The organism is Caulobacter vibrioides OR37 (assembly GCF_000372645.1).
Classification (GTDB): domain Bacteria; phylum Pseudomonadota; class Alphaproteobacteria; order Caulobacterales; family Caulobacteraceae; genus Caulobacter; species Caulobacter vibrioides_E.
On sequence record NZ_APMP01000006.1, the window covers coordinates 113,381 to 171,051 of the forward strand.

Genomic DNA, 57,671 nt, shown 5'->3' on the forward strand with positions numbered 1-57,671 from the left:
CGGACTCCCACCTTCGAGTTCGGGACCGGCTGGACAGCGCCCCCGGGGCGCGGCGACTGATCGACCAACTGGAATATTTCCTGGGCTTCATCGGACTGGCCTCGCTGGTCGCCGGCGGTCTGGGCGTGGCCGGAGCGGTCTCGGCCTATGTGTCGGCCCGCGAGCCGGCCATCGCGACGCTGAAGGCGCTGGGCGCCGAGAGCGGTCTGATCCGCGATCTCCACCTGATCCAGATCGGCGTCCTGGCCCTGCTGGGCGTCGCCCTGGGCCTGATCGTGGGCGGCGTCGCGCCGCTGATCCTCGGCAAGATCGCGGGCTCGAGCCTGCCGATCCCCGCCCTCTTCGCGGTCTATCCCTGGCCGCTGGCCAAGGCGGGGCTGTTCGGCCTCCTGGCGGCGGCGGCGTTCTCGCTGATCCCCCTGGCGCGAGCGCGGGCGACGCCGCCTTCGGCCCTGTTTCGTCGAGCGCCCAAGGCCCGCCTGCCGGTGGGCATGGAGACGATCGGCGCGCTCCTCTCCGGCGCCGGACTGGCCGTCCTGGCCGTGGCGACCGCGCCCACGCCGCTAGCCGCCGCGATCATGATCGCGGGCGTCGCCGTCGCCTTTGGCCTGCTGGCGGTGCTCGGCCGCGCCGCCGCCTGGACGGCCGGCAAGGCGCGTGGCCTGACGCGCGGTCCGGCCAAGCTGGGCCTGGCCAATCTGGCGGGTCCGGGTTCGGCGGCCAGGACCGCCAGCCCGGCGATCGGCCTTGGCGTCGCGCTGCTGGCGTGCGTGGTCCTGATCCAGTCAGCGCTTCTGGCCCAGGTCAGCGACGTCGCCCCCCGCACCGCGCCGGCCATGGTGTTCACCGAGATCCCCGCCGACCGCGCCGCCGCTTTCGACGCCGCCGTGGCCAGCGTCACGGGACCGCTGAACGCGGACCGGTATCTCAGAATGCCCTTCGCGACGGGGCGGATCGTCGCCCTGAAGGGCAAGCCGGTCGATGTCCAGGCCATCAGGCCGTCCGAGCGCTGGGCGTTCGACAACGATATCAGCCTGTCGCTGCTGGCCAGCGCGCCTCAACAGGCAGGGACCGTCGCCGGCCGATGGTGGACCGCCGACTATGCGGGCCCGCCCCAGGTCGCGTTGAACGTCGAGATCGCCGAGGCCGCCGGCCTGAAGGTCGGCGACACGATCACGGTCCTGATCCTCGGTCGAGAGATCGAGGCCCGCGTCGCGGTGCTGCGCAAGGTGGACTTCGGCGGCTTCGGACCCAACTTCGCCCTGATCTTCAATCCCGCGACGCTGGAGGGCGCCGACCTGCGCAGCGTCGCCATCGCCCGCCTGGACCGAGATCGCGAGGCGACTTTGACCCGGAAGCTGGGCCAGGCGTTTCCGGGCGTGAACGTGATCAGCGTGCGCGAACAGCTGGACGCCGCCGCGGCCCTGTTCGATCGCCTGGCCCTGGCGGTTCGCGGCGCGGCGGCCGTCGCCGGACTGGCGGGCCTGCTGGTGCTGGCCGGCGCGATCGCGGCCGGCGCCCGGGCCCGGGCCCGCGAGGCCGCCACGCTGAAGGTCCTGGGGGCCACGCGCGCCCAGGTTTTGACGGCCTACGTTATCGAATATGGCGCGGTCGGCCTGATCGCGGGCGCGGCCGGCGTTCTCTTCGGCTTCGCGGCGGCCTGGCCGGTGGTGGTCAAGGTGTTCCAGGCCACTTGGAGCGTCGACTGGCGGGGCGTGCTGTCGCTGCTGGCGGGCGCGACCGGCGTGACCACCGTCGGCGGCCTGATCGCCGCCGGCTTGGCGCTATCCCGACGCCCCGCGCCCGTGCTGCGCGGCGACTGAAGGCCTGAGCCTCGCCGCCGCGCGACGGCTTTACGCCGCCGCCGGCTTGCGCGGGAGAATGAACTCCGCCCGCTTGCCGAAGACCCAACGGTTCAGGCTCAGCGAGAACGCCACCGTGGTCCAGAGCGTGATGAACATCATGTGGATGTAGTGCAGGGGCGTCCAGGCGAAGCTGAACACCGCGTACAGCGCCACGCCGAAGATCAGGCCCGCGATGGCGGCGCGCGGATCGACATTGCGGAACAGCAGGCCGACGATGAACACCGACAGCACCGGCATGCTGGTCAGGCCGTTCAGCTTCTGGACCAGATTGATGATGCTGTCCGCGCCGTCATAGATCGGCACCAGCACCAGCGACACGACGACGAAGGCGATGCTGACCAACATGCTCAGGCGCGGCACGTTCGGGTTCGGCTGGACATATTTCTCGTGGATGTCGCAGACATAGAGCGCGGCGGACGAGTTCAGCACGCTGGCGAAGTGGGCCAGCACCGCCGAGGCGATGGCGGCGGCGAAGATGCCAGACATCCAGTTGGGCAGGACGTGCCAGACGATCTTGCCATAGGCCGCGTCGCCCAGGTGGCCGAACAGCTTGTACGACACGATGCCTGGAATGACGACCATCGGCGGCACGATCAGCAGGCGGACGATGGTCGCGGCGACGACGCCCTTCTGGGCTTCCTTCAGGTTCGGCGCGGCCATGGCGCGCTGGGTGATGGTCTGGTTGGTCGACCAATAGAACATCTGGATGAAGATCATCCCCGTCAGCAGCACGTGCCAGGGCAGCGGCGAATTGTTGCCGCCGATCATGGTCAGCCGCTCGTGCGGGATGCCGCTGAAGTCGAAGCCAATCGCCTTCAGCGACAGGAACACCACCAGCATGCACATGCCCAGCAGCAGGATGCCGCTGAACGTGTCGGTGATGGCCACGGCGCGCAGGCCGCCGAAGATCGCGTACAGCGAGCCCGCCACCGCGAAGACCAGGGCCAGGGTCATGATCGGGATCTGCAGCCCGAACATCGACTTCATCATCAGCGCGCCGGTGTAGAGCGTGATCGGCTGGTAGATGAAGACATTGCCGACCAGAAAGATCGTACCGATCGTCGAGCGGATGCCGACGTTCTTGTACTTCTTCTCCAGAAGCTCGGTCACCGTGGTGCAGTTGTTCTTGTAGTAGATCGGCAGGAACACCCAGGCCAGGATCGACAGGCCCACCACGCCCGACAGCTCCCACCAAGCCAGCAAGGCCATCTGGTTGCCGTTCATGCCGACCAGCTGGTCCGTGGACAGGTTGGTGATGGTGATCGAGCCGGCGATGAACAGCCAGTTCAGTCCGCCGCCCGCCAGGAAGAACTCCTTGTTGCCGCCCTCGACGCCGCGGCCCTGACCCCGGCACTTCAGATAGGTGATCAGCCCGATCAGGGCGGTCAGCCCGGCGGCGATCCAGGCTTGGGTGGTTTGCAGATGCATGGCGGGGCGTTTCCGATGGTTCTTATTTTAGCGCGGCTTTGTCGGGCGCGGCGTGCATGAGGCGCAGGCCCAGGGCCCAGCGACGCTGGAAGCCGGGCCAGTATTGGGCGGTCCCGGCGTCGTTCGGCGCGGCGAAGCGATCGCCCACCGAGGCGCCGGGCGCCAGCGGCCAGGTTCCATCGGCGGCGCGCGCGGTCGCGACGGTCAGATAGGCGCCGTGCGCGGCGTCGCCCTTCAGGCGCTCGTCCAGGAAGGCGGTGATGAAATGGCGATTGATCGCCAGAATGCGATCGCGCCGCCAGACGGGTTCCTCGTGGCGCTCGATGGCCTCGAAGCTCTGGGTCTGGGCCGACGTGACGCCGTCCAGCGCGATGTTGTGGCGGGCGTTCTCGTAGACCAGCATCCGACGGTCGGCGTGGGTCAGGTTGGCGTAGAGCCAGGCGACGCCGGGGTCATAACCGCTGACGTCATCCTGGTCGCCGACGATCAGCAGAGTCGGGACCGTCACGCCCGCGAGCCCCTCGGCGCTCCAGGCCCGCAGCGGCGGCGCGCCGCCCCAGGGCGCGAGGGCGACCATCGCCTTGACGTTCCGGGGCAAGCCGGCGGCGAAGCCAGGATCAAGGGCGCTGAACGGCTTCAGCAGACCGAACGGCGCCAACTTGTAGAGCGGACCTTGCGGATCCAGGCCCGCGCCCATGGTGGTCAGCGCGCCGAAACCGCCCATGGAATAGCCGATCAGGGCCACGTCGTCCGGATCGTAGACGCCCTTCAGCGGCCCCTCCCCCGCGCGCCGGGCCAGTTCGGCGATGACGAAGCGCTGGTCGGCGACGCGGGTGATCACCGTGGTGGCGAACGAAAGCTGAGGGTTGCTCAGAGTCTTGGGCTCGAGGTCACGGTGCTCGATCGAGGCGACCACATAGCCCTTCGAGGCCAGGTTCTCGGCCAGGTCCGCGAAGCTGGTCGCCCAGTTGCGATAGCCGTGGGACAGCACCACCAGAGGAAAGTGCTGGCCGCGCACCGGGGCGGCGTCCGGATAGGCGCCGCCGGCGCGGTAGAACACGGACGGCGCGTCTGGCGTCGCTCCGGGCTGCATGTAGCGAACCTGGGCCGCGCCAGCCTTGGGTTTGGTCGAGGGGTACCAGATGGTCACCGGCAGCACGCGGTCGCGACGCGCCAGCTTGCCGGCGGCCAGGTCGCTGGCCAGCAGGTCTGGCTGGTCGGGATTGGTCAGGATCAGGGTCCGGACGCCAACCGGATAGGCGCCAGGGGCGGAAAGCGCCGGGCCGTCCGCGAGCGCCCGCGCTCGCGCCGCCAGCGGCGAGGCCAGGAGGAGCGCCAGGAAGATCCCCGCCAGGCGCATCACGCGGGCGCCTTCCAGACGGCCGCGTCGCGCGGACCGATCAGGGCGCCGCCCAGCACGAAGACCGCGCCCGCTGGCGCCGGCGCGGGGACCGGCTCTTCATTGTAATTGAAGGCGAAGGTCAGGTCGCCGCGACGACGAACCCTGACCTTGGCGTCCAGGCGCTGGGTCGCGACGCCGGCCTCGGCGCAAAGGCTTTCCAGGAAGTCGGTCAGGAACGCCCGGTCACTGAGGCTGGCGACATAGATCGCCTTGCCCGCGCGCACGATGGCCGCGCCGCCGTCGGCGTAGCGCGCCGCCACCTCGGCCTCGCCCGCCAGTTCGATCTCCTCGCGCCAGGTGGCGCTGGGATAGGTCTTGCCGTTCCAGATCATGGCGTCGGGACAGTCGGGGCGCAGGGTCTCGACCGACAGCACGCGGATCGGCAGCAGCTCGCGCAAGGCGCCGGGCGGCAGGCCCTCGGGCAGTGTCACGTCGTCGGTCTTGGCGCCCGAACGCGGCCCGAACACCACCAAGGCCGAACTGGCCTTCAGGTTGGCGATCGTCCGGGCGCTTGGCGTGGCCAGGGCCGGGATCACGACGAGGGCGTAGCCCGACACGTCGCCCTCGGGCGGCACGAAGTCGACATCCAGGCTGAGCGCGCGCAGGGCCCGATAGTGATCGAGCAGGATGTGGGTGTAGTCGTAGCTGCGGCCCTGACGTTCGATCTCGCCCAGCCATTGCGCCTGGACATCGACCATCAGCGCCACCTTGGCGCGCGCGGTCGGGTATTGATCGAGGTCCAGAGCCGCCAGATCGCGCACGACGGCCTCGATCTCCGGCCAGGCGGCGGCTTGGCTGCTATCCGGGCGCAGCAGACCCGCGTGCATCTGCTCCTGGGCGAACGGCGCCTGACGCCAGCGGAAATAGCTGACCACGCCAGCCCCGTGGGCGAAGGCTTCCAGGGTCCACAGCCGCACCATGCCCGGCGCCGGGCGCGGATTGTGGTTGGCCCAGTTCACCGGCCCGGGCTGCTGCTCCATGATCCAGAAGGCGCCGGGCGCGAGACCACGCGTCTGATCGAAGAAGAAGGTCCCGAAGTCCGGATGGCCCGTGCGCATGTAAGGCCGGAAGACCTCCGCGCCGTCGCCGGCCATCAGCAGGTCGGTGCGGCCCAGGGGATAGTTGTCGTAGGCGGCGAAGTCGAGGTCGGCGGCCAAGGCATGATTGTCGACCCCCGTCTCGTTCATCGGGATGAAGTTGTGGGTGACGAACTTGCCGGGCGAATGGGCGCGCAGGATCTTCACCTGGGCGTCGTGGAAGGCCACCACCTGGTCGGACGAATAGCGGCGATAGGCCATGCGGTGCGCCGGGTTGGTCTCGGTGACCGCGTCGACCGGCAGTTCGATCTCGTCGAAGCTCCGATACTCCATCGACCAGAAGACATTGCCCCAGGCGGTGTTCAGCGCGTCGATGTCGCCATAGCGCGCCGCGCACCAGGCCTGGAAACCCGCCTTGGCGGCCGGCGAGGCGCTGAGGGTGGTGTCGTGACAGCTGATCTCGTTGTCCGTCTGCCAGCCGGCGACATACGGGTTATGGCCATAGCGTTCGGCCAGAGCCAGGGTGATGCGATCGCTTTCGCGCCGATAGACCGGGCTGGAGAAGTCGTAGTGACGCCGCGAGCCAAAGCCCCGAACCCGGCCTGTCTCGGGGTCGACGGGCAGGATCTCGGGATGACGGTCGATCAGCCACTTGGGCGGAGTCGCCGTCGGCGTGCCGATCACGACTTTCAGACCGGCCTCGCCCAGGATCTGGATGATCTCGTCGAACCAGGCGAAGTCATAGACGCCGGGCTCGGGCTCGAACCGCGACCAGGCGAACTCGCCGATCCGGACATAGGTCAGGCCCAGCGCCTTCATCCGGCGCGCATCCTCGCGCCAGAGGCTGGTCGGCCATTGTTCCGGATAGTAGCAAACGCCAAGCATGGTTTCCTCCGACGCATCGCTTCGCGCGACATCGATCGTGGCGACGCGCGAAGGCCGCCGCTTTTCCTTCGATCGTATTTATCCTACAAAAAAACAGCGTCAACCGTTCCGCTTTGGACGCCTGTTTAATTCACGCCCGAGTCAAAGGCACGTCGATGTCCGCTTCCCAGTCCGCCCCGTTCGTCAGGCTTGATGGCAAGGCCACCAGCCTCATCGTCGACTGCCGGGGCGACGCGCCGGCCGTGCTGCACTGGGGACCGCGCCTGGCGGCGGATCTGGACCCGATGGACCTGGTCCTGATGGCGACCCGCGAGGCCGCGCCCTGCTCGCCCGAGGTTCCGCCGCCGCTGGCGCTGACGCCGCTGCTGGGCCAAGGCTTCCCCGGCGCGCCGGGCCTGCGGGCGCATCGCGACGGCCAGGGCTGGGCCACTTTCACGCGGATCGCCAGCGTGGACGCGATCGCGCCGGGCGTGGCGGAGATCGTCTCGGTCGACGACCACAACGGCCTGCGATTAGTCCACCGCCTAGCGCTGGCGCCCGACCAGGACATCCTCGTGGCCTCGACCCAGCTGACCAATACCGGCGCGCGCACCCTGGAGGTCGAGGCCTGCGCCGCCCCGACCCTGCCGCTCCCGCCTGAAGCCTCGCACCTGATCCATCTGGATGGACGCTGGTCGGGCGAGTTCCAGATGCGTCGCACGCCGTTCGGCCAGGGCGCCATGGTCCGCGAGAACCGTCGCGGCCGCACCTCGCACGACGCCTTCCCAGGCCTGATCGCCGAATGCGCGCCGGCCAGCGAAGCGACCGGCGAGGTCTTTGGCTTCCACCTCGGCTGGAGCGGCAATCACCGCATCCATGCCGAGACCCTGTCGGACGCTCGCGCCTTCGTGCAGATGGGCGAGCTGTTCATGCCGGGCGAACTGCGGCTGGCGCCGGGCGCGACCTATGACAGCCCCAAGCTCTACGCCGGCTATTCCGATGGGGGTCTGAGCGGCCTCTCCCGGGCCTATCACGACTTCGTTCGGGCGCGTCCCGAACACGCGCGCCTGCGGGCCAAGCCGCGTCCGGTGCATTACAACACGTGGGAGGCGGTCTATTTCGACCACGATCAGGACCGTCTGGCCCAGTTGGTCGACGCCGCCGCCGCGATCGGGGCCGAGCGGTTCGTGCTGGACGACGGCTGGTTCAAGGGTCGACGAGACGACACCGCCGGCCTGGGCGACTGGCATGTCGACGAGGAGATCTATCCGAACGGCCTCAAGCCGCTGGTCGATCGCGTCCTGGCGGCCGGCATGGAGTTCGGCCTGTGGGTCGAGCCCGAGATGGTGAATCCGCGAAGCGACCTTTTCCGCGCCCATCCCGACTGGGTGCTGGGCTGCCCGCCGGCCCCGCAGCTGTCGTTCCGCAACCAGCTGGTCCTCGACTTCGGCCGGACCGAGGTGCGGGACTACATGTACGACCGCCTGGACGCCCTGCTGACCGAGCATCCGATCGCTTACCTCAAGTGGGACATGAACCGCGATATCAGCCACCCCGGCGGACAGGACGGCGCGCCGGGCGCGCACGCCCATGTGCTGGGTCTGTATGCGGTTCTGGATCGCCTTCGCGCCGCCCATCCGGCGGTCGAGATCGAAAGCTGCGCCTCGGGCGGCGGCCGGGCCGACTTCGCGGTGCTGGAACGCACCGACCGCGTCTGGACCTCGGACAGCAACGATGCTTTGGACCGCCTGTCGATCCAGAAGGGCGCGTCGCTGTTTCTGCCCGCCGAACTGATGGGCGCCCACGTCGGCCCGACCGACTGCCATATCACTGGCCGGCGCGTGTCGATGGCCACGCGGGTCTCCACCGCGCTGTTCGGCCACTTCGGCATCGAGGCGAACCTGCTGGCGCTGACAGACGAGGAGCGCGCCGAACTGGCCGAGGGCGTGGCGCTGCACAAGGCGCTGCGCGGCCTGATCCACACGGGCGACCTGCATCGCCTGGATCGTCCGGCCAACGAGAACGCTTTCGGCGTCGTCGCCACGGACGGCTCCGAGGCGGTGTTCGCCTACACCCTGATCCGCGAGCAGGACGCCTATTTCGCCGGCCGTCTGCGCTTGGCGGGCCTGGACGCCGATGCGCGCTACTCGGTGCGTTTGGTGTGGCCCAAGGCGCTGACCACGCGCTCTCCGCTCGTCGACACGCTGCGCGAAGGGGTCGTGCTGGACGGTCGCAGCCTGATGTGCGTGGGCCTGCAACTCCCGCGTATGCATCCGCAGGCCAGCTTCATCCTGCGCCTGACGCGACAGGGCTGAGACCAGAAGCAAAAAAAGGGCGGGCTTCGCAAAGCCCGCCCCTCGCAAGTTGGGGAAGAAACGCGCCGCAGGCGGCGCCGGACACGGCCGGAGGCGACAGGCGCCCCCGACCGATCTTGGTTAGAACTTCGCGCGAACGCCGACCGCGTAGCGCGGACCGGTCTCGACGAGGCTCAGGAACTGGTTGGCGTAGAGGCCATAGGTCTGGGTCTTGGCGTCGTTGAGGTTGGTGCCCTCGACGAAGACCGAGAAGTTGTCGTTGATCTGGTAGGTCGCCTGGGCGTCGAACTGACCGGCGGTCTTGGTGTAGATCGGCAGACCGCCCGTCGAGTTGGACTGGGTCGACAGGAAGCCGTCGCGGTGGTTGTAGGCCACGCGCACCTCGATCGGACCCTTGGCGTAGAACAGCACCGCGTTCTGGCTGTTGCCCAGGCCTTCCAGGGCGAAGCCGGAGTCGTTGGCGCTGGACTTCACGAAGGTGGCGTTCAGAGTCACGCCCAGACCGTCGAACGGCGCGGGCAGGTAGTCCATGGTGTGCTGGAAGCCGACTTCCAGGCCGTAGACGTTGGCGCTGCCGACGTTGCGCGGACGGCTGACATTGAAGGTCGCCTTGCCGCCCGAGAACGCCGCCAGATTGGCCGAGTTGCTGATCGTGAACACTTCCGGCGCGCTGCTGACGACGATGAAATCGTCAAGCTTCTTGTAGAAGGCGCCGACCGTGAAGAAGCCCGACTTCTGATAGTACCACTCGTAGGAGACGTCGAAGTTGGTCGACTTGTAGGGCTTCAGGTCCGGATTGCCGCCGCTGGCCGACAGGTTGCCTGGGCGGGTCGAGATCAGGTTCAGCTGCGGCGCCAGATCGGTCAGGTTGGGACGCGTCACCGTCTTGGAGGCGGCGAAGCGCGCGACCATGTCGTCACGCAGGTCCATCTTGACGTTCAGGCTGGGCAGGAAGTCGTCATAGCTCGAGGACTTCGACACCGGCGAGGAACCGGTCAGGGCCGCGTTGTACAGCGTGCTGTCGCCGGCGATCGGCGTCAGATCCAGCAGGGTCTGGGTCTGGCCGCTGGAGGTCAGCTGGGTGTGGACATAGCGCACGCCCAGCGTCGCGCTGGTGGGCAAGCCGCCGATATCGCCCGCGAAGTCGGCCTGGATGTAGCCGCCCGCGACCTTCTCATGCACGTTGTAGGAGCTGGACTGCGGCGTGGCGGCGAAGCCGTTGGTCTTCTGCAGGGCGGCATAGGACGTGCCGACCGGCTGGCCCTTGACCACGTCCTCGGCGTTGGCGGCCGCCTGGCTTTCTAGGAACTTGAAATAGTCCTCGGAATTGAAGCTCAGCCATTGGCGCGGGAAGTTGCCGCCCTCGCCGTCCAGGAAGCCGCTGGGGGCGAAGCTCTTCAGCAGGCCCGCCGGCACGGAGACGCCGTAGCCGCAATAGGTGCACCAGATGTCCGAGCTGGACTGCACCAGCTGGTTGGTCTTCTTGCGATCGGTGTAGATGCCGCCGACGCGGACGGCCGTGAAGTGTTCGTAGTCGGTCTTGAAGGTCGCATCGAGGCGGTTCTCATAGACCTCCTCGCCGTAGTTCGAACCCTGGCGGGTAGCGAAGTGGGCCTTACCCACCGCGTTCGGGTCCGAATAGCTCTTGCCCGTCGTCAGGGTGGGCAGGCCGCCGGCGGTGTTGTCGAAGTGGACGGTGTTCGGGATGCCGACGACGGCGAAGATCTCGTTGCCGCCGTTGTTGTTCTCGGCCTTGGACCACGAGCTGTCGAACTTGACGTTGATCAGGTCGGTCGGATTCCAGTCGGCGTTGAAGCCCAGCGCCTTCAGGTTCGTCGGGCGGTTGAACGTCCGCGAGACGAAGTCGGAGTGGGCGTCGGCGTTCTGGTCGAAGGCCACCACCGTCTTGTTGGAGTCCAGCTTCACGTTGCTGATGCTGCCCGGCGAGAAGTAGTGCCCGACCTGGCTGGTGTTCGATTTGACGGTGAACTTGTTGTAGATGCCGTCGACCGTGAAGGTCAGGTTGTCCGTGGCGCGATACTGAACCGTGCCCGTGACCGAAGTGCGCTTGCGATCCTCGGTGTCGGAATACTGGTTATAGTCCTGCGGCATGTAGACGGTCTGCCCGCCGACCGACGTGGCGTAGTAGCCGCTGGTGTTGGCGGAATCGATCCGCGCCTTGCGCTCTTGGAATGAAACCGAGCCCAGCACGCCCAGGCGGCCGTCCATGAAGGTGTTGCTATACAGGCCGAAGAGGTTCGGCGAGGCCTTGCCCGACAGATCCTCGTAATTGCCCTGGGCCGATAGGACGATGCGCTGGCCCTTGCTGTCGAACGGGCGAGCGGTCTTCAGATTGATGGTCGAACCGATGCCGCCTTCCTGCAGCGCAGAATTGGTCGTCTTGTAGACGTCGGCGCCCGAAATCAGCTCGGCGGGCAGCATGTCGAAGCTGAACTGGCGACCGGGGTTTTCGGTGGCAAGGGTGCGGCCGTTCAGCAGCAGCTCGTTGAACGACGGTCCAAAGCCGCGGACCGTGACGAAACGGCCTTCGCCGCCGCTACGATCGATCGAGACGCCGGTGATGCGCTGCAGCGACTCGGCGACATTGGTGTCGGGGAACTTGCCCAGGTCTTCCGAGGCGATCGAGTCGACGATCACCGACGAGTTGCGCTTGACGTCGATGGAACGGTTCAGGCTGCCGCGCAGGCCCGTGACGACGACTTCCTCGACCGTGGTGTCTTGCGAGGGCGCGGTTTGCGCCTGGGCGGCGCCGGCCAGCATGGCCAGGCCAATCGCGCTGGCGCCCATCATCAGCTTAAGGCCAAGGGTGCGGCTCCGACCGCCGTCGCTCTTGCAGATCATTGTTCCCTCCAGAATGCGGAAAGGTCGCCTCGGCGCGGCCGTGCGATCTCATTCTTCGCGCCGCGTTGGCGGTGCATTAAAATGATAAATCACAGGAATGACGATCGAGCAAATGATCTTTCGTTTGCGTTGCGAATTTGGCGCGCGGCGAAAGCAGCGCGCCGCGAGGGTCAAGGGTTCTGAAACAAGGGGATGCGCCGGGAAAAGGTTGAACGCCGGATAGGCGTCGGACGCGTCGGCACGGCCGGATTGAATCTAGAGCGACGGATTCGGCGCGGCCTCGATGACCCGAACGCCGCGGGCCTTGCATTTAGCGGCCAGGTCGGGGCTTTCCAGCCGGTCGGTGACGAAGACGTGGACGTCGCCGATATGGCCGATCCGCACGGGCGCCGGACGCCCCAACTTCTGACTGTCGGCGACCAGGATCACCCGGCGGGAGCTCTGGATGATGGTCTGAGAGACCTGAACCTCGTTGATGTCGAAGTCCAGCAGCGAGCCGTCCTCATCCATGGCCGAGGCGCCGATGATGGCGAAATCGACCTTGAAGTTGCGGATGAAGTCGACCGCGAAAGCGCCGACCGAGGCGCGGTCGGCGCTGCGCACGCGCCCGCCCACCACGATGACCTCGATGCCCGGCGACGGGGCCAGGATGTCCACGACATTGAGATTGTTGGTGATTACCAACAGGCCCGACCTCCCCGCCAGCGCGCGGGCCACCTCCTCGGTCGTGGTGCCGATATTGATGAACAACGAAGCCTGCTCGGGAATCAGGGCCGCCGCCGCCGCGCCGATCGCCTCCTTGGCCTCGCGGGCCAGGACGCGACGCGCCTCGTATTCCAGATTGTCGACGCCGCCGGTCGCGATCACCGCGCCACCGTGCACGCGGTTGAGCATCCCCTGGTCGCAAAGATCGTTCAGATCCTTGCGGATCGTCTGGCGCGAGACCTGCAGGCTGTCCGACAAGGCCTCGACCGTCACGCGTCCGCTCTTTCGGGCGAACGCGAGAATCGCTTCGTGACGTTGCTCGATGGCCATCGACGCACCTCCGATCCCCGCTTAGCGCGGCGGCGGCCGTGTTGACCAGCCCGGGGGCGCCGATAGCGCGCATTGAGCGAAAAGGGTTTCGTTTTTAAATTTCGTATTTTCGCTTTTTCGTATATCTCGAAAACATAATTCGCGATGGAGGCGCGTCAGGCATGGAATACGACCTTCTGGTGGTCGGCGGCGGCGTCAACGGCGCGGGCATCGCGCGCGACGCCGCGGGGCGCGGCCTTTCGGTCTTGCTGGTCGAGCAGAACGACCTGGCCAGCGCGACCTCTTCGGCCAGCACCAAACTGGTGCACGGCGGCCTGCGCTATCTGGAATATTACGAGTTCCGCCTGGTCCGCGAGGCGCTGGAAGAGCGCGAGACCCTTCTGGCCATGGCCCCGCACATCATCTGGCCGCTGCGCTTCGTCCTGCCGCACGCCCATGCGACCCGCCCCGCCTGGCTGGTCCGATTGGGCCTCTTCCTCTACGACCACCTGGGCGGCCGCAAGCGATTGCCGGGTTCGCGCGGCCTGTCCCTGACCGGCGCGCCCGAGGGCGCTTCGCTGAAGACGCAGTACCGCAAGGCCTTCGTCTATTCCGACTGCTGGGTGGATGACGCCCGCCTGGTGGCGCTGAACGCGATCGACGCGTCCGAGCGCGGCGCGGTGATCGAAACGCGCACCAAGCTCGTCGCCGCCCACCGCGTATCCGACGGCTGGGAGGCCCGGCTGAGGGCCCAGGACGGCGGCGAACGCCAAGTTCGCGCCCGCGCCATCGTCAACGCCGCCGGCCCGTGGGTGTCGGAGGTGCTGAGCGGCGGCTTGAACGTCACCACCGGCAGCGGCGCGCGGCTGATCAAGGGCAGCCATATCGTCGTCCCGCGCCTGTTCGAGGGCGACCAGGCCTACATGCTGCAAAACCCCGACCGCCGGATTGTGTTCGCAATCCCCTACGAGGACCGCTTCACGCTGATCGGCACCACCGATGTGGCCTGGGACGCGCCTCCGGGACCGGCTCGTATCGACGCGGCCGAGGTCGACTATTTGTGCGACAGCATCAATCGCTACTTCGACCGCCAGCTGACGCCCGCCGACGTGGTCTGGAGCTATGCCGGGGTGCGTCCGCTGTTCGACGACAAGGCCGACAGCGCCTCGGCCGTCACCCGCGACTATGTGCTGGAGGTCGACGCGGCCGAAGGCCACGCGCCCGTGCTCTCGGTGTTCGGCGGCAAGATCACCACCTATCGCCGTCTCGCCGACCACGCGCTGGAAAAGCTGGCCGAATTCTTCCCGCAGGCAGGCCCCTCGTGGACGCGCGGCGCGGTTCTGCCGGGCGGCGACCTGCCCGATCTGGACCGCACGGCCCTGGCCCGCGCCCTGCGCACGGAGCATCCCTTCCTGCCCGAGGATCTGGCCTTCCGCCTCGCCCGCTCCTACGGGACCCGCGCCCGGCGGATCCTGACCGGCGCCAAAAGCTTGTCCGACCTGGGCGAGGACTTCGGCGCCGGACTGCGCGCGGGGGAAGTCGACTATCTGGTGGCGCACGAATGGGCCCGCACCGCCGAGGACATCCTCTATCGCCGCAGCAAGCTAGGCCTGCACCTGCCGCCGGGCGGCGCTGAGCGCCTGGAAGCCTATCTGGCGGGCAAGACGACGACCGAGGCCTCGCGCCCCGCCCCCCTGTCGGCCGAGGCGTGACCGTGACCCGCTATATTCTGGCCATCGACCAAGGCACGACCAGCACGCGCAGCATCGTCTTCGATGATCAAGGCGCGGTCGCGGGCGTTGATCAACGCGAATTCGCCCAGAGCTATCCGGAACTGGGCTGGGTCGAGCACGACCCAGAGACCATCTGGCGCGACGTCGTGGACACGGCCCGGGCCGCCCTGGCCAAGGCCGGCGCGGACGCCAGCGCCGTCGCCGCCATCGGCGTCGCCAACCAGCGCGAGACCGTCGTGGTCTGGGACCGCCGCTCGGGCCAGGCCATCCACCCCGCCATCGTCTGGCAGGACCGCCGCACCACCGACGCCTGCGAAGCCCTGCGCCTGGCGGGTCACGAGGATCTCGTCCAGGCCCGAACCGGCCTGCGCCTGGATCCCTATTTCTCGGCGAGCAAGCTGGCCTGGATCCTCGACCACGTGGCCGGCGCTCGCGAGGCGGCGAAGCGCGGCGACTTGGCGTTCGGCACGATCGACAGCTTCCTGCTCTGGCGCCTGACGGGAGGGCGCGTCCACGCCACCGATGCGACCAACGCCTCGCGGACGCTGCTGTTCGACATCCATCGCCAGGTCTGGGACGAGGACCTGCTGGCGCTGTTCGACATTCCCGCCGGCCTGCTGCCCGACGTGCGCGACAACTGCGCCGATTTCGGCGAGACCGAGGCGGATCTGTTCGGCGCGCCGATCCCGATCCGAGGCATGGCCGGCGATCAGCAGGCGGCGCTGATCGGTCAAGCCTGCTTTGGCCAAGGCATGATCAAGGCCACCTACGGGACCGGCTGCTTCATGCTGATGAACACCGGCGCCCAGCCGGTCGTTTCAAACACCCGCCTGCTGACCACCACGGCCTATCGCCTGAACGGTCAGCCGACCTACGCCCTGGAAGGCTCGATCTTCGTGGCCGGGGCGGCGATCAAGTGGCTGCGCGACCAATTGGGCCTGATCGTGCGAGCCTCGGACACCTCCAGCCTCGCCACCAGCGTGCCCGACGGCCACGGCGTCTACATGGTCCCAGCCTTCGTCGGTCTGGGCGCGCCCTATTGGGATCCGCAGGCCAAGGGCCTGATCCACGGCCTGACCCTGGACGCCTCGGCCGCCCACATCGCGCGGGCCGCTCTGGAGTCCGTGGCCTTCCAGACCCAGGATCTGGTCGAGGCCATGTTCGCCGACGGCGCCTCGCGACCCAGCGCCCTGCGCGTCGATGGCGGCATGGCGGCCAATGACTGGCTGTGCGCCTTCCTGTCGGGCGTCATCGACGCGCCGGTGGAACGGCCGGTCAATGTCGAGACCACCGCCCTGGGCGCGGCCTTCCTGGCCGGCCTGGGCGCGGGCGTCTGGCCGGACCTGGCGGCCATCTCGCAAGGCTGGCGACTGGATCGGCGCTTCGACCCGGCCATGACCCCTGACCAGCGCGCCCAATCCCTGGCCGGCTGGAAGGACGCGGTGGCGCGCGCGCGCCTTCGCCCCGCCGGCTGAGGCTTATCCGCCGCCCGCGCCAGCGGCTTCCCGAGGCGCTCGGCCATGACCCCCGCGCGACGCCCCGTCGCGCGGAATAAAATCGCGCGGCTATTCGAGATTCTTCCGTCACACATGAACGGCGATTAGAGAACCTTGGTTCTCCACAAGGAAATCTCGGTTTCAATCTCAACAAGATCACTAGGAATTATAAGGACGAACAAAAAAGCGACGCCCCCATTCAGGTCGGCGTCGACAAATGGGGATCTCAGTCGTGATCAAGCGTCTTCTCATCGGAACCGCGATCGGCGCCCTGGGCGCGGGCTTCGCCGGCGGCGCGCTGGCCGAGGCGGTCGCGGACTCGCCCAAGGACACCGCGGTCGAGCAGGTCATCGTCACCGCCCAACGGCGCGAACAGTCGGCCCAGGACGTCGGGGTGGCCCTGTCGGTCATCTCCGGCGACCAGTTGGCCGCGCGCGGGGTCGCCACGGTCAACCAGCTCCAATACGCCACCCCCAGCCTCGAGATCACCCCACAGTTCGGCAGCGGCCAGCCCAGCTTCCGCCTTCGCGGGGTCGGCTTTGACGACTACGCCTCGAACAATTCCTCGACCGTCGGCGTCAGCGTCGACGAGGTCGCCTACCCGATCCAGGCCCAGACCCAGGGCCTGCTGTTCGACATCGCGCGGGTCGAAGTGCTGCGCGGCCCGCAGGGCACGCTCTATGGCCGTAACACCACCGGCGGCGCGATCAACTTCATCACCAACCGCCCGACCCCGTCGCTGAGCGCCGGCGTCACCGCCGAGTATGACAGCCACGACGAATTCAAGGCCGAGGGCTACGTCTCCGGCCCGCTGACCGACACCCTCAGCGGCCGCCTGGCCATTGTGACCGACCAGGGCGGCGCCTGGCAGAAGAACCGAAGCACCGGCCAGAAGCTCGGCGACAAGGACACGACCTCCGCGCGCGCCCAGCTGGCCTGGAAGCCGAACGACAAGGTCGATGTCCTGCTCAGCGCCCACGCCGGATACGACAAGTCCGAGCCGACCGGGCTCTATCTGTTCAATCCGCTGAGCTATAACGCCAGCCTGCCGACCATCCCCGCCGACACCGATCGCAAGGCCACGGGCTGGGGCGGCTCGAGCGCTTTCGCGGCCCTGACCGGCATCGCGACCAACGCCAAGCCCTTCCACGACACCACCAGCCGCGGGGTCTCGCTGCGGGCGCACGGCGATTTCGACAGTGTCGATCTCGTCTCGATCACGGCCTTCGAAAAGCTGCGCCGCAAGGAATATAACGACTGGGACGGCTCGGCCTACGCCTACGCCGGGACCTATTTCGACACCAACGCCAAGGTGTTCTCGCAGGAGGTCCGCGCCTCGTCGAAGTCGGCCGGGCCGCTGCAATGGCTGGTCGGCGCCTACTATTCACGCGAGACCCTGGACGAAGCCTTCTATTCGGACTTCTGGCAGTCGCTGCTGTTCGACACCCGGACCACCTACAATCAGAAGGTCACGTCGAAATCGGTCTTCGGCCAAATCGAATACGCGTTCGCCGACAGGCTGAAGCTGATCGCCGGCCTGCGCGCGGAGGACGAAAAGCGCGAGCAGTTGAACTTCGTCACGGCCGGCGTCTTCGCGCCCGGCGCGCCGGCGACCAATTTCAGCCCCACCGCCAACAAGCGCCTGCACAACAAGCCCGTGACCGGCAAGCTGGCGCTGGAATACCGCCCGATCGACGGCGTGCTGCTGTACGCCAGCGCCAGCAAGGGCACGAAGTCCGGCGGCTTCACCTCGTACAATGTCGGCGACGCCAAGGCGGTGGCCGGCTTCCGCCCCGAGACCCTGTGGGCCTACGAGACGGGCTTCAAGTCGAGCTTCGCCGACAATACCGTTCAGCTGAACGGCTCGGTCTTCTATTACGACTACAAGAACCAGCAGGTTCAGTCGGCGATCTACGACATCAACAACGGCCCAATCGGCGCCATCGTCAACGCCCAGAAGTCGCACATCTATGGCGGCGAACTGGAGCTGACCTGGCGTCCCGTCCCGGCCCTGCGGATCGGGCAGTCGCTGGGCTACAAGACCGGCAAGTTCGACAAGTACACGAACGACCTGGACATTCCCGCCAGCGTCGCGGCCAAGAAGGCGGTCTATATCGACCGCACCGGCGCCAAGGTCGGCTTCCCGCCGCTCAGCTACGGCGGCGACGTGTCCTACACCTGGGCCGTCGGCGATTATCAAGTCGAGGCGCAGGGCAACTACGCGTTCCATGACAAGGTTAAGCCCCTGCTGCTGGGCTCGCGCTACGACGTCGACAGCTACTGGCTGGCCAACGCCAGCCTCACGGTGTCGCCGGCCAAGGGCCCCTGGGCGCTGACCGCCTTCGCCCGCAACCTGTTCGACAAGAAGTACGATCTGACGCGCAACTTCTTCCTGCCGCTGATCGACATCGCCGCGCCTGGCGAGCCCGCGACCTATGGCGTTCGCGCCCAGTATCGCTTCTAGTCGTCTGGTTCGGGAGCGCCGCGCATGTTGAAGACCCTGTTGCTGATCCTGGGCGGCCTCGTTGGCCTGGTCGTCCTGGCCGGCCTTGTCGGCTGGCTGCTGCTGCGCGGCCCCGACATTCCCTACCCGGCGCTGGAGGCGAAGTACGCCACCAAGGCTTCACGCTACGCCGATCTGCCCGGCGGCGTGCGCCTGCACTACAAGGACGAAGGCAAGGCCGATGGTCCGCTGCTGGTTCTGGTCCACGGCTTTGGCGACAGCCACTTCTCGTGGGAGGGCTGGGTCGCGCGGCTCGGGGACCGCTATCGGATCATCACCGTCGACCTGCCCGGCCACGGCCTGACCCGCGCGCCGGACGGCTATGTCGCCTCGGCCGATGGCTTCGCCGACCTGATCGACGCCCTGGCGGCGAAGGAAAACCTCCCGAAGTTCGCCATCGCCGGCAACTCGATGGGCGGCGGCGTCGCCTGGCAGGTGGCCGTGCGCCATCCCCAGCGCGTCGACGCCCTGATCCTGGCGGACGCCGCCGGCTGGCCGACCACGACGCTGAAGAAGCCACCCCTGGCCTTCAAGCTGCTGAAATATTCCTGGGGCCGCGCCTTCCTGCGCTCGATCGACAACAAGCCGCTGATCCGCTCGGGTCTGCGGGGCGAGGTCGGCGATCCGACGGTGATCACCGACGCGTTCATCGACCGCTGGGCCGAGCTGCAGCGCGCGCCCGGCCACCGCGCCATCCTGATGTCGATCCAGCCCGGAAAGCACAGCCAGGCGACCACGGACGTGCTCGCGACTATCAAAGTCCCGACCCTGGTGCTGTGGGGCGAACTCGACCCGCTGATCGAGGTCGCCGCCGCCCACAAGTTCGCCGAAGCCATCCCGGGCGCGCAGCTGATCATCTATCCGAAGGTTGGCCATTTGCCCCAGGTCGAGATCCCTCAACGCACGGCTGACGATACGGCCGCCTTCCTCGCCAAGGCCGGCGTCCGCTAGAGTTCATCCATGCGCACGGACTATCTCGGCAACCCGGTCAGCACGAACGCCGACGCCGCCCTGGCCGCCATCGACAATTTCGTCGATGGTTTCCTGGGCTACGAGGCGCGGGCGGCCGAGGTGATCGGCGCGGCCGAGGTCCACCCCGACGAGGTGCTGCTCAACGCCTACGCCGCGACGCTCTGGCTGCTGCTGGAGGCGCCGGAGGCCGCCGAACGCGCCGCGCCGCACCTCGCCCGCGCCCAGGCCCTGGCTGGCGACACCCATCCGCGCGAGCGAGCCTTCGTCAATTTCGTGACCGCCTGGTCGGCCGACGACATCCCCGCCGCCCTGGCCATCGCCGAGTCGATCCTGGCGCGATGGCCCCGCGACCTGCTGACGCTGAAGCTCCGCCACTATCACGACTTCAACCACGGCGACTTCCCGGCGATGCTGCGCGCCGCCAGCGCCGTCCTGCCCGCCGCCGAGGACGTGGCCTATCTGCACGGCATGTTGGCCTTCGCCTATGAGCAGTGCCACCTGCTGCCCGAGGCGGAAGCCGCCGCGCGTCGCGCCCTGGCGCTGAAGCGCAAGGAGCCCTGGGCCCAGCACGCCTTGGCCCATGTGATGCTGACCCAAGGCCGCGTCGCCGAGGGCGTGGCGTTCCTGGAAAGCGCCCGCGACGACTGGACGGGGCTTAACTCGTTCATGGACACGCATCTCTGGTGGCACCTGGCGCTGTTCTATCTGAGCCAGGGCAAGTTCGACGCGGCCCTCGCCATCCATGACGACCACTGCTGGGCTCAGGCCAAGGACTATTCCCAGGATCAGGTCGGCGCCGTTTCGCTGCTGGCGCGGCTGGAGCTGGCCGGCGTCGATGTCGGCGACCGCTGGAGCGATCTGGCCGATCACCTGACCGTCCGCGCCGCCGATGTCGTCCAGCCGTTCCTGACCCTGCAGTATCTGTACGGCCTGGCCCGCGCGGATCGCCCCGAGGCCGACACGCTGCTGGCCGCCGTGCGCCGCGCGGCGCTGGAGGCTCCCGACCATGTCCGCGAGACCTGGCGCGAGGTCGCCCTGCCGGCCGCCGAGGGCCTAGTCGCCCACGCGCGCGGCGACTTCGCCAGCGCCTTGCGCGGCCTGCGCGCCGCCCTGCCCCGCCTGGTCGAGATCGGCGGCAGCCATGCCCAGCGCGACCTGTTCGAACAGCTGATCCTGGACGCCCTGATCCGCGCCGGTCGCCTGTCCGAGGCGCAGCAGGCGCTGGAACTGCGGCGCGGCTTCGATCCCGATGGCGTGCCCCTGAACCGCGCCCTGGCCGAGATCTACGATCGCCTGGACCTCCCCGCCGAGGCCGCCAAGGCCCGGGCTCGCCTGGCGTGAAGGTCAGCGCGTTTCTTGGTCTGGCGGCGGCCTGCCTGCTGGCCTTCGCGCCGGTCGCCCAGGCCGCGCCGAAGGACACGGTGACGGTCGCCCTGCAACTGGAGCCGCCGAACCTCGATCCGACCTCCGGCGCGGCCGTGGCGGTCGACGAGGTCGTGTATGGCGCGGTGTTCGAGGGCCTGGTGCGGCTCGACGCCCAGGGCGCGGTCAAGCCGCTGCTGGCGACGTGGTGGGAGATCGCGCCCGACGGCCTGACCTACACCTTCCACCTGCGCGACGGGGTGAAGTTCCAGGACGGGACTCCGTTCGACGCCAGCATCGTCAAGTTCAGCCTGGAGCGCGCCATCGCGCCGGGCTCGACCAACGTCCAGAAGCAGGCGCTGAGCGTGATCCGCCAGGTCGAGGTCGTCGACCCGCGCACCGTGCGCCTGCATCTCTCCGCCCCCTACAGCGACCTCCTCTACACCCTGGCCTGGGGCGACAGCGTCATGGTCTCGCCGAAGTCGGTCGCGACCTTGGCGACCGCGCCGGTCGGCACGGGTCCGTTCAGGTTCGTCGGCTGGCGGCGCGGCGACGCGATCACCCTGGTCCGTAACGACGGCTACTGGGGCCAGCCCGCCAAACTGAAGACGGTGCGCTTTCGGTTTATCGGCGACCCGGCGGCGGCCTTCGCGGCGATCAAGACCCACGAGATCGACGCCTTCCCCGACTATCCGGCTCCGGAGAATCTGGCCCAGCTGCGCGCCGATCCGGCGCTGAAGGTGATCACCGGCTCCAGCGAGGGCGAGGTGATCCTGGCCATCAACGAGCGGGTCGGGCCGCTGGCCGACGTCCGGGTGCGCCGGGCCATCCAGCACGCGCTGGACCGCCGGGCGATCATCGACGGGGCGATGTACGGATACGGAACGCCGATCGGCAGCCATTTCCCGCCCCAGAACGCCGCCTATGTCGACCTCACCGGCCTCTATCCGCACGATGTCGCCAAGGCCAAGGCGCTGCTGGCTCAGGCCGGCTATCCCAACGGGCTCGACCTGACCCTGAAGCTGCCGCCGCCCAACTACGCCCGCCGCAGCGGCGAGATCGTCGCCGCCCAGCTGGCCAAGGCGGGGATCCGCGTGAAGATCGAGACCCTCGAGTGGGCCCAGTGGCTGGATCAGGTCTATGGCCGTCACGTCTTCGACCTGACCATTGTCAGCCACGCCGAGCCGATGGACTACGGCATCTACGACAAGGACGACTACTATTTCGGCTATCACAGCGCGGCGTTCCACCGGCTGATGCAGGCGCTGGAAGCCGCCACCGACGAGGGCCAGCGCACGGCGATCCTGGGCCAAATCCAGCGCCAGATCGCCCAGGACGCGGTCAACGGCTTCCTGTTCCAGTTCCCGCGCCTGGGGGTGTTCGACGCGCGGCTCAAGGACTTCTGGCTCAACGCCCCAACCCAGACCATCGACCTGCGCGCGGCGTCGTTCGGCGGCGCGGGCGGTGCGGAAGCCTCCACCCAGACGACCAGCGGAGCGGCGGGCGCGATCTTCGGCGGGGTCCTGGCTCTCGCCGTCGCGGGCGGTCTCGCCCTGGTCGCGGTCCGCTTCGGCGCGGCCTATCTGGCGGGCCGGGCGGCGGTCATGCTCCTGACCCTGCTGGTCGCCAGCCTCGTGGTCTTCACCATCATCCAGGTCGCGCCCGGAGACCCGGCCGCCTACATGCTGGGCCTGAACGCCAGCCCCGAAGCGATCGCCAACCTGCGCCACCAGATGGGTCTCGAAGGCCCCGCGGCTCAGCGTTACCTGGCCTGGCTTCTTGGCCTGCTCCATGGCGACTTCGGCGTCAGCTACACCTATCAGACGCCGGTCGCGGCGCTGATCGCCGAGCGCATCGGCGTCTCGCTGCCGCTGGCCGGACTGGCCATGGCGCTGTCGATCATCATCGGCGCGCCGATCGGCGCCCTGGCGGCGGCGCGGCGCGGCAAGGCGGCCGACACGCTGGTCATGGGCCTGACCCAGATCGGCGTCGCCATTCCGAACTTCTGGTTCGCGGTGCTGCTGGTCATGGTGTTCTCGATCGGTCTGAAGTGGGTCTCGGCCGGCGGCTTCCCCGGCTGGGAGGCGGGTCTGGTTCCGGCGCTGAAGGCCTTGGCCCTGCCCGCGATCGCCCTGGCCGCGCCCCAGGCGGCGATCATCGCCCGCGTGGTTCGCTCGGCTCTGATCGACACCCTGACCGAGGACTGGATGCGCACCGCCCGCGCCAAGGGCCTGACGGCGGGACAGGCGCTATGGCGTCACGGCCTGCCCAACGCCCTGATCCCCGTACTGACGATCCTTGGCCTGCAGTTTCCCTTCCTGCTGGCCGGCGGGGTGATCATCGAGAACGTCTTCTTCCTGCCGGGCCTGGGGCGGCTGGTCCTGCAAGCCGTCACCCAGCGCGACCTGATCGTGGCGCAGGGCGTGGTGATGCTGTTGGTCTTCGTCGTGGTGTCCGCCAACTTCCTGGTCGACCTGGCCTATCTCCTGGTCGATCCGCGCCTGCGGAGCCGCGCCCGATGAGCCGCGCGCGCCGCCCTCTCGCTCTTGTCGTCGGTGGGATCATCACCAGCGGCTTTATCGCCGCCGCCCTGCTGTCGCGGATCTGGACGCCCTACGACGTCGCGGCCTTCGACATCGACCATCGGCTGCAAGGCCCCTCGGCGGCCCACTGGCTGGGCCTGGATCACTTTGGCCGCGACGTGTTGTCGATGATCCTCGTCGGCGCGGGCAACGCGCTGTCGGTGTCGCTGGTGGCGGTGCTGCTGGGCGCCGGGATCGGCGTTCCGCTGGGCCTGCTGGCCGCGGCCCGACGCGGCCTCGTCGACGAGCTGGTCATGCGCGCCACGGACGTCGTCTTCGCCTTCCCGGCCCTGATCCTAGCCATCCTAATCACCGCCGCCCTGGGTCCCGGCGCGATCAACGCGATCATCGCCATCGGGGTCTTCAACGTGCCGGTCTTCGCGCGACTGACGCGCGGCTCGGCCCTTTCGCTGTGGACCCGCGACTACGTCCTGGCGGCCCGCGCGGCGGGCAAGGGTCCGGCGCGGATTTCGCTGGAGCACATCGCGCCGGGCCTGGCCAGCGTGCTGATCGTCCAGGCGACCTTGCAGTTCTCGCTGGGCGTGATCGCCGAGGCGGGACTTTCGTATGTCGGCCTGGGCGTCCAGCCGCCGGCCGCCAGCTGGGGCAAGATGCTGGCCGACGCCCAGACCCTGGCGGCCATCGCGCCGCTGCAGGCGGTCTTCCCCGGCCTGGCCATCGTGATCACCGTGTTGGGCCTGAACCTGCTGGGCGACGGCCTGCGCGATCGCCTGGACCCCCGCCTCGACGGAGAGCCCTGATGGCCCTGCTGGAGATCGAGGCGCTCAAGGTCGCCATCGGCGACAAGCCGATCCTGAACGGCCTGTCCCTGTCGCTGGACGCCGGCGACGTGCTGGGCGTCGTCGGGGAATCCGGCAGCGGCAAATCGATGACCGCCCTTTCGATCCTGGGCCTGCCGCCGACGGGCGCGCGGATCGAGGGCGCGATCCGGTTCGAGGGGCGAGATCTCGTCGGCCTTTCCGACGCCGCGATGTCTGGCCTGCGGGGCGACCGCGTCGGCATGGTGTTCCAGGAGCCGATGACGGCGCTGAACCCGGTGATGACCATCGGCGAGCAGGTGGCCGAGGTCGCGCGCCTGCATCGCAAGGCTTCCCGCGCCCAAGCCCGAGCCGCCGCCCGCGAAAGCCTGGACCGCGTGGGCCTGAAGGACATCCCGCTGAGCCGCTATCCGCACGAGCTGTCGGGCGGCCAGCGCCAGCGAGTGGCCATCGCCATCGCCGTCGTCTGCTCGCCTCGCCTGCTGATCGCCGACGAGCCGACCACGGCGTTGGACGTCACCACCCAGGCTCAGATCATGGACCTGCTTCTGCGCCTGGTGCGCGAGGACGGCGCGGCCCTGATCCTGATCAGCCACGACCTGGCCTTGGTGGCCCAGGCCGCCGACCGCCTGGCCGTGATGAAGGATGGCCAGATCGTCGAACAGGGCGAGACCGGCGCCCTGCTGACAGCCCTCTCCCATCCCTATACGCGCGCCCTCGTCGCCCATGCCGAGCACGCGCCGACGCGGGTTCGAAAGCCCGATCCCGCCGCGCCAGCCGTTCTGGAAGCCCGCGACCTGGTCCGCGACTTTCCCGGTCCCCGCCGAGGGCTGCGTCGCGCCCCCACGTTCCGCGCCCTGTCGAACGTGTCGCTGGCCATCCGGCCGGGCGAGATCGTCGGCCTGGTCGGCGAGTCCGGCAGCGGCAAGTCGACCTTGCTGCGCGCCCTCCTGGCGCTGGACCCGGTCCAGGGCGGACAGGTGCTCCTGGCCGGCGAGCCCTTGACGCCGACCTCGCCTCCCCGGCGACGGCGAGCCATACAGATCGTTTTCCAAGACCCGCAGGGCAGTCTCGATCCGCGCTGGACCGTCGATCGGCTGGTGGCCGAGCCGCTGCGCCTGCTGGATGCTCGGCTCTCCGCCCAAGCCCGTCGCGCTCGGGTCGAGGCGGTCCTGGCCCAGGTCGGCCTGCCGTCCGAGGCCGCCGACCGCTATCCGCACCAGTTCAGCGGCGGTCAGCGCCAGCGCATCGCCATCGCCCGCGCCCTGATCGTCGAGCCGGCCGTCATCGCGCTGGACGAAGCGGTCTCGGCCCTCGACGTCACGGTCCGCGCCGAGGTGCTGGACCTGCTGGCCAAGCTTTCCGACGAGCTGGGGGTAGCGTACCTGTTCGTGACCCACGACATGAGCCTGGCGCGCGGCCTGACCGATCGGGTGCTGGTGATGCAGCGGGGACGCATCGTCGAGAGCGGCCCGACCGCCGAGGTGTTCGCGGCGCCGAAGCATCCGTACACGGCCGAACTGATCGCCGCGACGCCGAACCTGGCGGGGACCCTGGCCGCCCGCTTCGGCGACGGGATCTAGCCCGGATGGGGTCGAGGGAGACATAAAGCGCGAGGATGCCGGCGGTCTCGCTCCCGAAAAGGCTTGTCGGCGTCGCGGGATAACCTACATCGAAGCCCTCGGGCGAAAGCCCCACCTAGGAATTTGAGCCATGGCCGAAACCACCGAAACCGCGATCCTCGCCGGCGGCTGCTTCTGGGGCGTCCAGGATCTGCTGCGCCGCTACACGGGGGTGCTGAAGACCCGCGTCGGCTACACGGGCGGCGAGGTCGCCAACGCCACCTACCGCAACCACCGCGGCCACGCCGAAGCGATCGAGATCATCTTCGACCCCGCGCTGATCAGCTATCGCCAGCTGCTGGAGTTCTTCTTCCAAATCCACGACCCGACGACGCTGAACCGTCAGGGCAACGATATCGGCGACAGCTATCGCTCCGCGATCTTCTACACCAGCGAAGCCCAGAAAGAGGTCGCGCTGGACACCATCGCCGATGTCGACGCCTCTGGCCTGTGGCCGGGCAAGGTGGTCACCGAGGTGACGCCCGCCAGCACCTTCTGGGAGGCCGAGCCGGAGCACCAGGACTACCTGGAGCGCATCCCCAACGGCTACACCTGCCACTTCATCCGCCCGGGCTGGAAGCTCCCGGCGCGGGCGGCGAGCTAGACGTACAGTCGAAGGGCGGGCCAGTGGCCCGCCCTTTCTTTTTGATCAGGAAATCAGTTCGTAGGCCGGCAGGGTCAGGAACTCTTCCAGCGTGTCGGAAAGCACCATCTGGGTGAACAGATGCGCGGCCTCCTCCAGGCGCGGCGAGCCGAAGTCGCGGCGCAGGTCGGCCATCTCCTGGGTGAAGAGGCTAATGAACAGCTCCGAGGTCAGCACCCGGCCGTCGTCCAGCGTCGCGGCCAGACGGACCCACTGCCATAGCTGCGTGCGGCAGATCTCGGCCGTCGCCGCGTCTTCCATCAGGTTGTAGAGCGGCACGGCCCCGCGACCTTCCAGCCACGCCTGGGTGTACCGAACGCCGACGCGGATGTTCTCGCGAACCCCGGCCTCGGTGCGCACGCCGTCATGCAGCTCTAGCATCTGGGCCTGGGTGATTTCCAGGTCAGCCAGCGTCTTGTCACGCTGGTTCGGCGTGGGCATCAGGCGATCGAACACCTCCATGGCCACCGGCACGAGATCGGGGTGGGCCACCCAGGTGCCGTCATGGCCCGCGCCGGCCTCGCGCTCCTTGTCCGCCTTGACCTTGGCGAAGGCCGCCTGGTTGGCCGCGTCGTCGCCCTTCACCGGGATCTGGGCCGCCATGCCGCCCATGGCGAACGCGCCGCGACGGTGGCAGGTCTGGATCAGCTTCAGCGAATAGGCGCCCAGGAAGGCCTTGCCCATAACCATCGCCGAGCGGTCGGGGGTGAGGAATCCGGCGCGACGCCCCAGGCGCTTGATGAACGAGAAGATGTAGTCCCAGCGACCGCAGTTCAGGCCGACGATGTGATCCTTCAGCTCGAACAGGATCTCGTCCATCTCGAAGGCGGCCGGGATCGTCTCGATCAGCACCGTGGCCTTGATCGTGCCGACCGGCAGGCCCAGCGCTTCCTGGGCTCGGACGAAGACGTCGTTCCACAGGCGCGCCTCGAGGTGGCTCTCCAGCTTGGGCAGGTAGAAGTAAGGGCCCGAGCCCCGCTCCAGCGTCGCCCTGGCGTTATGGAAGGCGTAGAGACCGAAGTCGAACAGGGCGCCGGCGACGATCTGGCCGTCGACCTCAAGATTGCGCTCCATCAGGTGCCAGCCGCGCGGGCGGATCTTCAGCACCGCCGGGTTCGGCCCCAGGGCGTAGGCCTTGCCGGACTTGGCGTCGACGTGGGTCAGTTCCCCGTGCCAGCGATCCTTCAGATTGATCTGCCCCTCGACGACATTGGCCCAGGTCGGGGCCGTGGCGTCCTCGAAGTCGGCCATGAACACCTTGGCCCCGCAGTTCAGGGCGTTGATGATCATCTTGCGATCGACCGGCCCGGTGATCTCGACGCGGCGGTCCAGCAGGTCGGCGGGGACCGGCGCGACGCTCCAATCCGCGGCGCGGACGTGCGCGGTCTCCGGCAGGAAATCTGGCAGCTCGCCAGCGTCGAAACGGCGCTGACGCGCCTGGCGGGCCGCCAGCAGCTCGCGACGGCGGGGCTCGAAGCGGCGATGCAGGTCAGCCACGAAGGCCAGCGCCTCGGGGGTCAGCACTTCTACCGCGCGCCCCTCGACGGGACCGGTGACCTGGATGTTGGCGGCGATATCGAGCGGCATGGGAAGCTTTCCGTGGGTAGGCTTGTGGGGCCGAAACCTCGTCCTTCGACAAGCTCGGGACGATGTTTCTCTTGCGGCCGTTTCTACTGCAAGCGTTTGAACTGGACGTCTCATCGCGACGTTCGCAATGGTCCTCACCCTCCACGGATCGAAGGGCGAGGACCACGCACCGACGCCGGACTTTCTCGGCCTTAAGCGCTCTTTTCGGCGCCTTTTTCGCGGACCGTCGGAACGATCTGGTCGCCCCAGTTGCCCGAACCGTCGTGATGGCGCGAGGTGCGCACCAGTTCCACCGAGTAGCCGGCGGCGATGGCGCGCTGCACGGCGTCATTCAGACGGTGGGCGGCCTCGGCCACGCGATCCACCGCCCGCTTCTGGGCGTCGGTGTCCGGCATGGCGGCGGGGGCGAATTGCGTGGCGGTCATGGCTTTGCTCCTCGGTCGAAAGGGTGGGGTTCGCGGCCTACTCGGCCGCGAACTGGTTCATGGTGTTGGCGTGGCCGCCGGCCTTCAGGGCGCGCTCGCCGGCGACCATTTCCTTGAAGGTGTCGCCCAGATCCGAGCCGACCTCGTGCTGGTGCTTCACCGCCGACACGCCACGGCGGATTTCCTCGCGCTGCACCGTGTTGACATAGGCCTGCATCCGATCCTCGCCGAAGTAACCGCGCGACAGCTCGTCGACGCTCTTGGCGGTCAGGTGGAACGTCGGCAGGGTGATCAGGTTGTGGAACACCCCGGCGCGCGCCGCGATATCGACCTGGAAGCGGGCCAGGCGCTCATCGGCCTCGCGGCCGAGGTCGCTCTTGTCGTACTCGGCCGACATCAGGGCCGCGCCATCCGGATAGCTGTCCTTATGGATCTTGCCTTCGGCGATCCACTGCTCGCGCACCTGCTTGCGCAGATTGAGCGTCCAGTTGAACGAAGGCGAGTTGTTGTAGGTCAGCTTGGCGTTCGGCACGACCTTCCGGATCTCGGCCACCATCGAGGCGATCTCGTCGACGTTCGGCGTGTCGGTCTCGATCCACAGCAGGTCGGCGCCGCCTTGCGTCAGGTTGGCGATGCAGTCCTCGATGACGCGCTGGCGGCCGGTGCCTTCCTGGAAGGCGAACAGGCCGTTGGGCATCCGCACCGGCTTGACGAAGGCGCCGTCCTTCATGATCGCCAGCTCGCCGTCCTTCAACGGGTTCTGCGGCGTGACCGGCTCGGTCTTCAGCCACTTGATGTAGTCGCTGGCCAGATCGCCGGGCTCCTGGCTGACCGGGATCTTCTGGGTCAGGCCCGCGCCCAGGCTGTCGGTGCGGGCGACGATAACGCCATCGTCGACGCCCAGTTCCTCGAAGGCCAGGCGGCAGGCGCGCAGCTTCTCGATGAAGTCCTCGCGCGGCACCGTGACCTTGCCGTCCTGGTGGCCGCACTGCTTGGCGTCGCTGACCTGGTTCTCGATCTGCAGGCAGCAGGCGCCAGCCTTGATCATCTCCTTGGCCAGCAGATAGGTCGCGTGCTCGTTGCCGAAGCCGGCGTCGATGTCGGCGATGATCGGAACGACGTGGGTCTCGAAATTGTCGATCGCCTTGATCGCGGCCTGCTCGGCGATCTGGTCGCCGGCCTTGCGCGCGGCGCTCAGCGTCTTGAACAGGTCGTTGATCGCCACTTCGTCGGCCTGGCGCAGCGAGACGTAGATCTCCTCGATCAGATCGACGACCGAGGTCTTCTCGTGCATCGACTGATCCGGCAGGTGACCGAAGCGGTTGCGAAGGCCCGCGACCATCCAGCCCGACAGATAGACATAGGCGCCCTTGGTCGTGCCGCGCAGGCGCTTGACCGCCTTGATCATCTGCTGAGCGTGGAAGCCCGACCAGCAACCCAGCGACTGGGTGAACTTGCTGCTGTCGCGGTCATACTCGGCCATGTCGGCCCGCATGACCGGCGCCATGGCGCGCGCGATGTCCAGGTGGGTGTTGAAGGTGTTCTGCAGCTTCAGCTGGATGATGTCGTCGATGTCCACGCCGCCCGGGGTGACGCCCTGGGGATAGCGCGCCAGCAGGGCGTCGCGGTGTTCGGCATAGGTCTTGCGCTGCGTCATGATCATCAATCCCACTTCGGAGGCCAGTGGCGCGAAGCCTTGCTGGCCAAAGGAAAACTCGTCGTGGTGAGCTAACGCCGCGCCGCGGGATCGGTCGAACCTATTGAAGGCAATTTGTCAAAGATCGACTTTGTAATTTCTGTAAATTCATGACAAATTGACCGGATGGCGACGAATGACAAAAAGCTTTTTCTGGGCGGGCGGTTGAAACGACTGCGGCGCGACCTGGGCGTGACCCAGGCGCGGATGGCCGAGGACCTGGGCGTTTCCGCCAGCTATCTGAACCTGCTGGAGCGCAACCAGCGGCCGGTGACGGCTCAGATCCTGCTGCGCTTGGCCGACGCCTATGATCTGGACCTGCGCAGCCTGTCGGCCGACGATCCGGGCGGCGGCGCCGGGCTGGACGAGGTGCTGGCCGACAAGATGTTCGCCGACCTGGGCGTCTCGCGCCACGAGGCGGCCGAGGTCGCCGAGCTGTCCCCCGGCCTGGCCGAGGCCATGACCCGCCTTTATCGCGCCTATCTGGATCGCGGCCGGCTGATCGACCTGGGCGCCTTCGAAAGGCCCGACGGCGCGGGCCCCGCGTCGGATCAGGCCTCCCCGACCGACTGGGTGCGGGATCTGGTCGGCGCCCAACGCAACCACTTCGCAGAGCTGGAAACCCTCGCCGAGACCATCGTCGCCCAGCTGAAGGCCGATCCCCAGGATCTGGGTCCGGCCGTGCGCGAGCGTCTCCAGAGCCGCTTCGGCGTCCAGACCCGGATCATGCCGGCCGAGGTCATGACCGGCTCGTTGCGCCGCTACGACCACCACCGCAAGCGCCTGATGCTGTCCGAAACCCTGGCCCACGCCAGCCGCACCTTTGGCATGTGCTATCAGCTGGGGCTGATGGAAGGCGGCGAATTGCTGTCGGACCTGACCGATCGCTTCAAGGCCCCCGACCGGGCGACGCGCCAGTTGCTGAAAGTGTTCCTGGACAGCTATCTCGCCGCCGCGATCATGATGCCCTACGAGCCGTTCCTAGCCGCCATGGAGACCAGCGGCTACGACATCGAACGGGTGCGGCCGCGTTTTGGCATCAGCTACGAACAGGCCGCCCAGCGCCTAACCACCCTGGGCCGCTCCGGCTCGCGCGGGGTGCCGTTCTTCATGATGCGGCTGGACGCGGCGGGTAACATCTCCAAGCGTTTCGCCGCCGGCCCCTTCCCGTTCTCGCGCTTTGGCGGCGCCTGTCCACGCTGGAACGTCCACGACAGTTTCAAGACCCCGGGCCGCATCGTCACCCAGGTGATCGAGACCCCCGATGGAGAGCGTTATTTCACCCTGTCGCGCACCGTCCGGCGCACCTCGGGCCTGCAAGCGGGGCTGGAGGACGAACTGGTCGTCGGTTTGGGCTGCGAACTGAAATACGCCAGTAAGCTGGTGCAGGCGCGAGGCCTCGACATGGCCAATCCGATCGCGGTGGAAATCGGCCCCTCCTGCCGGATCTGCGAGCGTCCCGCCTGTCCGCAACGCGCCGCGGCGCCGATCAACCGCACCCTGCTGGTCGAGGAAACCAGCAAGTCGCTGTCGCCCTTCCCGTTCGCCCCCCGCTAGAGCCTGTCCGTTTCAAATGGAATCATTTGAAACGGATAAACAGGCCCTAAATTCAAACATTTAGAGCGCGTTCGAGCGGTTTAACCGCTCACACTTAAACCTAACACGCTCTAAGGCCCCGTCAGGCGAGCCGGTGCAAAGCCTCGGTCAACTTGCGGCCGACGAGGTCGCAACGTCCCTCGCCAAAGGGTTGGATCGCGCTCCGCGAGGCCACGAACAGGACGTCGCGCTCTTCGGCGAGGGCTCGGATGGCGACCTGGCGCGTCTGGTCCAGGCGATCTCGCGCGAGCCTCAACTCGTTTCGCACCTGGTCGATCTCGGCCAGGGCGTCGACCACGCGCTCCCGCGCCCGGGCCAACTGCGCCTCGACCGCGAACAGGCGACCGACCAGAAAAGCGATCACCGGCAAAAGCGCGATCGCGAGAATCTCCGCCAAGACGGCGACCCCGCCGCTATCCAGCAGACTCTGCACGACAATCTTCATGGCTCGCCTCTCCCCACCGCGCGGCGCTCCTCGAGGGCGCGGACGCTGACCCGCGGCCAAAGCAGCTTAGCCGTTCGCGCTCGACGCCACGCTCTGCGCGCTGGCGGCGAACCGGCCGTCGCGCAAAACACCGTTGACGTAGCCGAGCACGTCGTGAACCAAGTTCGGCAATTGAGCGTCGGCAATGCCGTGCTCGCGCCCCCAGGCCTTGATCACATGGCGCAGCAGCGTCGTGGTGGCTTCCGGATCCGAAGAAGAGATTTCGTCGTCGAAGGGCACGGACTTGGCTCCTGACAAGGCGCCAAAAGTCGCGGGGACTCTGGACGCGCGCTCAAAAAGGAGGACCCGACCGGCGGACGGCCGGGTCCCAGTCGGTTCACGCGGCCGGCGACGAACCCTGGCCCAGTCAGCGCTTGGCCGTCGCGGTCGACGCCATAACATGTTCACTGGAGCTCGGTTCTGGATGTGCGGATTTGCACATCGGCGGCGCTACGATGTCCTGGACGAGGTCCTGTAGGCGCGCGACAAGCTGAAGATCGGCATGGCCGGAAGCCCCTTCCGCGCCTGGGTTCGACCGACATAGCCGCAGCGCACCTGATCGCCGTGCAGCGTGGCCAAGGCGCCAGCCAGGGCTTCGCTGACATAGGCCGAGCCGGGGGCCACGTCGGGCTCGATCCGCGCCGCCACGACCACGTGAGCGCCCATCACCGCCGGCGCCTTGGTCAGCGGATTGGTTCGCAGATGCACCGGTCCATAGTGTCCGGCGATCCTCAGGCCAAGGCCGCGCGGCAGACCCAGGCTCGCCAGATCCAATTTCCGATGCGCCTCCAGAAGAGCCAGGGCCGCCAAGGCCGCTTCGATCGGCCGCTCGAAGACGAGAAATAGGCCGTCGCCCCAGGTCTCGACATGGGTGGGCGGCGTCCGCAGGCTTTCGACCGTCTCGGCCATTCGCCCGAGCACGCCCTCGATGAAGGCGGGGATCTGTTCGTCGCGCAACCCGCCAAAGCCCTGCACGTCGGCGAAGAGCATGGCCCTCATGGCCCGCCTGTCGGACGCCGGGTCCGGGATGATCGCGCCCCGAGGACCCAGCGCCGGCCGCTGGACCGCGATGGTGACGGCGGGCCGCCCTCCCCGCGCCCAATAGGCGAGATCGGCCGAAACGCCCGCCGGCCCGGGCGCGACGTGGCCGTCCCAGACCGCCAGTTGCACGGCTTGCGTCGATAGAGTCTGGGCCCGCAGCACCGCGCAGCCCATGGCGAACTGGCTGGAATAGGCGAAGACCTGCTCGTCCCCCAGATAGGGATCGCGCGCGGCGTAACGGATCGACGTGGCGCGGGCCATGCAGCGCTCGAACCGTTCGATCCATGCCTCGCCGAACGGCGCCACCGACACCGCGACGAACGAGGCCAGGCTCGCCGGCAACACCACATGCAGTTCGGCCCCGGCGTCCAGGACGGCCTCGGCGAAGACGATGTCGGCGCCGGCGGCGAGGCCGCCATAGGCGAAGCCGACCCGCTGGTCCTTCAGCGCCGCGTCGATGTCCCGCCTTAGCCCCGCCCCATCCAAGGCCCGCTCGCCCGTGAGATCGGTGATGTGGCCGGTGAAATGCGCGCAGGCGGGCGGACGAAACGGGGCCAGCCAGGTCGGATCGACGCCCAACTCGCCGCACAGAATCTCAAGCTGGCGCAAGGTGGAAGCTCGCGCCGCATAGGCCTGTGGAGACCTCGCCAGCGCATCGGTCAGGAACGCCCGCGCCGCGCCAAGGTCGCCGGTCAGCAAGCAGGCCTCGGCTCGGCTGGCCAATTCGTAATAGCCCGCTTCGTCCCTCGTATCCGAGATTGGAGGCGTCGCCAGCACGGCCGCGGCGCGCGCTCTGGCGCCGACCTGATCGCCGGCCAGGAGGCTCAAGCTGGCGGCGTTGATCGCTCCGTAAAGGCCGCCGAAACGTCGATGGAGCGCGTCGTACCGGCGACGCGACGCCTTGGCGAAAGCAACCCGCCGCGCCCCCAGCGAGGCCAGGGCCACATCTTTCAGAAGGCGCGCGCCCAACGCGACGGCTTCGGGATAGTCGTCCGCCTGGGCTAGGCCCAGGCGGACATATTCGGCTCTCGCGAAGTCCGCCGCGCCGGCCCGCGCCAGACAAAGCACGGCGACATAGGCGACTTCGCGCGAGGTCTCTCCCGCCTCGAGGGCGGCGCGGGCGATGTCGTAAGCGGCTAGGATCTCACCGCGCTGTATCAACGCGGCGACCTGCTCCCGACCGAACGTCGCCCGATCGATCAACCGTGCCCCATGCCGTTCTCGACGTCCGGATCCAGATCGATCTTCTGGCCGTGGGAGTCGGTCATCATCAGGCTGTAGCTGTAGATGCCCATCCGCGCGCATTCATAGATGATCTTGAAGCGCGTGAACGGGGCTGGCTTGCCCTCATAGTGATGTTCCATCCAGGCATAGCTGGAGAAATTGACGCCATAGTCGCGCTGAATCTCGATCGGCCGGCGTTGGAACGTCCAGCCCGCCTTGATCAGCTGATCGCTGAGCGTGAAGACCATCAGGCTGCGTTCGCTCAGATCCATGGTCAGGCGCGTGGGCTTGGCCGGATCCGCGTAGTTCATGAAATTGAAGTTCTCGTCCAGGCCGATGACCAGGTCGACAACCTTTTGGGGCGTGGGTTCAGTCACGTGCTTGCCTCCCGACTAACAACACCACCAGGAAGAGAATCGCCCCAAAAGGCAAGGAAGGATGGTGAGGCGTAGCCGCCTTTCCTCAAGGCCCCCACGATGGTCGCCGCCTCGTCGCGTCGGCCGCTCATCCGATAGGCGCGCGCCAGGGTGTCCATGACCGCCGGAGACAACGATCCCCGGCGCGGCGACAGCGTCGAGATCGCCGCTTGCGGATCCCCCGCGGCCAGTTGCGCGAAGCCTCGCAGGGCCGACCGGTCGCCCTCTCCTTCCCGCTTGTCGGAGAGTATCCGCAAGCGCGCCAGCAGGGCCTCGGCCAAGCTCTTGGCTGTGGGCTGGTCGCCGGCGCACTGAGCCAAGACGATAGCCTGCATCGCCATCCGGCCATCCAGATCCGGGGTCCAGATGTTGGCGTCGCCGGTCGCGCGCAGCTTGGCCAGACTGGCGGCCGCGGCCACATGCAGCGCCTTGGCCTTCGCCAGACCGGCGGGGCCCGTCCAGGCGATGCGGTCCACGGCGTCCATCTGCGAGATCACGTGGTACTCGCGCCAGCGGGCATTGGAGGGGTCCAGAGCGGCCAGTTCGTTGAGCCGGCGCGTCGCCGCCTCGAAAGCCTGCCGAGAGGCGACGGCCTCTCCCAGGTCGAACCTCAGCCGGAGCAGCGCCGACTCCGCCGCGACGCTGCGCGCCAGAAGCCGCTTGTCGTCGCGCGCCCCAGCCACGGCCTCGGCCAACAGCGCGCTGACGGCCTCGCGCTCGGCCAGAGCCTCGCGCAAACGGCCCAGACGGACCAGGCAGTCGGCGAGCCAGGCGCGGGAGTTCGCCGCGCCGACCAGGTTGACCTTGGCCTTGGGCGCTCGGGCCCGTTCGGCCTCGAAGACGGCCAGCGCCTTGCGGAACGCGGCGGCGGCTTCCTCGGGCCGGCCTTGCTCGAACAGTAGCGTGCCGAGGTTGTTGTTGGCGTAGGCCACCTCGACCCGCCACTCGACCCGGCGAGGATCCAGCTGGACCAACCGACGCGCCAAGGCGTCATATTGCTTGAAGCCACGCTCGGCGCCGGCGACGTCGCCGCGCCGCCACTGAACATAGCCAAGCCAGAAGACGTTCTGCGCCTCATCGAAGATGCGCTGGCCATCCTTGGGATCCCGCTCGGCCAATGTTCGCGTCGTGGTCGCCGCCTGCCCGAAGGCGTCCTCGGCGCCGACCAGATCGCCGCGTTGCTCGCGGATCGTCCCCAGCAGGGTCTGAGCCTTGGCGCGCTGGGCCAGGGCCTTGTCGTCCAGCCTGTCGTCCCGCGCCTTGGCGTAATAGGCCAACACCTTGGCGCTGACGCCGTCCAGCACATCCAGGCGGCCGACCGGTTCGAGCTGCTGGCGCAGATCGCCCAGCATGTAGGCGACCAAGGCTTCGGTCTCGTCGCGCTGCTCCCGCGCGATCTGGCGCGACTGAAGGGTCACGACGGTCATCGCGCCCATGCCGACGGTGACGGCGAGGGCCAGAGCGGTGAAGGCGGACATCAGCCGCAGACGACGGCGGGCGTCGCGCTGAACCAGCTGGTCCAGACTGACCCGGAGCAGCCGCGCGGCGATCTTCAGACGCGCCAGGCGACGGCCGTCGGCGCCGGGCCGCAAGTCCACGGCCAAGGGCTCGACGCCCACGGGCAAGGCGGCGCGTAGAGCCGGGGTCAGCAGCTCATCGAGCGGGGTCACGAGCGGCGTGGACGGGGTGATCACGCAGATTACCTGCCCGGGGCCCCGCGTCGCGAGGAAATAGGCCAGCTCTTGGTCGACCCAGCGCGACGCCGCCGAGGCCGGCGAGCACAGCACGATCAGAGCGTCCGAAAGGTCCAGGGCTGCGCGGATCGCCCCGCTGAGATCGGCGGCGGCGCTGAGCTCGTCCCGATCACGGAAAATCGGCCGCAAGCCGCCCGCGAGCGCTTCTCCGCGCTCGCTCCGGAGCTGCTTCGGCGCGCGGTAGGTCTCCAGCGCGCGATGCAGCCAAGCGGCGGTTTTGCGATCCCGATGACTATAGCTGATAAAGGCGCGGTACCGCTGTCGACTATCCATATGTCGTCCCCCGATCGACAGCAGGAGCGTAACAGATGACAGTGATTCCGCCGTCGCCCCTTCGCGCTTCGAGCCATACCGCGATCGAACCGCTGTCCAAAGATTATCGCGCCAACAAGTTGTTCCGGCACATGAGCCGTGACGAGGTCGACGCCCTTTCGCCGGCGATCGAGCACCTGCGCTTTGGCAAGGGTGAGATGATCCTGCAGCGCCATGATCAGGACGGAGGCGTCTATCTGTTGCTGGACGGCGCGCTGCTGGCCAACCAGTACGCCAAGTCGGGGCGCGAGGTGGGCTATCGGCGCATCGTCGCGGGCGGCTACTTCGGCGAGATCTCGGCCATCGACGGCCTGCCCCGGTCGGTCAACGTCATCGCGATGGAGGACGCGCGGATCGCCCGCCTGCCTCAAGCCCTCGTGCGTCGCCTGTTTCACGAATCGACCGGCTTCATGCGCGCGTTGCTGGAGGACATGGCCAGCCTGACCCGATCCCTCACCGACCGCCTGTTTGAGCTGACCGCCATCTCGGTGGCCTGCCGGGTCGATATCGAGCTTCTTCGCATGGCGGCGGCGACGGGCGGCGACGGCCAGACGGCGGTGATCCGCCCCTGCCCCACCCACGCCGAACTGGCCGCCCTGTTGGGCAGCCAGCGCGAACCGGTGACACGTGAACTGAACCGCTTGGCCAGCCTGGACATCGTGCGCCAGAACGGTCGCACCCTGCACGTGCTGAATGTCCCGGCCCTCGCCGCCGAGGTCGAACGCATCGGCGGCGAGGTCTAGGGTCTAGATCAGAACTTGCGGCTGACGCCGATCGACGAGACCAGCGGGTCCAGATCGACCGAGCTCTTCAGCGCGCCGCCATTGATCTTGGCGTCGGTGTTGAACCACACCTTCTTGACGTCGGCGTTCAGGAGCCAGGGGCCCTTCAGCTTAACGTTCACGCCAGCCTGCAGGGCGTAGCCGAACCCGTCGTCGAGCTTCACGGTGAAGCCGTTCTTGTCCTTGCTGCTATAGAACAGCATGTAGTTCACGCCGGCGCCGACATAGGGGCTGACGCGCGCGGCGGGCAGCGGGTGATATTGCAGCGTGACGACCGGCGGCAGCACCCAGGCGGTGTGGACCAGGACGTCGGTCCCCGGCCCTTGAGCGCGGATATCGTGCTGCGTCGTGCCCAGGATGGCTTCGACGGCGACCTTGTCGGTCAGGAAGTAGGTGAAGCCCAAGGTCGGCTTCACGTCGTTGGCGACGTGGGCCTTCAGCCCGGTGGACGCGCCGGCCGCCGTCAGGATCGCGGCGTCCTTGTCCGGGGCGACCTGGGTGATGCGGGCGTGGACGATGAAGTCGCCCTTGGCGTTAGGCGAAAACTCTTGCGCTTGCGCGGCGCCGCCGAGAAGAGCAGCAAAGGCAACAGAAGCGACAACAAACTTTTTCATAGGTCTATCCCCAGAACTGGCGACCCTCTTTGTTTGTCGCCACAATGAAGTCTACCGAACCCGATCTTGACTTCCTTGATCTCGGTCAGTTTCGAAAAAAACTATATGGCGCGCGAAAAGCGTTCTTGCGGCTCGGAACGACGGTCGAAGGCCTGAGCGACCAGCCGAACGAAGGGACGCCCCTCTTCGGTCAGGCGGATGACGTCGCCATCGACACGCGCCAGACCGTCGGCGCGAAGGCTTTCCAGCTTGGCGATGTCGTCGACGAACACACCGGCCGACACTCCGTGCCGCGCCGCCACCACGCCCAGGTCCACCGCGAAGTCGCACATCAGGCGCTCGATCACGTCGGCCCGAAGCCGATCATCGTCGGTCAGGGCGACGCCCCGCGCCACCGGCAGCCGTCCCGACGCGATCGCCGCGCGCCACATCACTTCGCTGCTCTGATTCTGCGCGTAGCCCTGCGGCAACCGCCCGATCGACGAGGCGCCCAGCCCGATCAGCGTCGGATGCGGGTCGGTCGTGTAGCCTTGGAAGTTCCGCCGCAGCGTTCCCGAGGCCAGGCCCAGCGCCAAGCTGTCGCTCGGCAGGGCGAAGTGATCGAGGCCGATAGCCACGTAGCCCGCGCGGACCAGACGCTCGGCGGCGGCCTGGCTCTGCTCCAGGCGCCCAGCCGCGTCGGCCAGGTCCTCGTCGAGGATCAGCTTCTGATGCGGCCGGGCCCACGGCACATGGGCGTAGCCGAACAGAGCGATCCGCTCGGGCCGCAAGGCCAGCACCTTGTCCAGCGTCGCCACCACATCCGCGGTCGTCTGCCGGGGCAGGCCGTACATCAGGTCGAGATTGATCGAGGCCACCTCGGCCTGGCGCAGCCAATGGACGGCCCGGGCCACCACGTCGAACGGCTCGATCCGATTGACGGCTTCCTGAACGTGCGGCGCCAGGTCCTGGACGCCCAGGCTGGCCCGGTTCAGCCCGTGGAAGGCGGCGGCCTTCACCCAACCCTCCGTCAGGACGGCGGGGTCCAGCTCGGCCGAGATCTCGACGCCCGGCGCGAAGGGAAACACGTGCCGCATCGCGCCGAACAGGCGAACCAGATCGTCGCGGCTCAGCATGTTCGGCGTGCCGCCGCCCAAATGCACCGCGCCTGCCTTGATCCGCCCGGGCAGCCGCTTTTCGACCAGGATCAGCTCATCGATCAGGTGGTCGACATAGTCGCTGATCAGCGCCGGCTTGTTCACCACCCGGGTGTTGCAGCCGCAGTACCAGCACAGCCGATCGCAGAACGGGATATGGGCGTAGAGCGAGACCGGCTCGGCGGGATCCAACGCGCTCAGCCAATCGCCATAGACGTCGGCGTCGACCGCGTTCGAGAACTGCAGGGCGGTCGGATAGCTGGTGTAGCGCGGCGCGCGGCTATCGTAGCGTGTCAGCAGATCGTGGCGTGAAACGACGGGCTGGGCGGTCATGAGCATCTCCTCGGCGCGGTGATCGTGCGCGCCGAGGCGATGTCTCGCCGTGATCTAGATCAACGCTCCCAACCGCCGCCCAAGGCCAGGAATAGCGTCACCTGATCGGCGGCGACCTGACTGTCCGACGCCGCCAGGGCCGCCTCGGCGCTGGCCAGCGTGCGCTGAGCGTCGAGACCGACCAGGTAGGGGCTGCGACCGGCGCGGTAGAGGGCGCGCGTCTGGGTCTCCGCCAGGGCCGCCTGGTCTCGCGCCGCCTTGAGCGCGGCGTTGCGCCGCAGATCCTGGGCGTAGGCGTCGAGGCTGGTCTCGGTCTCGCGCAGGGCGGTCAGCACCACGCCGTCGAACCGAGCCAGGGCCGCGTCGGCGCCGGCCTCGGTCTGGCGGATCCGAGCCCGCTCCCCCTGGCCCGGGATCGTCCAGCTGATCAGCGACGACAGACCCCAGCGGTTGGCGGCCGGTTGGCCAATGTCGGCCAGAAGGCCGGTCGACCCGGCGCCGAAGCCGAGGGTCACGTTCGGATAGAGGGCGGCTGTCGCCACGCCGATCCGCGCCGTCGCGCCGGCCAGGGTCCGCTCGGCCTGGCGCACGTCGGGCCGACGCTTCAGCAGGGTCGCGCCGTCGCCGACCGGGATCGGCTGCTTCAGCGTGGGCGGCGCCACGCAGGCCTCGACCGCCTTGGGAAACTCGGCAGGCGGCTTGCCGGTCAGCGTGGCCAGCTTGTACAGCGCCGCGCGCCTGCGGCTCTCGAACCCCGGCAGAGCCGCGCGCGACTGATCCAGCAGAGCCCGCGAGCGGGTGACATCCATGACCGCGCCGCGACCGGCCTTCACCAGGGCCTGGGTCGCGGCCAGGCTCTTGGCCTGCAGATCGACCGTATGGCGGGCGACGGCCAGCTCGTGGCCGTTGGCGCAGGCGTCGACATAGGCGCGGGCCACGTCGGCCGCGACGCTGACGCGGGCGAGGTCCAGGGCCGCTTCGCTGGCCTCGGCGTCGGCGCGAGCGGCCTCTGCGGCGCGTTTCAGACGGCCGACCAGATCGACCTGGTAGGAGACCTTCACCCCGACATCGGCGAGGTTCTCGACCGGCAGTTGCTCGCTGAGCAGGTACTGCTCGCCGGATTCCCGCGAATGCAGGGCGGCGGCCGAGACGCCGGTCTTGAAGCCGCCGGCGTCGTCGGCCTCGCTCACGATGGCCTGGGCCCGCGCCAGATTGGCGGCGGCGACGCGCAGGTCGGTGTTGGCGGCCAAGGCCTGCTGGACGAGGTCGTTCAGCACCGGATCGTCATAGAGTTTCCACCAGCCGGCCGGCAGCGGGGCCTGGCTGACCGCCGGCGCGTTCGCGCCCATGAAGGGACCCCGCGCCGTCGGAGCGTTGATCTTGGCGTCGGCGGGCAGCTCGTAGTTCGGGCCGACGGTCGAACAGGCGGCCAGGGCCAGCAACGAGCCGGCCAGGGCCAGGGCGCGCAGCGCGTTCACTTGGCCGCTCCCTTGACCATGTCGACCGAGACAGTGGCGGTGCGTCCGGCGATCAGGCGCAAGTCGTTCGGCGTCTGGTCCAGCGCCACCCGCACCGGCACCCGCTGCGCCAGGCGCACCCAGCTGAAGGTGGGATTGACGTTGGGCAGCAGATTGCCGCTGGCCGCGCGGTCGCGATCCTCGATGCCGGCGGCGATCGACTGGATGTGGCCTTTCAGGGGCTTGTCCTCGCCCATTACCTTGACCGTGACCGGCTGCCCCAGACGCAGGCCGGAAAGCTTGGTCTCCTCGAAATAGCCTTCGACGCGGAACGACCGGCTGTCGATCAGAGCCAGCACCGGCTTGCCGGCGGTGACATAGTCGCCGGTGCGCAGGGTCAGGTCCGACAGGAAGCCGTCGGCCGGGGCCAGCACCACGGTGCGCTTCAGGTTCAAGGCGGCGACGTCGCGGGCGGCCTCGGCCTGGGACAGGGCGGCCTGCGACTGCTCGACCTTCGACCGGCTCTGCTCGGTCACCTCGGCGGCGACCAGCTCGCCGAGGGCGCGGTTGCGCGCCAGCTCGCGCCGGGCCTGAGCCAAGGTCGCCCGCTGGGCCTGCACCGCGGCGTCGGCCTGGCGCAGGGCCAGGGCGTAGCGTTCGCGGTCGACATAGAACAGCGGCTGGCCCGCCTTGACCGTCTGGTCATTGACGGCGTCGACCCGCGTGACCAGGCCGGAAACGTCCGGGGCGACCTGGACCACGTCGGCGCGCACGCGGCCGTCACGGGTCCAGGGATCGACCTGATAGTGGGTCCACAGCGCCTTGCCGCCCACCAGGGCGGCGATCACGACGGCGCCGGTGACGGCGACGCGGACGGTGGTCAGCAGGATGGTTTTCAGGGGGGGCATGATCGAAACTTCGGGGGCTCTAGAACTTGAGGACGGGCGAGGCGACGACGGCCGCCCAAAGGATGACGAAGACCGCCGTGTCGAAGAGCGCGGGGTGCCAGACGAAGCGGTAGGCCCCGACCCAAGAGAGCAGCCGACGCAGCACGAACGAGGCGGCCAAGGCGATCAGGGCCGAGACCAGGACGGACGACAGGAAGACGCCGTTCAAATCGATTTCACCGGTCATTCAGCGATCTCCGGAACGAAGGCGGGCGCCTCCGGGAACAGGTTGCGGCGCAGACCCACCAGGGCCGAAACGCCTTGCACCGCCGAGGCGGCGCGGGCGGCGGAAAGGCCCCGCAGGGCCGAGTCGATGCGGGCGAGCAGCTCGGCGACCGGCGGCTGGCGGCGACCGGCGGCCAAGGCGGCGAAGTGCTGGCCGACGCCTTCCAGCGCGACGTCCAGGCAAACGCGCCCCTCGGGCGGAAGGTCGGCGCGGGCGGCCTGGACCGTGACGAGATTCATCCCGATCCGCAGATCGCGCAGGGTGTCGACGCCGACGAAGTCATGACGCTCGCCCGTCTGGGCCAGCTTGGGCGTGAGGATCCCCAGCCGATCGACCAGAATCGCGGCGAAGGCCGCCGGCTCCGGCGCCTGGCGGGCGCGCGCCAGACGGGCGATGCCGCGCCAGGTCCGCTTCAGAAGCCGCTTGGCGCTGGCGTCCACGCCCATCGAGCGCAGACTGGCCGTGACCAGGATCGCGAAGATCAGCCCGACGAACTGGCCCAGATTGCTGTTCAGGAAGCTGGCGAAGTCGGCGCTGAACGTCTCCTGCAGGGCCAGGGCGTTGCAGAAGCCCATCAGCGCGGCCAGGGCCGATCCGGCCCGCTTGGGGTCGGGGATATAGAGGCCCAGGAACAGCAGCACCGGCGCCATGGTGGCGACCAGCATCGGAAAGCCGTCGATCGCCGGCAGCACGGCGAACATGTAGAGGGCGGCCAGCGGCAGAGAGACCAACGAGAACAGGCCGAAATTCTTGATGGCCGGCACCGGGTCGTCCATCGCCGCGAAGAAGCAACAGAACACCGCCGCCATGATCGGCGCGGCCGCGCCATCGCCCCAGCCGGCCAGGATCCAGGTCGCGCAAGACAGCATGATCGCGATCGCGGCCGCCGCGCCCGACAGCAGGGCCAGCGGCAGGTCGGCGTGCATCGGGGTCCGCCCGCGGGCGCGGGCCGAGGCCTCCAGACCCGGCGACAGCGGCGCGTCGGGATCGTCAAGGCGTCGCATCAGGGCATGGCTCTCGGCCAGGGCGCGGACGGCCTCGGAAAGGCGCACCAGCAGGCTTTCGATCAGCAGACTTGTCCAGGCCGAGTCGCGACGCCGGGCCGCCAACTCTTCCAGCCGCGCGATCAGCGCCAGGCCCTCGTCGCGCGGCGAGCCGGCCTCGATCCAGGCGACGACCGTGTTCAGGGCGGCGCGGACACGGTTGTCCTTGACGTCGCGCAGGGCGCCCATTCGGTCCGCCAGCCCCGACAGCAGCGGGATCAGCAGCAGCATCCGCTCGTGCAGGGCGCGCACGACGCCGCTGGTCTCGCGCAGGCGCGAGGTGTCGAACGGCAGGTGGACGGACAGCAGCTGGATCTCGCTGGCGGCTGCGGCCAGATGGCGACGGTCACGGGCGATCGCCTCGGCGTCCTCGCCGCGCAGAACGTCCAGCGCCCAGTGGTCGGCCTCGCCCAGCCAGGTCGAGACCCGTTGGCGCAGCACCGCGCCGACCGGCCGCGGGAAAACCAGGCTATGCACCAGGGTCGCGCAGAGGATGCCCAGTCCGATCTCGATCACCCGCGATACGGCGACGTCGAAGATCGCTCCCGGCTGGGACACGCTGGGAAAGCCGATGATCGCCGCCGTATAGCCGGCCAGCATCAGCAGATAGCTTCGCGGGGTGCGGTCCAGCAGCGAGACGGCCAGGCAGCCGCCGACCCACAACGACAGGGCCAGCGATAGCAGCCAGGGCGCGTTGACGAGGTTCGGCACGAGGATCACCGCCGCCGAGGCGCCGAGGATGGTGCCCAGGACGCGATACAGCGCCTTGGACCGCACCGCGCCCGAGAGCGGCTGGCTAACGATATAGGCCGTCGTCATCGCCCAGTAGGGGCGCGGCAGGCCCAGGGCGAAGCCGATATAGAGGGCGAGCATCGCCGCCGCGAAGCTGTTCAGCGAGAACAGCATCGTCCATCGATCGAATTTGGGAAGCACGGCGCTAGAAGCCCTCTCTGGCCGCGGCGTCCAGGGCGGCCTCGAAGGCGGCGAAGGTCCTGAGCGCGGCGGCCAGGTCCTCGTCGCCGACCGCGGCCAGCATCTGGGCGCGGACCACTTGCACGGCGTCCTCGATGACGGCCGCGAGGGCCTGGCCCTCGGCGGTCAGGTGCAAGGTCTTGGCCCGCTTGTCGGTGGGGTCGTCGCGACGCTCGACCAGACCACCGAGGCAAAGCTGATCCAGAATGCGGACCAGCGACGGCCCTTCCACGCCCAGCTCCTCGGCCAGAACGCCTTGGCGCATCCCATTGCCCGCGCGGGCGATGGTCAGCACCGGCATGGCCCGAGCGTCCGACAGGCCATGCGCGGCCAGGGCGCGATTGACTTCGCGCCGATAGACCCGCGCGAGGCGCAGAATGGCCTGGGCGAAGGTGCGTTCGTCGAGGGTGCGAGCAGCGGTCATGGAACGTCGATCAATTAGATAGGTAGCTTCCTATTTAATTTAGATAGCATCCTACCGATTTCAAGGCAACCCGGCGCGCGATGGGAAGATCCCGTCAAGACGCGAAAAGGCCGTCGCCGGTTCCCCGCGACGGCCTTGGTTCGACCAGAAAGACGGCGTCGCCCTAACCCAGCGCGCGCTTGTAGAGCGCCAGCAGATTGCTCCACGCCCGCTCGGCGGCGGGCTCGTCGTAGACCTGGCTGCCCTTGACGGTCCAACCGTGGTTCGAGCCGCCGAAGACCTCGACCTGGGCCGGGCGCTTGGCCGACGCGAACGCCGCCTTCAGTTGGTCCTTCACATCCGGCTCCCGCTGGTCATCGTTGCCGGCGATCTCGATCAGATATTCGGCGTGGGTCTTGGGGATCAGCAGATGCGGGCTGTCGGCGTCCTTCGAAACCAGCCCGCCGCCGTGGAAGGTGGCGACCGCGCCGATGCGCCCCGGCGCCGCACCCGCCGTGTAGAAGGCCAGCGGACCGCCCATGCAGTAGCCTTGCGTCCCGATCTTCTTGGTCTTGTCGGTCTGGGGCTGGGCGTCCAGGAAGGCGACATAGGCCTCGGCGTCCCGGGCCGTGCCGGCCGGCGTCACCGACGGGCGCAGCGTCATCAGCTTGGCCCGGTCGTCGGGCTTGGAGAAGTCGAACCTCCCGTCGATGACCGGCGCCTTGCGGACGCGGTAATAGAGGTTCGGGACCAGCACCACATAGCCGGCCTCGGCCAGGCGTCGGCCCATGTCGCGAAACACCGGGCGCAGGCTCATGATGTCGGGCCACAGCAGCACCGCCGGCCACTTGCCCTTCCCCTTCGGGTAGAACAGCGCCGCGTCGGCGACGCCGTCGGCGGTCTTCACCGTGACGTCCTTTTCCTCGACCTTGTCGTCGGCGCGCGCGACCGTGGCGATCCCGGTGGCGGCGACGGTCATCAGACCGAAGGCGCGTCGCGAGAGGCGGGGATCGTGAACGAGGCCGGGGTGGATATCGTCATCGCACATGGCGGTCTCCCTGAACTTTGGACGCGAACGCTATAACCGCCTCGCGCGTTCGCCTACCCTCTTCACGCGGACACTGGATAGGTGGCCTTGCCGGGCAGCAGCGTGTCCTGCTTGCGGCCGTCGCACAGGGCGTAGCTGAAGCCGCTCTGGATCGCCCAGGCCCCGACCTCGCCCCTCTTGTTGATGGCCAAAAAGCCGACCTGGATGTCCTTGGCCTGGGGCTTCTTCTTCAGGATCCGCTCGACGGCTTCCCGGCAGGCGGCCTCCGGCGAGCGGCCCTGGCGCATCAGCTCCACGACCAGGAAGCTGCCGACGTTGCGGATCACCTCCTCGCCGACGCCGGTCGAGGTCGCGCCGCCGACGTCGTTATCGACATAGAGACCCGCGCCGATGATCGGACTGTCACCCACTCGGCCCCGCATCTTCCAAGCCATGCCGCTGGTCGTGCAGGCCCCGGCGATATTCCCCTTGGCGTCGATCGCCAACATGCCGATCGTATCGTGGTTGCCCTTGCCGCCCGGCGTCCCGAGCTGCCCGGTCGTCTTGCCGTAGTCGCCGACCTCGCTATTGGCCTTGGGCTGGTACTTGGCGTCCTTCTTCCAGGCCTCCCAGGCGGCCTTGGAGTCCGGCGTCAGCAGTTCCTCGTACTGGAAGCCCTGCTCCAGCGCGAACTGCAGCGCGCCGGCGCCGACCAGCATCACGTGGGGAGTCTTCTCCATCACCTTGCGCGCCACCGAGATCGGGTGGGCGATGTGTTCCAGCGCCGCCACCGCGCCGCAGTTGCCCAGCTCGTCCATGATGCAGGCGTCCAGCGAGACATGGCCGTCCCGGTCGGGATAGCCGGCGCGGCCGACGCTGTGGTTCTTCAGATCCTGCTCGGGCACGCGGGCGCCGGCCTCGACCGCGTCCAGCGCGCGACCGCCCTTCGAGAGCACCGCCCAGGCCGCCTGGTTGGCTGCGACCCCGAAGTCCCAGGTCGAGATCACGCACGGCCCGTCCAGCCGCGTCACGGTCTCGGCGGCCGACGCCTTGGCGCCGATCAGCGCCGATCCGACCAGGGAAGCGCCGATCAGGCCTCTACGATTCATCATTCACGTATGCTCCAAGAGGTTCGCCCGGATTCCGTAGCATGGCCTGGAGAAGACGATGACCGCCGATCGCATCCTGCTGGAAGTCTGCGTCGACACGCCCGCCGGACTGGCGGCGGCGATCGCCGGCGGGGCCGATCGCATCGAACTGTGCGCGGCGCTTGGGCAGCAAGGCCTGACTCCCGCGCCGGGCCTGATCGCCCAGGCGAGCAAGGCGCCGATTCCGATCTACGCGATGATCCGCCCGCGCCAGGGCGACTTTCGCTACGACGCGGTCGAGCTGGACGCCATGCGTCGCGACATTGACGCCGCGCGCGACGCGGGCCTGGCCGGGGTGGTGTTCGGGGCCAATCGCGACAACGGCGAGCTGGACGCCGATGTGCTAGCGCCGTTGATCGCGCAGTCCGAGGGGCTGGGCGTAACCCTGCACCGCGCCTTCGACCTCGTTCCCGATTTCGAGGCCGGGCTCGAATTGGCCATCGAACTCGGCTTCGAGCGCGTGCTGACCTCGGGCGGCGCTCAGAACGCCATGGCCGGCGCGGCGAGGATCGCCCAACTGACGGCCCAGGCCCGGGCTCGCATCGCCATCCTGGCCGGCGGCGGAATCAATCCCGCCAACGCCGCCGAGGTGATCGCCCGCACCGGCGTGACCGAAGTCCACGGCTCGTGCAGCGCTCCGCTCCCCCCGGTCGACCACCGCTCGCGCGCCCATGAGCTGGGTTTCACGCCCGACGGCGCCCGCGACACGCGGCGCGAGATCGTCGAGGACCTCGTCCGCGTGCTGCGCCAGCTCTGAGGCCTACTGGCCCGGCGGGTGCGTCTTGACCCAGTCGCCATAGACCTTGAACACCTTCAGCGGCTGTGCTCCGAACCAGGAATAGCCGTCGCGGCGTTCCTGGGAAATGTCGTCGACATTGTCATGCAGCGACTTGTCGCGGTCACCGAAGATCGGCTTCTCGGTCTTGCGATCATAGTAGCGCGCCCAGATCGGGCCGGCGCCGGTCTTGTCGATCAGGTGGCGGCCATCGGTCTGGCCCTTGCCGGTCCATTCCTTGCCCATGATGGCGTGATGGTTCAGCCAGGCCACGCCCCAGTGCACCGCCCGCACCTCCTGAGGCGTCGGGTCCGGCAGGCTCATCAGATAGAGCAGCAGGTCGGCGCTCTCGCTGGTCGCCAGGGCCGGCGGCTCGAAGTTGCGCGCGCCCACGGGCTCAAGCGTGAAGGGGTCCGCCTGCTGCCCCCAAAGGGTCAGCTTGCCGTTCACGCGGATCTGGGTGGCGACGATGCACAGGCGCCCCCACTTGGCGGCTTCGGCGGCCTTGGCGCGCAGATCCGCCGGCACGAAGGCGAAGTCGGCCTTGGCCTCCGACACTTCCGTCAGCAGGGCCGCCGCCTCGGAGACCGCGTTGTCGTTATAGGTGATCGCGTCGTGATAGCCGCCCTCCAGCGGCCAGACCTGCGGCCAGCCGCCGTTCGGGAACTGGGCGGCCAACAGGTAATGGACGCCCTTCAGGAAGCTCTGACGATAGGCGTCGCCTTCCGGGCCGGGGGCCTGCGTCGCCACCTTCGCCAGGAAGCGCATCTCGGTGATGGTGGCGTTGTTGTCCAGCGTGCCGACATAGCTCCAACGCGGACTGTGGGGGGCGTCGAAATCGTCCTTGCCCAGGTGCTGAGAGCTATTGTCCGAGGCCCAAGGCTGGCCCGGAAGGCGGAGCGCGCCGCGACGGTCCTGGTTCTTGCTCCAGCCGCCGGCCGGGGTCTGGAAGCTGACGATGACGTCGGCGATGTGGCGCGCCTCGGGCGAGGCGTACCAGGCCGGAGCCTTGTGCAACGCCATGCCGCCGTCGCCGTGGGCGGTGGCGGGAAGCGGCGGCGGCGCGGTTTCGCCCGGCTTCAGTTCGGCGGCCAGGGCGGCGCGATCGGCCTGCATCTGGGCTTGCGAGCGCGCGAGATAGGCTTTCCAGGCCGGTTGCTGGTCGGCGGGCAATTGGGCGATCCGCTCCGCGGTGATCGGCAGGGCCGGCACGTTCTGGCCGATGACGCCCGCCAGGGCCGGCGCGGCCAACAGACTGGCGGACAGGAAAAGGCCGATGGCGGCGGCGCGCTTGGACATGTGAGCGTTTCTCCCCTGGAGCGTCACGGCGCGGACGCCCTCACCCAAAATGATACCGGTTTCCTAAAATTAGAAAACGGGCGTTCTTGTGGCGCTTGGGCGCGGTCGTCTCATCCCTGGATGATATGCGGCACGAAGCGGGAGCGATCGCGCGTGACGCGGCCGTGATCCTCGCGGATCCCGATCCCCGCCGGCTGGTCGCCGATCACCCACGAGCCGATGACCGGATAGTTCGATCCGAACCTGGGCGGCGGCTTCAAGGCCTGTCGGATCCAGCCTTCCTCGCCATAGCCCTGGTCCAGCACCCTGCTTTTGCGGCCGTTCTTCCAGAGCTCGATGTTCGCGCCCTCGCGGCTGAACAGCGGCTTGCGGGCGTAGCTGGCGCCGAGACGCTCGCTCTTGGGATCGTCCTCGAAATAGCTCTCGAGCAGGTTCGGGTGCCCCGGATGGCGTTCCCACAGCAGCGGCAGCAACGCCTTGTTCGACAGGATCGCTTTCCACGGCGGCTCCAGGAACAGCGTCCTCGACCCGGCGATATTGGCCGCATAGGGCTCGCGCAGCATGTCTTCCCAGGGGTGCAGCTTGAACAGCGCGCCGATGATGTAGTTGTCCTGGTCGACGAACCGCCCGTCGGCGTCGAGACCGATCTGGGTGGTCGGGACGAACTTGGGCTCAAGCCCCGCCAGGCTGGCCATGTCTTCGAGGAAACGCACCGTCTGGCGATCCTCGACGAAGTCGGCGTCGCTGGCGAAGTGCACGAAACCGCCGTCCGGGAAGATCGCGCGGAAGCGATCGGCCAGCCGCTCGTGGATGCTGTTGAACTGGTCGGTGTCTTCCGGAAGCCGCCCCTGGGCGATCAGGTCCTCCAGCCAAAGCCACTGGAAGACGCCCGCCTCATAGAGGCTGGTCGGGGTGTCGGCATTGTATTCGTAGAGCTTGGGCGGCTCGGTTCCGTCGTAGAAGAAGTCGAAGCGGCCATACAGCGATGGGTCGCGGGCCTTCCACGAGGCTGCGACGACATCGCGCGCGGCCTCGGGAATCTTCAGCCGGGCCATCAGGGCGTCGCTGGTCGCCGCCTCGTCCACGAGGTCAAGGCACAGGGCGTGCAGCGCCTGCGTCGCCAGCTCGATGTGGTCCTCGATCTGAGCCAGCGTGAAGGCGTAGACCGCCCGCTCGTCCCAGTAGCGGCGGCCGTCGGCGTGGTGCCAGGTAAAGCCGACCGCCTCGGCCTTGGACTTCCAGTCGGGCCGAGGGGTCAGGTCGATGCGCCGCATCAGGCGTTCGAGCCGTCCTTGGCGACCTTGGCCTTGTCCTCGATGGCCAGGGCCGGCGGCGGCAGGGCCTCGTCCTTGGGCGCCATCAGGCGAGCCAGCACGTCCTCGGCTCCGCCGCCGCCCGGCAGAATGCCCGCCGCCGCCAGCTTGGCGTCGAGATCGGCGCCGGTCCGGCGATCCTCGGACTCGTTATGCAGGCGGAACTGCTCCTCGCGGACGGCCTGGCGCTCCTTGATGCGCTTGAGGCTGTCGGCGGCCGAACCGACGACGCCGCTGGCCGAACCCGAGCGTGAGATCACCGCCGACTGGGCCTTCTGGACGCTCTCGTTGACCTTGACCATGTCGATCTCGCGCCGCAGCGCCTCGATCTTGGTGTCGGTCTGGGTGATGACTCCGCGCATCTTGTCCTCGGCGGCGCGCAGCTCGGTCATCTGGCCGCCCTTCTGGGTCGACTCCTTCTCGAGATCGGCGATCCGCTGGGCGACTTCGAGCGCGAGCGCTTGATCGCCCTTGGCCAGGGCGGCGCGGGCCGAGGCCTCGTACTTGCGCACCTGATCGTTCAGCTGGCCGACCTCGGTCTCCAGGGCGCGGCGGCGCGCCACCATCTTGGCCAACTCGTCGCGAGCCTTGCCTTGGGCGGCGTCGGCGTCTCGGATCTCCTGGTCCAGGATCCGCAGCGCGTTGGCGTCCACCACCGTCTGGGCGCCGTCGTGAACGGAACCCCGGAACAGGGCCGAGAGCTTGCTCCACATCGACATCAGGTCAGTCTCCGGTCTTCTGTCTTTCAGGCGGCCGCGACGCGGCTCTTCTCGAAGGTTTCACGCAGGTCGCTGGCGGCGGCGATGGCGTTAGCCGCCAGGGTGCGCAGCTCGATCACCAGCGTCTGCAGGGTGGTCTTGGACGAAATCTCGCCCATCAGCTCGTAATAGTCACGACCGTCGATGGTGGTAATGCCGAAGTTCGACAGGGGCACGACCTTCTGGGCCTTCAGCAGGAACTCATTGAAGGCAGAGCGGTCGTTCTGCTCGTCGCAGGGCCACAGGATGGTCGACGCCACCATCTGCAACGCTCCGCCGCTGACATAGACCGGCAGATCGCCGAACTCGTGCATGGTGACCAGCAGGACAGGCTCGACGCCCTCGATGATCGCGGCGCTCATCTCGCCTTCGCGCACCAGGTTGGTCTCGACCAGCGCGTCGCGCAGGCTCTTGATCGTCCAGGCGGTGTCGATAACGGAATCCATGTGTCTGACGCCTCGGGGAGGATTGGGATTGGCCCGCAAGGCCGGTCCGCGGACCGACTCCACGACGATCGCCTGGACGGCCGAAAGGATGTCGGGCTTGCACGCCGTCGGAGCCCAGACCTCGATCTTCACGAAGCCGGCTTGCCGACGGGCTTCACGCCACGCGCGGGTTCTTTCGGCGGCCTGAGCGCCCCTGGTGATCTTGGCAGGCATCCGTTACATGTACGCATAACATGTACGCTTGACAAGGCGCCGACCGACGTCATCCTGCGACCGAGTTCACCCGAGGGCAAGCGCGGTCTTGGGGGACGCCGCGTCGTTCTTCGGCTAGAAGACGCGGAAGGGTTGCTAGAGGGCTCGCGGGAGCGAATTCTTCGATGTTCGGAAAACTGTTCGGCGGCAAGGCGGAGGAGCCCCGCTCCATCCTGCCAGTCATTCGCAACGTCACGATCGGCCGCACCGTCGTGCTGGCCCCGCTGGCCTGGCGACGCTTCGGGGCCGAGACCCGCTTCGCCCTGGACCGCGACACGCTGGAGATCACCGCCCAAGGCCTGATCGAACTGAGCGACGGGGTCTTCGTCCATCGGTTCTATACGGACGACGAGGTGATGTTTCAGATCGTCTCGGACGACCGCGCCGGCGAGAAGGCCAACGACTTCACACTGTTCCTGCCTTGGTCCAGCGACTATCCGGGCAGCGGCGACGGCGGCTTTTCCTGGAACGCCCGCCTAAGGGCGCGGTCTTTCCAGCCCAACGGCCTGCCCGAATACCGCCGCTTCTGGTTCGGCGAGGACGCGGTCGAGCAGGACCCCGTGACCCTGTGGGAAAACGTCTATTACGATCGCGAGTCCCAGGAGCCGGACAAACGGCTCTTCCAGACCACCATGCTGTTCCACCGCGACCTTCCGGCCGACGGCCGCGAACTGCTGCTGGCGCTGACCCTCGAGCCCGAGGATGGCGAGGTCACGCACGAGACGATGATCGGCCTGCCGCTGTCGGTGGGCGAGTTCAAGGCCTAGGGAGAGAAGATGCTCGACTTCATCGGCTTCAAGGATGGCGCCCTCGCCTTCCTGCTGGCCTTCGTCGTGGCCGGCCTGTTCACCATCGTCTTCAAGGCCGTCTATCAGTGGGCGACGCCCTATGACGAGAAGGCCCTGATCCGGAGCGGCAACACCGCCGCCTCCGTCGCCCTGGTCGGCGCGCTGATCGGCTACGTCCTGCCGCTCGGCTCGGCCCTGACCCACACGGTCAGCCTTCCGGAATTCGCGGCCTGGGCGACCCTGGCCGGCGTCATCCAGATCGCCGCCTTCACCGGCGTGCGCCTGATCGCCCTGCCAGACGTCAAGACCCGGATCGAGAACGGCGAGATAGCCATCGGCGTCTATCTGGCCGGTGTCGCGATCGCCGTCGGCGTGCTGAACGCCGCCTGCATGACCTCGTGAGATCTCGCATGACCACACGCAAGCGCTCGGCTTCGCTCAAACTAACCACCATGCTGGCCGGCGCGGCCAGCCTGACCCTGGCCGGTTGCGACGACCACAATGGCGGGCAGGCCAGCTGGGACCCCAATCAGGGCGAAAAGGTCCAGGCCTTCAGCTACAAGACCCTGCAGGAGTGCAAGGACGCCGGCGAGGTCCCGGTCCAGCAGTGCGAAGCCTCCTACGCGGCCGCCCAGAAGGAAGATCAGGAAAAGGCGCCGCGCTACGAGGCGCGCTCGACCTGCGAGGACGTCTACGGCCCGGGCAACTGCGTGCCGCGCAGCTATGGCGGCCACGACGTCTTCACGCCGCTGCTCGCCGGTTTCGTGATCGGCCGGATGATGGATGGCTACCACGGCGCGGGCCTCTATCGCCGCTATGACGACTACGGCGGCGGCGGCTACTACTCGACCTGGGGCGGACGGCTGGACCGCGATTACAGCACCGGCCGCACGGTCATCACGCGCGAGAGCATCGACCCGCCCGACGCCATTCGCAGCGCGCCGCCCAAGGTCCAGACCCGCACCTCAGTCGTCTCGCGCGGCGGGTTCGGCGGCGGCCGCAGCTATTCCAGCGGGGGCTTCAAGGGCGGCTTCGGCGGTTAGAACAGACCGATAAATTGCGATTGACTCTCAACTAGGCCTCGCGCTTAATTGCGAAGCGTTCGCAAGACGCATCGGGCCGCTCACCGAGATCGGTTCGTCGACGGCGGGTGTCGGCCCCCTGCTTCGGCGAGGAGATTTCAGGCGTGCGGCCCGATCCTTTCCTCCATCAGTCTATCCCTCACTGCGGCCCCGCTGGCCTGGCCAAAGGCGAGCGGATCCTGCTGTGGATGCTGCGCCAGTGGGTGGCGGCCCGGGTGCTGGGCGAGGAGCCCAAGGCGCGCCTGTCGAAGACAGCCGGGTCCCTGGTTTCGCCCAGCGTGGCCACGGCCTTCCTTCTGATGATGACCGCCGTTGAGGGCCAGATTCGGCGTCCGCTTTGCGTGGCCGCGCCCGGCTGCGGCGACTACGCCGAGGATGAACAGCGGCTGATCACCGCCTGTGGCGTCTGCCCCGCCTCGCCCGAGATCGCCCAGCGCCTGCTGGAGGCGATGCTGATCCAGCCCGAGGCCGTGACGGTGATGGCGCGCTTCCTGAACACGGCCCTGGCCCGTGACGGCATGGCCCTGCCGATGCGGTTTGACGAGCCCGAGACGCGCGCTCGTCCCACCCTGCATTAGAGCTTCGCCCAGCCCTCTTCGACCAGCCGCGTCGCCAGGGCTCTCGAGGCCGTCCTCACATCGTTCCAGGTCACCTCGAACCCGGTTTCGTCGCCATAGTATGGATCCGCCACGGCGCGCCCCTGCCGCCCCGCCACAAGGTTCAGCAGCAGATCAACCTCGGCCGTGGCGTCGGCCGGGGCGATCCGACGTAGTCCGCTAAGATTGTCGTGGTCCAGGGCGTAGATGTGGGTGAAGACGCGAAAGTCGTCCGGCTTCACCTGTCGCGCTCTCAAGCCGCCGATATCCACGCCATGGCGGCGCGCCACGGCGATGGCGCGCGGATCGGGCGGCTCGCCCTTGTGCCAACCGCCCGTGCCGGCGCTATCGACGACGACGTCTAGGCCGCATCGCTCGGCCTCGGCCCGAAAGGCGCCCTCGGCCAGGGGAGAGCGACAGATATTGCCCAGGCAGACGAACAGAACCGAGGCCTTGGCCATCACGCCTTGCCCCAACCGCCGCCGCCCGGCGTCTCGATGACGATCGCGTCGCCCGCGCCGACCTCGACAAGATCGGTGGCGGCCAGCGCCTTGACCGTCCCGTCGGCGCGCTCGACCCAGGCCCCGCCCACCGCGCCGGGTCCGCCGCCCTCCAGCCCGAAGGGCGGGACGCGCCGGCGGTTGGAGAGCAAGGTCGCGGTCATCGGTTCGCGGAAACGGATCTTTCGCGTCACGCCATCTCCGCCCCGCCGGGCGCCCGCTCCGCCCGAGCCGCGCCGGATCGAAAAGGCCTCGACCAGCACCGGATAGCGCGTCTCCAGCACCTCCGGATCGGTCAGGCGGCTATTGGTCATGTGGGTCTGGACCGCGTCGGTCCCGGCGAAATCCGGTCCCGCGCCCGAGCCGCCGCAGATGGTCTCGTAGTACTGCCGCCGGTCGTCGCCGAAGGTGAAGTTGTTCATCGTCCCCTGGGCGGCCGCCATGACGCCCAGAGCGCCGTAGAGGGCGTCGACCACCACCTGGCTGGTCTCGACATTGCCGGCCACCACCGCCGCCGGATAGCGTGGCCGCAGCATCGAGCCCTCGGGAATGATGAGTTCAACCGGCCGCAGGCAGCCGTCGTTCATCGGGATCTCGTCGTCGACGAGGGTGCGGAACACGTAGAGCGCCGCCGCCCGGCAGATCGAGGCCGGCGCGTTGAAATTGGTCGGGACCTGGTCGCTCGTGCCGGTGAAGTCGACACGCGCCGTTCGGGCCGCTTGATCCACGTCGATGGACACGCGGACCACCGCCCCGTCGTCCAGTTCATAGGCGAACGACCCGCTCTTCATCGTCGCCAGCACGCGGCGCACCGCCTCCTCGGCGTTGTCCTGGACGTGGGCCATGTAGGCTTCAACGACCGCTTGGCCGAACTCGGCGACCATGGCGGTCAGGGCCTCGGCCCCGCGCGCGCAGGCGGCGACCTGGGCCTTGAGGTCGCCGATGTTCTGGTCGGGATTGCGCGCCGGCCACTTGCCCGAGGCCAGCAGAGCCCGGGTCTCGGCCTCGCGGAAGCGGCCGTCCTCGACCAGCAGGAAGTTCTCGATGAGAACCCCCTCCTCCTCCACCGTTCTGCTGGTCGGCGGCATGGAGCCCGGCGTCACGCCGCCGATGTCGCCCTGGTGGCCCCGCGCGGCGACGTAGAACATCAAGGCCGCGTTCTGGTCGAAGACCGGCATGACCACCGTGACGTCCGGCAGGTGGGTGCCACCGTTGTAGGGGGCGTTCAGCATGTAGACGTCGCCGGGCTTCAGGCCGCGCCCGCTTTCTTCAAGTCCCTCGCGGACGGCCCGCACGCTGTCGCCCATCGAGCCCAGGTGGACCGGCATGTGCGGGGCGTTGGCGATCAGGTTGCCGGCGCGGTCGAACAGGGCGCAGGAAAAGTCCAGGCGCTCCTTGATGTTCACGGAATAGGCGGTGTTCTGCAGGGCGAAGCCCATCTCCTCGGCCACGGCCATGAAGAGGTTGTTGAACACCTCCAGCATGACCGGGTCGGCCTCGGTCCCGATCGCCTTGCGGGCCGGCAAGGCGACGACGCGATCAAGGATCAGATTCAGGCGAGGATCGACGCTCGCGCGCCAGCCGGGTTCGACGACGGTCGTGCCAGTCGCTTCGCGGATGATGGCGGGGCCGAGGATCGCGGCGCCGATCGGTAAAGCTTCCCGATCGAAGACGGGGGTAGCGTGAAGCGCCCCGGCCATGCGGGCCTCGACGGTCGCCATCGCCTGGACTCCCTTGGAGGGGCCGGACTCAAAATCCGGTTCGGAGCCCGCGTCCGAGCGGCCGATCGCCTCCACGGACAAGGTCTCCACCACCAGCGGCGTTGTCGGAGAGGTGAAGCCGAAGCGACGCTGGTGCTGATCTTCGAAGGCCGCGCGAACGGCGGCGATGTCATCGAACGGGACGACCAGCGGCGTATCGGTCCCCGCGTACTTCACGCGCAGGCTGGCGATCGCCTCCACCGAAGCCATCGGCACCTCCTGAGCCCGCAAAGCCACCTCGGCCTCCCCGGCCAAGACCGCCGCCCGCGCCGCCAGATCGCCCGCGTCGTCGAGCGGCCGCTCGACTGTCTCCTCGCGGATCAGGCGCAGATCAGCCAGGCCCATGCCATAGGCGCTGAGCACGCCCGCGAACGGATGGATCATCACCTGGGTCATGCCCAGGGCGTCGGCCACCAGGCAGGCGTGCTGCCCGCCCGCGCCGCCGAAGCAAGCCAGCACATAGCGGGTGACGTCGTAGCCCCGCTGAATCGAGATCTGCCGCACGGCCTTGGCCATGTTCTCGACGGCGATGGTGACGAAGCCCTCGGCGATTTCCTGAGGCGTCATGGCCTTGCCGGTCGACGCCGCGATCTCGCCCGCCATCGCCTCGAAGCCGCGCGTGACGGCGTCGACATCCAGCGGCTGGTCGGCGTCGGGCCCGAACACCTTGGGGAAGAACTCCGGCCGCAGCTTGCCCAGCATGACGTTGCAGTCGGTGACAGTCAGCGGTCCGCCCCGGCGATAGGCGGCCGGTCCCGGGACCGCGCCGGCCGAGGCCGGCCCCACGCGCAGGCGCGCGCCGTCGAACGCACAGATCGAGCCGCCGCCCGCCGCCACCGTGTGGATATTCATCATCGGCGCGCGCATCCGCACGCCGGCGACCACCGTCTCGAAGGCCCGCTCGTACTCCCCGGCATAGTGGCAGACGTCGGTCGAGGTGCCGCCCATGTCGAAGCCGATCACGCGCTCGAAGCCCGCCGCCGCGGCTGTCCGCGCCATG

General features: G+C 68.2%; 46 protein-coding genes (2 of these 46 running past the window's edge). 18 read left to right on the forward strand and 28 right to left on the reverse strand.

Going from position 1 to position 57,671, the window contains the following annotated elements; genetic code table 11:
* Positions 1-1,823 carry the 3' portion of an ABC transporter permease gene (locus OR37_RS07535; protein ID WP_004617736.1) on the forward strand. The gene continues 697 nt to the left of window position 1, outside the view, so the window shows 1,823 of its 2,520 coding nt (coding positions 698-2,520); its start codon lies off the left edge, out of view; it ends in the stop codon at positions 1,821-1,823.
* Between the two features lie 30 nt (positions 1,824-1,853).
* Here the strand turns inward: OR37_RS07535 and OR37_RS07540 are convergent, their stop codons facing one another.
* From OR37_RS07540 to OR37_RS07550, 3 genes are read right to left on the reverse strand one after another with little or no spacing between them, the layout of a single operon-like run.
* A complete protein-coding gene (locus OR37_RS07540; RefSeq protein ID WP_004617739.1) occupies positions 1,854-3,293 on the reverse strand; it encodes an SLC5 family protein in 1,440 nt (479 codons plus the stop codon).
* A gap of 22 nt (positions 3,294-3,315) precedes the next feature.
* On the reverse strand, positions 3,316-4,653 hold the full coding sequence (locus OR37_RS07545) for an alpha/beta hydrolase family protein (protein WP_004617742.1): 1,338 nt from the start codon (positions 4,651-4,653) through the stop codon (positions 3,316-3,318).
* Positions 4,653-6,617 (reverse strand): beta-galactosidase, encoded by a 1,965-nt coding sequence (locus OR37_RS07550; RefSeq protein WP_004617744.1) that lies wholly within the window; start codon positions 6,615-6,617, stop codon positions 4,653-4,655. Before OR37_RS07550 ends, OR37_RS07545 begins: the two co-directional genes overlap by 1 nt.
* A gap of 155 nt (positions 6,618-6,772) precedes the next feature.
* On the opposite strand from OR37_RS07550, the gene OR37_RS07555 reads away from it, so the two are divergent.
* Positions 6,773-8,911 carry an alpha-galactosidase gene (locus OR37_RS07555; RefSeq protein ID WP_004617746.1) on the forward strand — a complete coding sequence of 713 codons (2,139 nt, stop codon included), beginning with the start codon at positions 6,773-6,775 and terminating at the stop codon, positions 8,909-8,911.
* 120 nt (positions 8,912-9,031) lie between these two features.
* On the opposite strand, the gene OR37_RS07560 is transcribed toward OR37_RS07555, so the two are convergent.
* Entirely contained in the window at positions 9,032-11,773 is a 2,742-nt protein-coding gene (locus OR37_RS07560) for a TonB-dependent receptor (RefSeq protein WP_004617748.1), read from the reverse strand.
* 255 nt (positions 11,774-12,028) lie between these two features.
* Complete coding sequence (locus OR37_RS07565; protein WP_004617750.1) at positions 12,029-12,808, reverse strand: DeoR/GlpR family DNA-binding transcription regulator; 780 nt, start codon at positions 12,806-12,808, stop codon at positions 12,029-12,031.
* 161 nt (positions 12,809-12,969) lie between these two features.
* On the opposite strand from OR37_RS07565, the gene OR37_RS07570 reads away from it, so the two are divergent.
* The 9 genes from OR37_RS07570 (at position 12,970) to msrA (ending at position 26,440) form a co-directional block, all read left to right on the forward strand.
* Entirely contained in the window at positions 12,970-14,499 is a 1,530-nt protein-coding gene (locus tag OR37_RS07570) for a glycerol-3-phosphate dehydrogenase (protein WP_004617752.1), read from the forward strand.
* A gap of 2 nt (positions 14,500-14,501) precedes the next feature.
* Entirely contained in the window at positions 14,502-15,995 is a 1,494-nt protein-coding gene (gene glpK / locus OR37_RS07575; protein ID WP_004617753.1) for a glycerol kinase GlpK, read from the forward strand.
* Positions 15,996-16,248: 253 nt separating this feature from the next.
* Positions 16,249-18,480 (forward strand): TonB-dependent receptor, encoded by a 2,232-nt coding sequence (locus OR37_RS07580; protein WP_106404355.1) that lies wholly within the window; start codon positions 16,249-16,251, stop codon positions 18,478-18,480.
* A 24-nt stretch (positions 18,481-18,504) separates the two neighbouring features.
* Positions 18,505-19,470: an alpha/beta fold hydrolase gene (locus OR37_RS07585; protein ID WP_004617757.1), complete on the forward strand. Its 966-nt coding sequence runs from the start codon at positions 18,505-18,507 to the stop codon at positions 19,468-19,470.
* 9 nt (positions 19,471-19,479) lie between these two features.
* Positions 19,480-20,832, forward strand: coding sequence for a tetratricopeptide repeat protein (locus OR37_RS07590; protein WP_004617759.1), 1,353 nt, complete (start codon positions 19,480-19,482; stop codon positions 20,830-20,832).
* Positions 20,829-23,375, forward strand: coding sequence for an ABC transporter substrate-binding protein (locus OR37_RS07595; protein ID WP_004617761.1), 2,547 nt, complete (start codon positions 20,829-20,831; stop codon positions 23,373-23,375). Before OR37_RS07590 ends, OR37_RS07595 begins: the two co-directional genes overlap by 4 nt.
* Complete coding sequence (locus OR37_RS07600; RefSeq protein ID WP_004617763.1) at positions 23,372-24,196, forward strand: ABC transporter permease; 825 nt, start codon at positions 23,372-23,374, stop codon at positions 24,194-24,196. The genes OR37_RS07595 and OR37_RS07600 overlap by 4 nt, the downstream gene beginning before the upstream one ends.
* Positions 24,196-25,797: an ABC transporter ATP-binding protein gene (locus OR37_RS07605; protein WP_004617765.1), complete on the forward strand. Its 1,602-nt coding sequence runs from the start codon at positions 24,196-24,198 to the stop codon at positions 25,795-25,797. The genes OR37_RS07600 and OR37_RS07605 overlap by 1 nt, the downstream gene beginning before the upstream one ends.
* Before the next feature lie 130 nt (positions 25,798-25,927).
* Entirely contained in the window at positions 25,928-26,440 is a 513-nt protein-coding gene (msrA, locus tag OR37_RS07610; protein WP_004617767.1) for a peptide-methionine (S)-S-oxide reductase MsrA, read from the forward strand.
* A gap of 45 nt (positions 26,441-26,485) precedes the next feature.
* Here msrA and aceB read toward each other — a convergent pair whose 3' ends face one another.
* From aceB to OR37_RS07625, 3 genes are all read right to left on the reverse strand, one after another.
* Complete coding sequence (aceB, locus tag OR37_RS07615; RefSeq protein WP_004617769.1) at positions 26,486-28,066, reverse strand: malate synthase A; 1,581 nt, start codon at positions 28,064-28,066, stop codon at positions 26,486-26,488.
* Between the two features lie 191 nt (positions 28,067-28,257).
* Complete coding sequence (locus OR37_RS07620) at positions 28,258-28,491, reverse strand: hypothetical protein (RefSeq protein WP_004617771.1); 234 nt, start codon at positions 28,489-28,491, stop codon at positions 28,258-28,260.
* 37 nt (positions 28,492-28,528) lie between these two features.
* On the reverse strand, positions 28,529-30,148 hold the full coding sequence (locus tag OR37_RS07625; protein WP_004617773.1) for an isocitrate lyase: 1,620 nt from the start codon (positions 30,146-30,148) through the stop codon (positions 28,529-28,531).
* 165 nt (positions 30,149-30,313) lie between these two features.
* Here OR37_RS07625 and OR37_RS07630 point away from each other — a divergent pair, with 165 nt between their 5' ends.
* Positions 30,314-31,744, forward strand: coding sequence for a helix-turn-helix domain-containing protein (locus tag OR37_RS07630; RefSeq protein WP_004617775.1), 1,431 nt, complete (start codon positions 30,314-30,316; stop codon positions 31,742-31,744).
* A 121-nt stretch (positions 31,745-31,865) separates the two neighbouring features.
* Here OR37_RS07630 and OR37_RS07635 read toward each other — a convergent pair whose 3' ends face one another.
* The 5 genes from OR37_RS07635 to OR37_RS07655 form a co-directional block, all read right to left on the reverse strand.
* Positions 31,866-32,228, reverse strand: coding sequence for a hypothetical protein (locus tag OR37_RS07635; protein ID WP_004617778.1), 363 nt, complete (start codon positions 32,226-32,228; stop codon positions 31,866-31,868).
* A gap of 66 nt (positions 32,229-32,294) precedes the next feature.
* Positions 32,295-32,507 (reverse strand): hypothetical protein, encoded by a 213-nt coding sequence (locus tag OR37_RS07640; protein ID WP_004617780.1) that lies wholly within the window; start codon positions 32,505-32,507, stop codon positions 32,295-32,297.
* 210 nt (positions 32,508-32,717) lie between these two features.
* Complete coding sequence (locus tag OR37_RS07645; RefSeq protein ID WP_004617781.1) at positions 32,718-34,511, reverse strand: adenylate/guanylate cyclase domain-containing protein; 1,794 nt, start codon at positions 34,509-34,511, stop codon at positions 32,718-32,720.
* Complete coding sequence (locus OR37_RS07650) at positions 34,508-34,909, reverse strand: hypothetical protein (RefSeq protein ID WP_004617782.1); 402 nt, start codon at positions 34,907-34,909, stop codon at positions 34,508-34,510. Before OR37_RS07650 ends, OR37_RS07645 begins: the two co-directional genes overlap by 4 nt.
* Positions 34,906-36,975: a toll/interleukin-1 receptor domain-containing protein gene (locus OR37_RS07655; RefSeq protein ID WP_004617783.1), complete on the reverse strand. Its 2,070-nt coding sequence runs from the start codon at positions 36,973-36,975 to the stop codon at positions 34,906-34,908. The genes OR37_RS07650 and OR37_RS07655 overlap by 4 nt, the downstream gene beginning before the upstream one ends.
* 131 nt (positions 36,976-37,106) lie before the next feature.
* Here OR37_RS07655 and OR37_RS07660 point away from each other — a divergent pair, with 131 nt between their 5' ends.
* Positions 37,107-37,757, forward strand: coding sequence for a Crp/Fnr family transcriptional regulator (locus OR37_RS07660; protein WP_106404356.1), 651 nt, complete (start codon positions 37,107-37,109; stop codon positions 37,755-37,757).
* 8 nt (positions 37,758-37,765) lie between these two features.
* Here OR37_RS07660 and OR37_RS07665 read toward each other — a convergent pair whose 3' ends face one another.
* From OR37_RS07665 to OR37_RS07705, 9 genes are all read right to left on the reverse strand, one after another.
* Complete coding sequence (locus OR37_RS07665) at positions 37,766-38,410, reverse strand: OmpW family outer membrane protein (RefSeq protein WP_004617788.1); 645 nt, start codon at positions 38,408-38,410, stop codon at positions 37,766-37,768.
* A 101-nt stretch (positions 38,411-38,511) separates the two neighbouring features.
* Positions 38,512-39,879, reverse strand: coding sequence for an oxygen-independent coproporphyrinogen III oxidase (gene hemN / locus OR37_RS07670; protein WP_004617789.1), 1,368 nt, complete (start codon positions 39,877-39,879; stop codon positions 38,512-38,514).
* A 59-nt stretch (positions 39,880-39,938) separates the two neighbouring features.
* A complete protein-coding gene (locus OR37_RS07675; protein WP_004617790.1) occupies positions 39,939-41,357 on the reverse strand; it encodes an efflux transporter outer membrane subunit in 1,419 nt (472 codons plus the stop codon).
* Complete coding sequence (locus tag OR37_RS07680; protein ID WP_004617791.1) at positions 41,354-42,244, reverse strand: efflux RND transporter periplasmic adaptor subunit; 891 nt, start codon at positions 42,242-42,244, stop codon at positions 41,354-41,356. Before OR37_RS07680 ends, OR37_RS07675 begins: the two co-directional genes overlap by 4 nt.
* 19 nt (positions 42,245-42,263) lie before the next feature.
* Positions 42,264-42,470: a DUF1656 domain-containing protein gene (locus OR37_RS07685; RefSeq protein WP_004617794.1), complete on the reverse strand. Its 207-nt coding sequence runs from the start codon at positions 42,468-42,470 to the stop codon at positions 42,264-42,266.
* Positions 42,467-44,458: an FUSC family protein gene (locus OR37_RS07690; RefSeq protein WP_004617795.1), complete on the reverse strand. Its 1,992-nt coding sequence runs from the start codon at positions 44,456-44,458 to the stop codon at positions 42,467-42,469. The genes OR37_RS07685 and OR37_RS07690 overlap by 4 nt, the downstream gene beginning before the upstream one ends.
* 31 nt (positions 44,459-44,489) lie before the next feature.
* Positions 44,490-44,948 carry a MarR family winged helix-turn-helix transcriptional regulator gene (locus OR37_RS07695; protein ID WP_004617796.1) on the reverse strand — a complete coding sequence of 153 codons (459 nt, stop codon included), beginning with the start codon at positions 44,946-44,948 and terminating at the stop codon, positions 44,490-44,492.
* Between the two features lie 163 nt (positions 44,949-45,111).
* Entirely contained in the window at positions 45,112-45,975 is an 864-nt protein-coding gene (locus OR37_RS07700; RefSeq protein WP_004617797.1) for a dienelactone hydrolase family protein, read from the reverse strand.
* A 62-nt stretch (positions 45,976-46,037) separates the two neighbouring features.
* Positions 46,038-47,066, reverse strand: a complete 1,029-nt coding sequence (locus OR37_RS07705) for a N(4)-(beta-N-acetylglucosaminyl)-L-asparaginase (RefSeq protein ID WP_004617798.1) — start codon at positions 47,064-47,066, stop codon at positions 46,038-46,040.
* 55 nt (positions 47,067-47,121) lie between these two features.
* On the opposite strand from OR37_RS07705, the gene OR37_RS07710 reads away from it, so the two are divergent.
* Positions 47,122-47,859 (forward strand): copper homeostasis protein CutC, encoded by a 738-nt coding sequence (locus OR37_RS07710; RefSeq protein ID WP_004617800.1) that lies wholly within the window; start codon positions 47,122-47,124, stop codon positions 47,857-47,859.
* A gap of 3 nt (positions 47,860-47,862) precedes the next feature.
* Here the strand turns inward: OR37_RS07710 and pelA are convergent, their stop codons facing one another.
* From pelA to OR37_RS07730, 4 genes are all read right to left on the reverse strand, one after another.
* A complete protein-coding gene (gene pelA, locus OR37_RS07715; RefSeq protein WP_004617802.1) occupies positions 47,863-49,176 on the reverse strand; it encodes a pectate lyase in 1,314 nt (437 codons plus the stop codon).
* A 110-nt stretch (positions 49,177-49,286) separates the two neighbouring features.
* Complete coding sequence (locus tag OR37_RS07720) at positions 49,287-50,450, reverse strand: glutathionylspermidine synthase family protein (protein WP_004617804.1); 1,164 nt, start codon at positions 50,448-50,450, stop codon at positions 49,287-49,289.
* The gene (locus OR37_RS07725) at positions 50,450-51,208 is read right to left on the reverse strand and encodes a PspA/IM30 family protein (RefSeq protein ID WP_004617806.1); all 759 of its coding nucleotides are present in this window, start codon (positions 51,206-51,208) and stop codon (positions 50,450-50,452) included. Before OR37_RS07725 ends, OR37_RS07720 begins: the two co-directional genes overlap by 1 nt.
* Before the next feature lie 26 nt (positions 51,209-51,234).
* On the reverse strand, positions 51,235-51,906 hold the full coding sequence (locus tag OR37_RS07730) for a YjfI family protein (protein WP_004617807.1): 672 nt from the start codon (positions 51,904-51,906) through the stop codon (positions 51,235-51,237).
* Positions 51,907-52,070: 164 nt separating this feature from the next.
* Between OR37_RS07730 and OR37_RS07735 the strand changes: the two genes are divergently transcribed.
* The 4 genes from OR37_RS07735 (at position 52,071) to OR37_RS07750 (ending at position 54,393) form a co-directional block, all read left to right on the forward strand.
* Positions 52,071-52,712, forward strand: coding sequence for a DUF2491 family protein (locus OR37_RS07735; protein ID WP_004617810.1), 642 nt, complete (start codon positions 52,071-52,073; stop codon positions 52,710-52,712).
* 9 nt (positions 52,713-52,721) lie between these two features.
* Positions 52,722-53,135 (forward strand): DUF350 domain-containing protein, encoded by a 414-nt coding sequence (locus tag OR37_RS07740; protein WP_004617812.1) that lies wholly within the window; start codon positions 52,722-52,724, stop codon positions 53,133-53,135.
* Positions 53,136-53,143: 8 nt separating this feature from the next.
* Positions 53,144-53,776: a DUF1190 domain-containing protein gene (locus OR37_RS07745; protein WP_004617813.1), complete on the forward strand. Its 633-nt coding sequence runs from the start codon at positions 53,144-53,146 to the stop codon at positions 53,774-53,776.
* 143 nt (positions 53,777-53,919) lie between these two features.
* On the forward strand, positions 53,920-54,393 hold the full coding sequence (locus OR37_RS07750) for a hypothetical protein (protein ID WP_004617815.1): 474 nt from the start codon (positions 53,920-53,922) through the stop codon (positions 54,391-54,393).
* Here the strand turns inward: OR37_RS07750 and OR37_RS07755 are convergent.
* The gene (locus tag OR37_RS07755; protein WP_004617817.1) at positions 54,390-54,872 is read right to left on the reverse strand and encodes a low molecular weight protein-tyrosine-phosphatase; all 483 of its coding nucleotides are present in this window, start codon (positions 54,870-54,872) and stop codon (positions 54,390-54,392) included. The genes OR37_RS07750 and OR37_RS07755 overlap by 4 nt on opposite strands.
* Positions 54,872-57,671, reverse strand: partial view of an oxoprolinase family protein gene (locus OR37_RS07760; RefSeq protein WP_004617820.1) — the 3' portion only. It continues 797 nt past the right edge of the window; only the last 2,800 of its 3,597 coding nucleotides appear in the window; the start codon falls outside the window, past its right edge — the gene reads right to left on this strand; the stop codon is at positions 54,872-54,874. The genes OR37_RS07755 and OR37_RS07760 overlap by 1 nt, the downstream gene beginning before the upstream one ends.

Excerpts from the sequence above, each read along its gene's own strand:
- OR37_RS07540 (WP_004617739.1), bottom strand. The coding sequence starts at position 3,293 with ATGCATCTGCAAACCACCCAAGCCTGGATCGCCGCCGGGCTGACCGCC.
- OR37_RS07545 (WP_004617742.1), bottom strand. The coding sequence starts at position 4,653 with ATGCGCCTGGCGGGGATCTTCCTGGCGCTCCTCCTGGCCTCGCCGCTG.
- OR37_RS07550 (WP_004617744.1), bottom strand. The coding sequence starts at position 6,617 with ATGCTTGGCGTTTGCTACTATCCGGAACAATGGCCGACCAGCCTCTGG.
- OR37_RS07555 (WP_004617746.1), top strand. The coding sequence starts at position 6,773 with ATGTCCGCTTCCCAGTCCGCCCCGTTCGTCAGGCTTGATGGCAAGGCC.
- OR37_RS07560 (WP_004617748.1), bottom strand. The coding sequence starts at position 11,773 with ATGATCTGCAAGAGCGACGGCGGTCGGAGCCGCACCCTTGGCCTTAAG.
- OR37_RS07565 (WP_004617750.1), bottom strand. The coding sequence starts at position 12,808 with ATGGCCATCGAGCAACGTCACGAAGCGATTCTCGCGTTCGCCCGAAAG.
- OR37_RS07570 (WP_004617752.1), top strand. The coding sequence starts at position 12,970 with ATGGAATACGACCTTCTGGTGGTCGGCGGCGGCGTCAACGGCGCGGGC.
- OR37_RS07585 (WP_004617757.1), top strand. The coding sequence starts at position 18,505 with ATGTTGAAGACCCTGTTGCTGATCCTGGGCGGCCTCGTTGGCCTGGTC.
- OR37_RS07590 (WP_004617759.1), top strand. The coding sequence starts at position 19,480 with ATGCGCACGGACTATCTCGGCAACCCGGTCAGCACGAACGCCGACGCC.
- OR37_RS07600 (WP_004617763.1), top strand. The coding sequence starts at position 23,372 with ATGAGCCGCGCGCGCCGCCCTCTCGCTCTTGTCGTCGGTGGGATCATC.
- OR37_RS07605 (WP_004617765.1), top strand. The coding sequence starts at position 24,196 with ATGGCCCTGCTGGAGATCGAGGCGCTCAAGGTCGCCATCGGCGACAAG.
- msrA (WP_004617767.1), top strand. The coding sequence starts at position 25,928 with ATGGCCGAAACCACCGAAACCGCGATCCTCGCCGGCGGCTGCTTCTGG.
- aceB (WP_004617769.1), bottom strand. The coding sequence starts at position 28,066 with ATGCCGCTCGATATCGCCGCCAACATCCAGGTCACCGGTCCCGTCGAG.
- OR37_RS07620 (WP_004617771.1), bottom strand. The coding sequence starts at position 28,491 with ATGACCGCCACGCAATTCGCCCCCGCCGCCATGCCGGACACCGACGCC.
- OR37_RS07625 (WP_004617773.1), bottom strand. The coding sequence starts at position 30,148 with ATGACGCAGCGCAAGACCTATGCCGAACACCGCGACGCCCTGCTGGCG.
- OR37_RS07630 (WP_004617775.1), top strand. The coding sequence starts at position 30,314 with ATGGCGACGAATGACAAAAAGCTTTTTCTGGGCGGGCGGTTGAAACGA.
- OR37_RS07635 (WP_004617778.1), bottom strand. The coding sequence starts at position 32,228 with ATGAAGATTGTCGTGCAGAGTCTGCTGGATAGCGGCGGGGTCGCCGTC.
- OR37_RS07655 (WP_004617783.1), bottom strand. The coding sequence starts at position 36,975 with ATGGATAGTCGACAGCGGTACCGCGCCTTTATCAGCTATAGTCATCGG.
- OR37_RS07660 (WP_106404356.1), top strand. The coding sequence starts at position 37,107 with ATGAGCCGTGACGAGGTCGACGCCCTTTCGCCGGCGATCGAGCACCTG.
- OR37_RS07665 (WP_004617788.1), bottom strand. The coding sequence starts at position 38,410 with ATGAAAAAGTTTGTTGTCGCTTCTGTTGCCTTTGCTGCTCTTCTCGGC.
- hemN (WP_004617789.1), bottom strand. The coding sequence starts at position 39,879 with ATGACCGCCCAGCCCGTCGTTTCACGCCACGATCTGCTGACACGCTAC.
- OR37_RS07680 (WP_004617791.1), bottom strand. The coding sequence starts at position 42,244 with ATGCCCCCCCTGAAAACCATCCTGCTGACCACCGTCCGCGTCGCCGTC.
- OR37_RS07685 (WP_004617794.1), bottom strand. The coding sequence starts at position 42,470 with ATGACCGGTGAAATCGATTTGAACGGCGTCTTCCTGTCGTCCGTCCTG.
- OR37_RS07690 (WP_004617795.1), bottom strand. The coding sequence starts at position 44,458 with ATGCTGTTCTCGCTGAACAGCTTCGCGGCGGCGATGCTCGCCCTCTAT.
- OR37_RS07695 (WP_004617796.1), bottom strand. The coding sequence starts at position 44,948 with ATGACCGCTGCTCGCACCCTCGACGAACGCACCTTCGCCCAGGCCATT.
- OR37_RS07700 (WP_004617797.1), bottom strand. The coding sequence starts at position 45,975 with ATGTGCGATGACGATATCCACCCCGGCCTCGTTCACGATCCCCGCCTC.
- OR37_RS07705 (WP_004617798.1), bottom strand. The coding sequence starts at position 47,066 with ATGATGAATCGTAGAGGCCTGATCGGCGCTTCCCTGGTCGGATCGGCG.
- OR37_RS07710 (WP_004617800.1), top strand. The coding sequence starts at position 47,122 with ATGACCGCCGATCGCATCCTGCTGGAAGTCTGCGTCGACACGCCCGCC.
- pelA (WP_004617802.1), bottom strand. The coding sequence starts at position 49,176 with ATGTCCAAGCGCGCCGCCGCCATCGGCCTTTTCCTGTCCGCCAGTCTG.
- OR37_RS07720 (WP_004617804.1), bottom strand. The coding sequence starts at position 50,450 with ATGCGGCGCATCGACCTGACCCCTCGGCCCGACTGGAAGTCCAAGGCC.
- OR37_RS07725 (WP_004617806.1), bottom strand. The coding sequence starts at position 51,208 with ATGTCGATGTGGAGCAAGCTCTCGGCCCTGTTCCGGGGTTCCGTTCAC.
- OR37_RS07730 (WP_004617807.1), bottom strand. The coding sequence starts at position 51,906 with ATGCCTGCCAAGATCACCAGGGGCGCTCAGGCCGCCGAAAGAACCCGC.
- OR37_RS07735 (WP_004617810.1), top strand. The coding sequence starts at position 52,071 with ATGTTCGGAAAACTGTTCGGCGGCAAGGCGGAGGAGCCCCGCTCCATC.
- OR37_RS07740 (WP_004617812.1), top strand. The coding sequence starts at position 52,722 with ATGCTCGACTTCATCGGCTTCAAGGATGGCGCCCTCGCCTTCCTGCTG.
- OR37_RS07745 (WP_004617813.1), top strand. The coding sequence starts at position 53,144 with ATGACCACACGCAAGCGCTCGGCTTCGCTCAAACTAACCACCATGCTG.
- OR37_RS07755 (WP_004617817.1), bottom strand. The coding sequence starts at position 54,872 with ATGGCCAAGGCCTCGGTTCTGTTCGTCTGCCTGGGCAATATCTGTCGC.